Origin of the sequence: Rhodococcus sp. 1R11 (assembly GCF_004563845.1) — a bacterium.
Classification (GTDB): Bacteria; Actinomycetota; Actinomycetes; order Mycobacteriales; family Mycobacteriaceae; genus Rhodococcoides.
The window spans coordinates 285415-341943 of sequence record NZ_SPNG01000005.1 but is presented as its reverse complement, the minus strand read 5'-3'; the positions used below and the strand labels follow the sequence as shown (position 1 = coordinate 341943).

The following is a 56529-nucleotide window of genomic DNA, read 5'->3' as shown; positions in this document are numbered from 1 at the left end:
GGTGACCTGATGAATGCCGTTGGCGAGCAACGCAGACGCCAGCGTGTCACCGGGATGTCCCTGCAGAGCCGAGCCACCGAACGTGAAGTCGAAGGTGCTCGTGCGGTCGATGCGGCCGCCGGATGCGGTGCGGAATGCGGTCATGGGTTCACCGGCTTCGGGTCGTCGAGGCGATAGACACTGTGGATTCGGTAGGTGGCGGTGTCTCGTACGGCGTTGAACCAACGTCTGCACCCTGCGCTGTGGCTCCACCGTTCCGCGAACAGCCCCTTGGGGTTGTCACGGAAGAACACGAAATGCGCCCACTGTTCGTCGGTGAGGGCCGAGGGCTCTTCGGGGTAGGCGATGTGCGCCTGGCCGCCGTAGTGGAACTCGGTCTCTTCTCGACTCCCGCACCACGGGCATTCGATCAATTGCATTGCCACTCCATGATTTCTCGTTCGGGTGCTGCGTGTGTCGGGGCGGAGAGACTAGTGCGCCACGCCTGCGGCACCGTGTTCGTCCACCAGCGCGCCGGTGACGAATCGGTCCAGACTGAACGGCGCGATGTACTCGTGCACCTCGTCGTTGGCGATGGTGTCGGCCAGGCACCAGCCGGCACCGGGGGTGGCCTTGAACCCGCCTGTACCCCAGCCGCAATTGAGGAACACGTTGTCGAACGGCGTGCGTCCGACGATGGGGGAGGCATCGGGGCAGACGTCCACGATGCCGGCCCAGGTGCGCAATAGGTGCGCGCGAGCGAAGACGGGGAACAACTCCACCGCGGCTGCCATCTGCCGTTCGATGATGTGGAACGCCCCGCGCTGGCCGTAGCCGTTGTAGGAGTCGACGCCCGCACCCATCACCAGTTCGCCCTTGTGGGCCTGAGAGACGTACACGTGCACGGCATTCGACATGACGACCGTGGGATGCACGGGCTCGAGCAACTCCGAGACGAGCGCCTGCAGCGGATGGCTCTGCAGTGGAGTCTTGATGCCGAGCATGTCCGTCAGCGTCGAGGTGTGCCCGGCTGCGCACAGCGCCACCTGGCCGGTGGCGATGTCACCGCGCGTGGTCTTCACCCCGGTGACGCGGTTGCCGTCGGTGGTGAAGCCGGTGACCTCACAGTTCTGGATGATGTCGATGCCGGCCGCGTCGGCGCGTCGGGCAAATCCCCAGGCGACGTAGTCGTGCTTGGCGATGCCGGCGCGCGGCTGGTACGTCGCACCGAGCACCGGGTAGCGAATGTCGCTGGAGATATTGACGATTGGGCACAGCTTCTTGACCTCGTCGGGGTCGACCCACTGAGCGTCGATGCCGTTGAGTCGGTTGGCCTCGACGCGTCGCACGCTGTCGCGCACGTCCTGCAGGCTGTGCGCGAGGTTGAGGACGCCGCGCTGGCTGAACAGGATGGGGTAGTCGAGGTCGTCGGCCAGTCCCTCCCACAGCTTCAGGGAATGCTCGTAGATGCGGGCGCTCTCGTCCCACAGGTAGTTCGAGCGGATGAGGGTGGTGTTGCGCGCCATGTTTCCGCCGGCGAGCCACCCCTTCTCCAGCACAGCAACATTGGTGATGCCGTGGTTCTTGGCAAGGTAGTGCGCGGTGGCCAGGCCGTGTCCGCCGCCGCCGATGATCACGACGTCGTAGGACTTCTTCGGCTCGGGGTTGCGCCACAGGAAGTCCGGGTGGTCGGGCAGATGTGCGCCCGGTGGGGTTGCGGGGGCGGTCATCGGTAGCCTTCCGTCAGGTCGGAGTAGAGGGGGAACTGCGCGGCAACGGATTCGACCCGGGTGCGCAGCGCATCGAGGCCGCGGTCGTCGGTGTCGGGACGCAATGCGTGGGCGATGACGTCGGAGACCTCGGCGAACGCCGTGGCGTCCAGGCCGCGGGTCGCGAGGGCCGGGGTGCCGATACGGACTCCGGAACTCACCATGGGCGGCCGTGGATCGAACGGAACTGCGTTGCGGTTCACAGTGATTCCGACGTGGTGCAGTCTGTCTTCGGCCTGCTTGCCGTCCAGTTCGGACGTGCGCAGGTCCACGAGAACGAGATGGACGTCGGTGCCGCCCGAGACCACGTCGATGCCTGCGGCCGCTGCGTCGTCGGTCAGCAGTCGATCGGCAAGGATCTTCGCGCCTTCGAGGGTGCGCTGCTGACGTTCCCGAAAGTCCTCTTCGGCAGCAAGTTTGAAGGCCACTGCCTTCGCCGCGATGACGTGCTCCAGCGGGCCACCCTGCTGACCGGGAAAGACCGAGGAGTTGAACTTCTTCGCCAGCGCGGCGTCGTTGGTGATGATGACGCCGCCGCGCGGTCCGCCGAGCGTCTTGTGTGTGGTGGAGGTGACCACGTGTGCGTGCGGTACCGGTGACGGGTGCAGTCCGGCGGCGACCAGGCCGGCGAAGTGCGCCATGTCCACCATCAGGTAGGCACCGACTTCGTCTGCGATGCGGCGGAATTCGGCGAAGTCGAGGTGGCGAGGGTAGGCGGACCAACCGGCCATGATCAGCTTGGGACGGTGCTCGTGGGCGAGGCGCTCCACCTCTGCCATGTCGACGCGGTGGTCGTGCTCACCGACGTGGTAGGCCGAGACGTCGTAGAGCTTGCCGGAGAAGTTCAGCTTCATGCCGTGCGTGAGGTGTCCGCCGTGGGCGAGGGCGAGTCCGAGAATGGAATCGCCCGGCTGCAGCAGTGCCGCCATGGCAGCGGCATTGGCCTGCGCACCGGAGTGCGGCTGCACGTTGGCGAACGACGATCCGAACAAGGCGTTGAGTCGGTCGATCGCGAGTTGCTCGATGACGTCGACGTTGTCGCATCCGCCGTAGTAGCGCCGGCCTGGGTAACCCTCGGCGTACTTGTTCGTCAGTACCGAACCCTGCGCCTGCATCACGGCCAGCGGAGCGAAGTTCTCGCTCGCGATCATTTCCAGGGTGTTCTGCTGACGGCCGAGCTCGGCACTGATCGCGCGGTGCACCTCGGGGTCGAGGTCGGCGAGCACGCGGTTCGTCACGCCTCTTGGGTGCGGTGCCGTCGCCGTCGGTGCGAAGTCCTGCGTCAAGATGGCCACCCTCCTGGAAGATCAATGATCTGAAACTGATATATCAAGATGCCAATAGAGTAAGATCACAATGCAGAGCCGTCAAGGGCGGGGCATCGACCGGGAGTGAGCAGAGAAGATGACGATCGAAATTCAGCCGGTGATGGATGCAACGCAGTTTGTCGGTACCAACGCCGATCGAGCGTACGAAATAATGCGTGAGCAGCTGATCATGCTGGAAATTCGTCCTGGTGAACCGATCAACGACGACCGCCTGGCCGAGCAATTGGGGCTGGGGCGCACACCGATTCGCGAGGGTCTCAAACGGCTCGAACGTGAGCGTCTCGTCGTCGCGTATCCCCGACGCGGAACCTTCGCGACCGCCGTCGACATGACCGACCTGGCCAACATCTCGGAGATCCGCAAGCAGCTCGAGCCGGCGGCCTCGGCTCGTGCGGCGCGGACGGCGACACGGGCGGCCCGAGACCGGCTGGCCGAGGTCGCGGCCTCCATTGCGAGCATCGACGACACCGACGACTCACGCGAGGTGCTGCGCAAAGATGTTGCGGTGCACCGTGAGATCTATCGGGCGTCGGGCAATCCCCACCTCGAAGACATTCTGGTCAGCCTCGACGCGCACGCCACTCGCATCTGGTGCCTGTTTCTCGACCGACTGCCGAACGTCGCCGGCCATGTTCGTGAGCACGTCGTGTTGCTGCAGGCGATCATCGACGGCGACGCGGATACCGCGGCCGAGCTGACCCTCGAACACGTCACCGGCTTCGAGAACGCCATCAGGAAACTGTTGTAGTCGCAGCCGCGATGCGCTCGGCGGCACCGCGCAGCGCGGTCGAGATGGCATACATCGCCGGGGTGTACTGACGCCTGGCGAGTGACGCGATGTAGATGACGCGCGTCGGTACCCGGTCCGTTTCGGGGAAGTCGATGGTGGTGACGTCGGGTCGATGGTGAATCACCGACAACCCCGGCACCATCGCGATGCCGACACCGGCAGCCACCATGGCCTCGATCTCTTGATAGTCGTGTGCCTCGTAGACGACGTCGGGCTCGAATCCTGCTACGCGACAACTGCGATAGAGAACTTCGGCAGCCGGGTGGTCGTTGCTGCGGATGATCCATCGCGCGTCACGAAGGTCGTGCAGCGACACGTCGTGCTGGACCCGATCGTCGTCGATCGGCAGCAGCAGCACGGTCGGGTCTTCCATCAGCGGCTCGAGTGACAGTGATCGTTCTGCCTCCTCTGTCCAGGCGTAGCTCCACAGCAACGCCAGGTCGATTTCGCTCGAATGCAGCATGTCGAGCAACTGCGGGCGTACCGCCGATCGCACGCGAACGTCCACACCCGGCCATCGTGAGTGATAGTCCTTCAGCGCGTCGGAGAGCAGCGACGCACTGACCGTGGGAAAGGAGCCGAGCCGCACCGAACCGCGTTCGAGCCCTCGGATCGCTTCGAGGTCGCCGCTCGCGGCGCGCATCTCCCGTCGAAACAAGCGGGCGCGGCTGGTGAGTATTTCGCCGGCTTCGGTGAGTTGTACGCCGCGTGGCAGGCGGGTCAACACCGGTTGTTTGATGCCGTGTTCGAGTTTGCTGATGCGCTGCGACGCCGCGGAGGGGGTCATGTTCGCCCGCTCGGCACCGGCCGTCAGCGATCCGGCCTCGGCGATGTCGAGAAGAAGAAACAACGTCACGACGTCGAAGGTGTGGTTCATGCGTCTATCTTTCAGCTGAGCTAAACGGCTAGGTAGCAAAACGATATTGTCCTAAAAGGCGGACGTCAATAATGTGACTGGGACAACGTTCGAGTGCGGATGTAACCGAGCACCTACCAGCCACCTGAAAGACGCCCATGACCTCCATCGAGATCCTCCCGCTCATCGCATTGGTTGCGATGTTCGTGATCGCAACCTTCTTTCCGATCAACATCGGCATCCTCGGCTTCATCGGTGCCTTCGTGGTCGGATACTTCGCGCTGGGATTCGACGACAAGGAAATTCTGAACGAGTTCCCCAGCTCGATCGTGTTGACCATCGTCGGAGTCACCTACTTCTTCGGCATGGCCAAACGCAACGGCACCATCGATCTTCTGGTCAACAGCTGCATCCGAGCGGTGCACGGTCGAGTGACGGTGGTTCCGTGGGTGTTCTTCTTCGTCGCCTCGGTCTTGACGGCACTCGGTACCTTCAGCCCCGCCGCGGTGGCGCTGATCGTGCCTGCCGCAATGGCGTTCGCAGCTCGAACCGGCATGAGCCCGCTGGTCATGGGCATCATGGTCATCAACGGTGCCCATGCAGGCGCGTTCTCCCCGATCTCCGTCTCCGGTGTACTGGTTCGCGACATCGTCGAGAGCAACGGCCTCGCCCTGAACCCGTGGACGCTGTTCTTCGCCAGTTACGGCATCAACCTGCTGCTCTCGGTGCTGACGGTTGTCGGCTACGCAGGCCTGGCCCGCATGAAGGGCTTCGAGTACACCGCAACAGGGTCCACCGATCCGGCTCCCGGTAGTGGCCCGGTGGGCGGATCGCCGGTCAAGACGTCCGTCCCCACCGGCGGCGGCACCGGCGGCGGGAGCTCGGCAGGAGGCAGCACCCAGGTGCTGACTCGTCCGACCACAACCACCCTGGTCGACGCCCCGGCCCCGGTCGCGTTCGTCCAGAAGCTCACGCTTTTCCTCATCGGCGCACTCCTGGTACTCGTTCTCGTACTGCACCTGCCGATCAGCTTCATCGCCATCGGAGCCGGAGCGGTCCTGGCGTTCACGGATCTGAAGAAGCAGAACGAGGCCATCGCAGACATCAGTTGGTCGACGGTTCTGCTGGTCGCCGGCATGGTCACCTACATCTCGATCCTGCAAGAAGTGGGCACCATCGATCACCTGGCCGAAATGGCGATCACCATCGGCGCTCCGATCATCGTGGCCATCGTGCTCTGCTACGTCATCGGCATCACCTCGGCGTTCGCGTCCTCAACCGCCCTTCTGGCCGCCGTCATTCCGCTGGCCATGCCGCTGCTGGGAACCGGTGCACTGCCGGTCGTCGGAGTCGTCGCTGCTCTGGCCATCTCGGCCACCGTCGTCGACGTCTCGCCCTTCTCGACCAACGGTGCGCTCGTGCTGGCCAACGCTCAGAACATCGAGCGCCCGCGCTTCTACCGTCAGCTGCTGCTCAATGCAGGAATCGTCGTCGCCATCGCGCCGGCCCTGTGCTGGTTGATCCTGGTGGTCGTGCCCGAGCTGTTCTGACCGGGACGCGCGCGTTAAGCGCTCCTGCACGGCCTGAACATATTTCGTAATTGTGCTTGACCATCCTCTGTCGCAGGGTGGAAGCATCGGAACCTGACCGGAAGGCACACCAGATGTTCACTCTTCGTGGAACGTGGATGCGTGGAGGCACCAGCAAGTGCTGGCTGTTCAACGCGGTCGACATCGACCCGTACATCGCCGACGCCGGCGGTCTCGACAACATCCTGACCGCGGCCTTCGGATCGGGTGACCCGCGTCAGCTCGACGGAGTCGGGGGTGGCAGCTCCACCACCTCCAAGGCCGCTATCGTGCGACGCTCCAGCGCACCCGGTATCGATGTCGACTACCTGTTCGCCCAGGTCGCCATCGAGAACCGCACCGTGGAGTGGGGCAGCAACTGCGGAAACTGTGCGACGGCAATCGGCCTCTACGCCGTGCAGACCGGTCTCGTGGCCGTCGACGACCACGTCACCGTGGTCCGGATGCGCAACGAGAACACCGGCGCAATTCTGGCGGCGGAGATCGCGACCCCCGGCGGACGCATTCCTGCCGAGGGCGACGCGTCCGTCCCCGGCACCACGGCTCTCGGTGTCCCGGTGGGGTTGACCTTCACCGATCCGGCGTCGGACCGAGTGACGATGCTTCCCACCGGCGCCGAGGTCGATCGAGTCGCATTCGGCGGCAACGAGTTCCGCGGAACGTTCGTTCGAGCGGGCGCACCCGCCGCACTGTTCGACGCCGCCGATTTCGGACTGACCGGGTCGGAGTCCAACGACGTCGTCGCCGCTCACGTCCCCACTCTGATCGCGCTACGCCGACAGGCCGCTCTGCGGATGGGGCTGAGCAAGCCCGAAGAACCTGTCTCGCATGCCATTCCGAAGGTCGGCATCGTCGGGCCACCGCGGGAGTACGTGACCACCACGGGCGAGCACGTCGCTGCCGCCGACTACGACATCTCGGTGCGCATGCTGTCGATGATGGCCCCGCACCCGGCGATCGGACTGACCTCCGCGGTGGCCGTGGCCGCAGCGGCAACGGTCATCGGTGGGGTCGTCACTGCCAACGCAGGGTCCGGCCGTCCCGGGACCATTCGGATCGGCACCGCCGCGGGAGTGCTCGAGGTCGACTACACGGTGGACGCCAACGGGTTACTTCAATCGGTCACCCTGCGCCGCGCAGTTCGACGCATCGCCACCGCAGACCTCTTCGTGGTGCCGATGCCGGCTCTGGTCGGTGCTCACGCGTTCTGAGCAGCTTCCCTCGTGCGCGTTTTGCGTACCTGGAGGGGCGCAAAACGCGCACGACCGGAGCTACACGCCACCGAGGACCGCGTCGACCAGACTTTCTGCATAGACGCGGTCCTCGGTGTCACCTCGATCGGCACCGTCGATGCGGTGCGAGAAGATGACATGGCTGAGGACCGCCCCGGTCACCAGTTCGAGAATCCTCGTCGTGTCGGCCGACTCGGATAATTCGCCTCGTTTCTGGGCTCGGTGCACGATCAGCCGGGCAGCGACCAATCGGCTCTTGTTCAGTGTCTCCATCATTCGGCCGAGTAGATCGGGGTGCACCCGGGCATCGAGGGCGACGCGCAGGCTGACGAGACCGGCCGTTCCTCGATAGCCCTGCAGAAGCTGCACCGCCAATTCGACGAGATCCGCCCGCAGGTTGCCGAGGTCGATCGGCGTCGCGAGCGGACTTCGAGCTTCCAGCGCGTCGACGACCAAGGCCCCCTTCGACTCCCACCGTCGGTAGAGCGCCGCCCTGCCGACGGAGGCGCGGCGGGCAACGGCGTCGAGTGTGAAACCCGACCAGCCTTTCTCCCAGTAGACCTCGAGCACTGCGTCGTAGACGCGGTCCTCCAGATCAGGATCGCGCGGCCTGCCCCGTCGGCTCCTGGCTTCGTCGGTGGATTCGTCGGTCACCCACGGATTGTCGCATCTGCCCCGGCATTGCGGACAATCCTTGTCTGTAATAGGTTTCCGGTCATGAGTTCTGCACGCCATGAGGCGTCGACGGAAAACCCGGCTCGCATTCCGGTGATCGTGGGAATCGGCGAAACCAGTGGACGCGGCGAGCCCATGGGCGTCGAACCCATCGAATTGGTCACGCTCGCTGCGAGATCGGCGTTCTCGAGTCCCCACACGGCGGAGCAGTGGATTTCTCGCGCGGACAGCATCGCACTCTGTCATATCGCCAGCTGGGCCTACAGCAGTCCTGCGGCCGCCCTGGGACGCAAATTCGGAGCGACCCCCACAGATGTGTTCGACGCGCCGATAGGTGGCCAGTGGCCCGCGCGCCTTCTCGATCGCGCAGCCTCGCGCATTGCGTCCGGTGAGTCGACGGTAGCGGTGATCGCGGGCGGTGAAGCGCAGGCCTCGATGGGCGCCTTGGTCAAGGCCGGGCGAGAGCCCGTGCGGGATGGGGGATGGAGCGCGGACCCGGGAGGTCCGCCCACCTTCGACCTCGATCAACTCGGAAGTGCCGCAATGCAACAGGCTGGACTGATCACTCCGGTTCGGATCTATCCCTTGTTCGAGAGCCGCTTCAGATTCGAGGCGAGACTGGATCCGGAGTCTCGACTGGCGGAGTGCAGCGACCTGTATGCGGAGTTTTCTGTTGTCGCCGAGAAGAATCCGTACTCTTGGAACGGGCGAGTGCGAACGGCTGCCGACATCGGCACGCCGTCGCCGAAGAACCGCATCGTGTGCGAGCCGTATCCGTTGTCGATGAACGCCATGCCGTTCGTCGACCAGGCAGCGTGCATCGTGGTGACCAGCTTGGCCGAAGCTCGAGAACGCGGTGTCCCCGAGGGCGACATCGTGTTCGTCTGGGGTGGTGCGGGTGCCGAGGATTCGGTCGACATTCTCGACCGCAGCGATTTCGGCCGGTCTCCGGCGATGGAGGATGCGATGGACCGCGCCTTGCGCGCCGCGGAGATCGGAGTCGAACAACTCGACGTGGTCGACGTGTACAGCTGCTTCCCGATCGTGCCGACCCTCGCCACCCGTCATCTCGGAACGCCGAAATCATTGGTACCCAGTGTGACCGGTGGTCATTCGTCTTTCGGTGGTCCCCTCAGTAGCCATTCGCTGCATTCGATCACCGCATCCGTCCGCGAGATTCGCGGCGGCAAGAACTGCGCACTGGTGCACGCGAACGGTGGCTATATGACGTATCACCACTCGGTGCTGCTCGGTGGCGACCAGCACCCACAGGGCTACGTCGGAAATCCCGAACCCGCAGTGCTGACGCCGGATCCACCGCCTCGTGCACCTGTACAGGACGGGACTCTCGTGGTGGAGACAGTGTCCGTCGAGCATTCTCGGCAGCAGGAACCGAACCAGGCGTTCCTCGTCGCGAGAGACGAGCGCGGGCGACGCGTCGCCGCACAGACGGCTCCCGGGGACACGGCCAGCGCCTATGCGCTGTCCCTGTATCGAACAGACCCGGTACGCGAAATCATCGGGACCACAGTCACTGTCGACACCATCGAGGGGAACATCCGTGTCCGAAGCAGCTAGCACCGAACCTGTCGTCCTGACGAGACGGGATGATCACGTACTCGTCGTCACGATCAATCGGCCGAAGGCTGCCAACAGTATCGACGCCCGCGTGCACACGTTGCTCGGTGAGGCGTGGGAGTCCGCCGAGGCAGATCGAGACATCCGAGCCATCGTCCTGACCGGCGCGGGATCGGCGACTTTCTGCGGCGGTGCCGATCTCAAGGCCCTCGGCACCGGAGGGCCCGGCGCGGTGACCCCGTCCGAGACCGAACACTGGGGGTTCGCCGGCATTGTCCGACACCCGATCTCGGTTCCGGTCATCGCGGCCGTGAACGGATCGGCAATGGGCGGCGGAACCGAAATCGCCCTGGTCTCGGACATGGTCGTCGCGTCGGACACGGCCGTGTTCGGCCTGCCCGAGATCCGGCGTGGGCTCATCGCCGGTGCCGGTGGCGCTTTTCGGCTGATGTCCGCGGTGCCGGAACACATTGCCCTGGAAATGATCTTGACCGGACAGCCGATCTCCGCACAGGAGGCCGCACGATGGGGACTGGTCAACAGAGTTGTGGCCCCGACCGAGGTCCTCGACACCGCGCTCGAACTCGCTCGGCTCTGCGCGGAAGGCGCTCCGCTCGCGGTGCGCGCATCCAAGCGTCTGGCCCGACGCATCACCGACGGCACCATCGCGCACGAGAAAGATTCGTGGGCACAGAACCGTCGTGAATTGGATGGACTCAGCACCACGCAGGACGTCGTCGAAGGAATCACCGCATTCCTGCAGAAACGCGATCCGATGTGGACTGCACAATGAGTGCACGGCCGTGAGCGTGGGAAATCCAGGCTTTACTCAGGCGGTTGCAGTGCGGGAGGCACCGTCGCAAGTCGATTGATCCTCCCGCAGGGTTCCTCTATCGGGTAGTGACCTGCTCGTGCTCGTCGCTTGTGGGATCTTCGGTCCAGGGGTTGGATTCCCACGCGAAGTTCAGTCCGAAGACGACGCCCGCACCGACCAGAACCATCGATGCGGCTCGCCAGATCGGGATGTCGCCGCCAACACCCCAGATAATTGCGAGCGCGACGATGGCACCGACGACCGGGCTCAATAGCGCGCGTGTGGTGGCGTTCATGGAGTACCTCCTGATTGCTGTCGTCTGGGCGGATCGTTCGAGATCGTTTGATTCCCTCCGTTACGTACCAGAAGTAACGATAATGGAGCTGAAGGTTCCACGCACCCGCGTCGTCGGCTTCTGCAACCAGGCGCTCGAGTCCGCGAACAGCTGCTGGGCGAAAAGCGGAATGGAAGGCCGAGGGTCCGGTAGCTGCGTACCGACGGTTCTGTGATCGCATGACCCCATGCGTACCTCGACATCGACCCGATTGATCACCGTGATCGCTGCGGCAACGTTGACGGCAGGCGTCGCGTGCTCCTCGACGGCCACTACCGAACCACCGCAATCCGCAGCGAGTACATCTCGGACCACGACCGATCAGGCCATGGCCGAACAGCCATATTCTCAGCTCGAGGCGAGGGACACCGCTCGGCTCGGCGTCAGCGCGCTCGATCTCACGTCCGGTTCCATCCAGAGTTATCGCGGTGACGAACGTTTCGCGTTCTGCTCGACGTTCAAGGTGTATGCCGTCGGGGCCGTACTCGCTGCCGTCGACGCCGGCAGGCTGCAGCTCACCGACACCAGAACAATCGCCGCAGAGGACAAGGTGCCCGAGTCGGCCGTCGATTGGGCACCCGGCTCGGTCGTCACCATCGCAGATCTCGCCTCCGCTGCGTTGACGAAGAGCGACAACACATCCGGCAATCTGCTGATTCGTGAAGCAGGTGGCACCGCGGCGCTCACCGACTTCGCGCGATCGCTCGGAGACACCGAATTTCGCCTCGATCGCACCGAGCCGGAGTTGAACACTGCCATTCCCGACGACCCTCGCGACACCACGACGCCGAATTCGATGGCTGCCGGCTATCGGACCCTGCTCGACGGCGATGTGCTGACGCAGGCATCACGAGAGCAGTTGCTGGACTGGATGGCCGGGACCCAAACCTCCACGGCCCGCTTCCGCGCGGGCATTCCACCGCAGTGGACGTCGGCCGACAAGACCGGAACCGGTAGCTACGGTGTCTCCAACGACGCGGGCCTGGTGCTCGGACCCGAAGGTCAGAAGATCCTGCTCGTCGTGCTCAGTGCTACGACGTCGGGTGCGGAGGATTCGCCGGCCATGAACGCCCTTGTCGCCGATACGACTCGGACGGTCGTCGAACAGCTGGAGTGACGTCAGTTCTCGGAGCGGCGGACGGCGTCGACGAGGGGGACGAGGTCCTGTTCACGTGCTGCCTCGTCGAGGGCATCGCGCAGGGCCGCGTCGTTGGTCGGCCGCGCTGCCTCGAGCAGGGCCAAGCCCTGGTCGCTGACGTCGGTGTAGATGCCGCGGCGGTCGGTGGGACAGAGGTAACGGGTGAGTAGCCCGCGGTCCTCGAGGCGGGTGACCAGGCGGGTCGTCGCACTCTGGCTCAGGACGACGGCGTCGGCCACCTGCTTCATCTGCAGGTGTCCGCCCACCCCGTCGTGCTGACGTGCCAGGACGTCGAGCAGCCAATACTCGCGACCGCTGAGATTGTGGCCGGCCTGCAGGGCTTTCTCGATACGGCTCTCGATGCGACCGTGCAAGACCGACAACGCCAGCCAGTTCTGGGACAGCGCCGTCAGGGCGGGGTCCTTCGCCGTCATTGCTGTGCCTTCCGTGCCGATGCTCGTACAGCAACCGTACAGCGCCTGCAGTTAATCGGCGTCTGCAACTACATCGGTCGACGGGCGACGATGCGTCGAGCATGGGCCAGCACCGGTGCGTCCACCATCTGACCTCGGAAGGCGAACACCCCGCGATTGTGCTCGACGGCGTCGAGTACGGCTGTGGCCCAATCGATTTCCTCGACCGTGGGCGCGTAGGCCTCGCGAATGACGGGGATGTGGCTGGGGTGGATAGCCACTTTGCCGTCGAAGCCCACGGCCACGGCGTCGTCGGCCTCGGCACGTACCCCGTCGAGGTCGGGGATGTCGAGGTACACCGAATCGAGTGCGAACACCCCGCGTGCATTGGCGGCCAGCAAGGTCTGCGATCGAACATGCTGTGCGACATCGCGGTAGCGGCCGTCGCTCAGGCGACTCGAATTCCCGCCCATCGCAGCGACCAGATCCTCGGCACCCCACATGGCACCGATGGCATTGTCGGCCGCGAGTGCGTCGAAGACCGTCATCGCACCGAGTGGGGATTCGATCAGTGCGACGACATTCAGCAGATCCAGAGCCGCGATCTGCTCGGCCGATTCGCATTTGGGCAGCATGACGGTCGTGTACTCGGTCTGCTTCACGGCCTCCAGATCGGCGGCCTGGTCTTTGGTCCCGTGCGCATTGATCCGGACGATGGTGCGCGACGGGTCCAGCGGTGTCGACACCACGGACTCGCGAGCTCCGGCCTTGTCCGCGGCACCGACAGCATCTTCGAGGTCGAGGATGACGACATCGGCTCGGGCCGCTGCCTTCTCGTAGCGCTCGGGCCGATCAGCCGGGCAGAACAGCCACGCCGGCCCCGGCGGAACCCAGGTCACGACGCGTCGTCCTCGGGCCGCATCCGGACGAGAGTCTTGCGGACGGCGATCGCTACGACGTCACCGTGCTGATTTCGACCGGTGTGGGTGAACGTCACGATTCCCTCGCCGGGGCGGGACTTGGATTCGCGCTTGTCCGAGATCACCGTCTCCGCGTAGAGGGTGTCGCCGTGGAACAGCGGCTTGGGGAAGGACACCTCGGAGAAACCGAGATTGGCGACAATCGTGCCCTGGGTCAACTGCGTCACGGACAATCCGACGAGGGTGGACACGGTGAACATCGAATTCACCAGCCGTTGACCGAAAGATGTTGTCTCACTGTAGGCGGCGTCGAGATGGAGAGCCTGGGTGTTCATCGTCTGTGTGGTGAACAGTGTGTTGTCGGCCTCGGTGATGGTGCGGCCGGGGCGATGCTCGTAGACGGTGCCCAGCTGCATCTCCTCGAACCACAGGCCGCGTTGCCGAATGCGCTTGTCGCTCATAGCCCCAGGCTCCGCGCGATCAGCATCAGCTGAACCTCGGTGGTGCCTTCACCGATTTCGAGGATCTTGCTGTCGCGGTAGTGGCGGGCGACGACGTACTCGTTCATGAACCCGTAGCCGCCGTGAATCTGCGTCGCGTCGCGGGCGTTGTCCATCGCAGCCTCGGAGGCCACGAGCTTGGCGATGGACGCGGCCTTCTTGAACGGCTTGCCCGCCAACATCAGTGCTGCCGCGTCGTAGTACGCCGTCCGCGCGGTGTGTGCGCGTGCCTCCATGCGGGCGATCTTGAACGAGATCGCCTGATTGCGGGCAATCGGAGCACCGAATGCCTCGCGCTCCTTGGCGTACTTGACGCTCTCGTCGACACAACCCTGAGCCGCACCGACCGATACCGCGGCGATCGCGATCCGGCCCTCGTCGAGGATGTGCAGGAAGTTCGCGTAGCCGCGGCCTTCCTGGCCGAGCAGGTTCTCCTGCGGGACTCGTACATCGGTGAAGCTGAGCGGGTGTGTGTCCGAGGCATTCCAGCCGACCTTGTTGTACGCCGCTTCGGCCACGAACCCGGGAGTGTCGGTGGGCACCAGGATCGACGAGATCTGCTTGCGTCCCGTTGTCTCGTCGACGCCGGTCACAGCGGTGACAGTGACCAGTTCGGTGATGTCGGTTCCGGAGTTGGTGATGAACTGCTTGCTGCCGTTGATGATCCAGTCACCGCCATCGCGCTTGGCGGTGGTCTTGGTGCCGCCCGCGTCGCTACCGGCACCCGGCTCGGTCAACCCGAAGGCGGCGAGAGCTTTGCCCGCGGTGAGCTTGGGTAGCCACTGCTGCTTCTGCTCGTCATTGCCGAAACGGTAGACGGGCATGGCGCCGAGCGAGACGCCTGCCTCGAGTGTCATCGCGACGCTCTGATCGACCTTGCCGAGCTCTTCGAGTGCCAGGCACAGCGCGAAGTAGTCGCCGCCCATGCCGCCGTACTCCTCGGGGAAGGGCAGACCGAAGAGGCCCATCTCGGCCATCCCTGCGACGACCTCGTACGGAAAGGAGTGCTCGGCATCGTGTTTCGCCGAGACCGGCGCGACGACGGTGCGGGTGAAGTCCGCCACGGATTTGACCAGCTGCTGGTATTCGTCGGGCAGATTGGACGACGACAGATGTTCGGTCATGACTTGTCCTCTTCGGTGTCGGTGGGAACGATGCGGGCGAGGACCTGGTCGACGCGGACCTGATCTCCTACTGCGACTGTGAGTTCGACGGTGCCGTCGATGGGCGTGGTCAAGGTGTGTTCCATCTTCATCGCCTCGACGACGACGATGGCCGTGCCTGCGGTGACGGCGTTGCCGGAGCTCGTTCCGATCGCGATGATCGAACCCGGCATCGGCGAGAGGATCTCTGCGTCGCCGGACTGCGTGTCGTCCTCGCGCACATTGGGTTCGGCGATTCGATCGATTCGCCAGGTGCCGCGTGAGCTGGATACCCAGGTGGACGAGTCGTGTCGGGCTACGGTCATCGACTCGCGTCGATCGTCGAGAACGAGGTCGATGGAATCCTCGATAGCGGAGGCTCGCAGTCGGCGCGGTTCGTCGTCGTCGACGACGACCGTCGCCGCATCGAGGGTCCCGGTGATGGACACGTGCGCGGTTCGAGTGCCGGACGTCAGCCGGAGCTGGAACGGTGCGTGCGCTCCCACCCGCCACCCCGACGGCGTTGCCCAGATGTCCTGGCCCGCCTCCTGCCACGTGTCGAGCCATGCGACGGTGGCTGCGGCGATCATTGCCTCGTCGGGGGCGTCGGCGGCAACGAAATCTTCGACGCGGCGGTCCAGTAGGCCGGTGTCGAGATTGCCGGCACGGACCTCGTTGTCGGCGAGCAGAAATCGAGCGAACTCGATGTTGGTGACGACGCCGAGTACCGAGGTATCGGCCAGGGCACGATCCAGGCTGCGCAGCGCTGTGCTGCGATCGGGGCCGTGTGCGATGACCTTCGAGAGCATGGGGTCGTAGTTGCTGCCCACCTCGGTGCCGATGGCGAGACCGGAGTCGACGCGGATGCCCGTGCCGGTGGGCTCGCGTAACCCGACGACGGTGCCGCCGGTCGGGAGAAATCCGCGGCCAGGATCCTCGGCGTAGACGCGGGCCTCGATGGCGTGTCCGGTCAGTCGAATATCGCTCTGACTCAGCGTCAGTGACTCGCCTCCGGCGATCCTGACCTGCCACTCCACGAGGTCGATGCCAGTCACCATCTCGGTCACCGGGTGTTCCACCTGGAGTCGAGTGTTCATCTCCATGAAGAAGAAGTCGTCGGGATGATCGGCGGAGACGATGAACTCCACGGTGCCGGCACCGGAGTAGTCGACGCTGCGAGCGGTGTTGCAGGCAGCCTCACCGATACGCGCTCGGGTCTGCGCGTCGAGCAGTGGGGACGGCGCTTCTTCGATGACCTTCTGATGGCGTCGCTGCAGGCTGCATTCACGCTCACCGAGGTGAATGACGTTGCCGTGACCGTCGGCGAGGATCTGCACCTCGATGTGCCGGGGCCGCAACACGAATCGCTCGAGGAACAGCGTGTCGTCGCCGAACGAGGAGGCCGCCTCGCGGCGGGCACTGGCCAGCGCGGCAGGCAGATCCTCGGCGCGCTCGACCAGACGCATACCCTTGCCGCCGCCACCTGCGGACGGCTTGACCAGGACCGGGAATCCGACGTCGGGTGCACCGGCGACGAGGTCGTCGTCGGACAGTCCCGGTCGGGAAATGCCGGGTACGACGGGGACGCCGAAGGCGCTCACCGCTGCCTTGGCGGCGATCTTGTCGCCCATCACCTCGATGGCCTTCTCCGGCGGACCGAGGAATGCTATTCCGGCTTCGGCGCAGGCCGCAGCGAAGTGAGAGTTCTCCGACAGAAAGCCGTAGCCGGGGTGGATTCCCTGTGCGCCGGTGGCTTTCGCAGCCGCTATCACCTTGTCGATGTCGAGATAGCTCTCGCGTGCGCTGGCGGGGCCGAGTCGTACCGCGGTATCGGCTTCGCGGACGTGCCGGGCTTCGGCGTCCGCATCGCTGTAGACGGCGACGGTGCGAATTCCCATGCGACGCAGCGTGCGTGCCACTCGGACAGCGATCTCGCCGCGGTTGGCGATCAGAATGGTGTCCAACATCGTGGTCATCTCTCTCACATCCGGAAAACGCCGTAGGAGACCGGCTCGAGCGGCGCATTGGCGCACGCCGAGAGTGCCAGTCCGAGAACAGTTCTGGTGTCGGCGGGGTCGATGATACCGTCGTCCCAGAGCCGGGCCGTCGAGTAGTAGGGGTTGCCCTGACTCTCGTACTGGTCACGAATCGGCGCTTTGAACGTCTCCTGGTCTTGCTCCGACCACGGATTACCCGACGCATCCAGTTGGTCACCTCGGACGGTGGCAAGGACGGACGCCGCCTGTTCACCGCCCATCACCGAGATCCGCGCGTTCGGCCACATGAACAGGAAGCGCGGGGAATACGCTCTGCCGCACATGGAGTAGTTGCCTGCACCGTACGAGCCGCCGATGACGACGGTGATCTTCGGAACGCGAGCGCAGGCCACTGCGGTGACCATCTTCGCGCCGTGCTTGGCGATGCCGCCGGCTTCGTAGTCTCGGCCGACCATGAAGCCGGTGATGTTCTGCAAGAACACCAGTGGGATGCTGCGCTTGTCGCAGAGTTCGATGAAATGTGCGCCCTTCATCGCAGATTCGGCGAACAGCACACCGTTGTTGGCGATGATTCCGACGGGATGGCCGTGGAGGTGGGCGAATCCGGTGACGAGTGTCTTGCCGTATTCGGCCTTGAACTCGTCGAATTCGCCTGCGTCGACCACCCGGGTGATCACCTCTCGCACGTCGTACGGGGTGCGGGGATCGGTGGGAACGACGTCGTAGATTTCGCTCTGATCGGCGATGGGCGCACGGGTGGTGACGACGTCCCACGGCCGCGTGGTGCGGGGCCCGAGGGTGGAGACGATGCGGCGCACCCGTCGCAATGCGTCTCGATCGTCCTCTGCCAGATGGTCGGTGACTCCGGAGACCTTCGAGTGCAGATCTCCGCCACCGAGTTCTTCGGCCGTGACGACCTCGCCGGTCGCGGCCTTCACCAGGGGCGGGCCGCCGAGGAAAATCGTGCCCTGATTCTTGACGATGATGGCCTCGTCGCTCATCGCAGGTACGTAGGCACCGCCTGCGGTACAGGAGCCCATGACGGCGGCGATCTGCGCAATTCCTTTGGCGCTCATGGTCGCCTGGTTGAAGAAGATGCGCCCGAAATGGTCCCGGTCAGGAAATACCTCGTCCTGACGCGGGAGGAATGCGCCACCGGAGTCGACGAGGTAGATGCACGGCAGACCGTTCTGCAGGGCGATCTCCTGCGCGCGCAGGTGCTTCTTCACCGTCATCGGGTAATAGGTGCCGCCTTTGACGGTGGCGTCGTTGGCAATGATGATGCATTCGCGACCGGCCACGCGACCGATGCCGGCGATCACGCCGGCGCCGGGGCACTCGTCGTCGTACAGGCCGTTGGCTGCCAGCGGTGCGATCTCGAGGAACGGGCTTCCCGGATCCAACAGCTCGTCTACGCGGTCGCGGGGGAGCAGCTTGCCGCGGGCGATGTGCCGTTGCCGGGACTTCTCGCTACCGCCGAGTGCTGCCGCGGCGAGCTTCTGGGAGAGCTGCTGGGTCAGTAGCTGATGATCTGCGCGGTTGGCAGCGGTATCGATCGCCATGAGATGCACGCCTTCAGGGTTTGGACGTCGGTGTCACACAGGGTTCAGTTAATGGTTGATAACTGACATGATAGTAAACTACGATTAACCGAGAGTCCAGGTTCGAGGGGGTGGCAGTGCAGGAGATCGAGGTCAAGCCGGCCACGGTGCGTGAGCAACGAAAAGCCGAACGTCGGCAGCAACTGCTCGATGCCGCGGCCTCGCTGTTCGCCGAACGCGGGTTCACGTCGGTGCGGCTCGAGGATCTGGGTGCTGCCGTCGGCATCAGTGGACCGGCCGTCTATCGCCACTTCCCGAACAAGGAGGCGGTGCTCGTCGAACTGATGGTCGGAATCTCGGAGTATCTGCTCGACGGCGGTCGCGAGGTGATCGGCTCGCCGAAGGTCGATGAAGAGACGGTCTCGGCCCTGGTCGACTTCCACCTCGACTTCGCCTTCGAGACACCGGCATTCATTCGGATCCAGGATCGCGACCTGCAAAGTTTGCCCGAGGGGGCGCGACGCAAGGTGCGCCGCATGCAGCGCGAATACGTGGAGCTGTGGGTGTCGACCTTGTGTGCCGTCGACCCGGACTTGAACGAGGCCGATGCCCGAACGACAGCGCACGCGGTGTTCGGACTCATCAACTCCACGCCCTACAGCGCGGGCCGCACGCCGTCGCGCAGTGCTCGGCCGGTGTTGCGAACAATGGCACTGGCGGCGCTGGGCGTATCGCACTGAGCTGAGCGTCCACAATTCGCTGCACCGATCGCGATCCCGCCTGCAGACATGAATTGTGGACACTCAGCACACCTACTGTGCCGTCGCACAGGAAGAGCAAATCGGCGTCATCGGAGACAATGATCGACATGACGACCCAACTTTCGCCCGTCGAGATCGGCCGACGGCAGAGTCGATTCACTCGTGACGAGGTGCCGCGACTGCTGGCGATGGCCGGCTTCATCGCCGCTCTGCATGTGATCGGTTGGGGGCTGTTCACCCACTACGACTCGATTCCCAGCATCCACGGCCTCACCGGAGCCGACGGCACTCTCGTCTACGCCGGAGCCGGCGTGCTGGCGTACACCCTCGGGCTCAGGCACGCGTTCGACGCCGATCACATTGCCGCCATCGACGACACCACCCGCTTCCTGCTGCAGAAGGGTAAGCGGCCGTTGGCCGTCGGGCTGTTCTTCTCGCTCGGGCATTCGACGGTCGTGTTCGTCTTCGTCGCTGCGATTGCCTTCGTCGCGTCGCAGGCGACGGCGTTTCAGGACGCGTTCGCCGGGGTCGGCGGCATCATCGGCACGTTGGTGTCGGGAACGTTCCTGTACCTCATCGCTGCGCTGAACATCGCGGTCCTCGCCGGCATCGTCGGAGTCTGGCGACGCGCGAAACGCGGTGACGTCACCGAGGCCGGGCTCGACGAGCTGTTGGCCAAGCGCGGCTTGATGAATCGACTGTTCCGGGGCCGCTACGACAAGATGATCAACCATTCGTGGCAGATGTACCCGCTCGGCTTACTGTTCGGGCTCGGTTTCGACACCGCGACTCAGGTCGGTCTACTCGCGATCGCCGGCACCACCGCTATCGCCGGCGGGCTCCCGCCGATGGCCATCATCGCGCTTCCGGTCCTGTTCGCGGCGGGCATGACCACGATGGACACCATCGACGGCATATTCATGTCCAAGGCCTACGGCTGGGCGTTCGTGACGCCTGTCCGCAAGATCTACTACAACATGACGATGACGGGCCTGTCGGTCTTCGTTGCGTTGGTGATCGGGACGGTCCAGCTGCTGACGCTGCTCGCCGACCAGTTCGAGCTGACCGGCGGCTTGTGGGACGCGTTGGCCGTCATCGACCTGAACCTCGCCGGCCAACTCGTCGTCGGCACATTTTTCGTTGTCTGGATCGGCGCGGTGGTGTATTACAAGGTGGCGCGCATCGACGAACGCGGTGGCGCACACTCGAATGCAACGGAGACCCAGTGATCGCTCGTCGTCGGATCGGTGCCCTTGCAGTAGTTACGGCGCTGGCGTCGAGCATGGCTTCTGGCCTGCTGGCCGCCCCTGCCTCGGCTGCACCGACGTTCACGCAGAACATCGGCGACGTCGTCTCCAGTCGCGCTCTACCGCAGGAATTCTGGATTCCTGGCTCGTCGTCGGCCGAGGTGCTCACCTACGTCACCACCGACACGTTCGGCGAGAAGGCGCTCAGCACCGGCACCGTCTTCCTCCCGCAGGGCACTGCGCCCGAGGGCGGTTGGCCGGTGATCTCGTGGGCCCACGGCACCTCCGGGCTCGGTGACTCGTGCGCGCCCTCGGTTGCGGGACCGGCGCTGGCCGAACGAGATCTGCCGTACCTCGGCAACTGGCTCGCGCAGGGATACGCCATTGTGGCCAGTGACTACGCCGGCCTCGGCACTCCCGGATTGCAGGCATATCTGGATGGGCGGACCACGGCGCACAACGTGGTCGACATGGTGAAGGCAGGCCGCAACTACAGCGATCAACTTTCGCGGAAGTGGGTGACGGTCGGTCAGTCCCAGGGCGGCGGCGCAGCGATCTACACCGCGCGCTACGCAACCGAGTTCGGTGGACCGGATCTGGACTATCGCGGCGCAGTGGGCACCGGAACTCCCGCGTACATCGAGAAGCTCGTCTCGATCGGTGGACCGGGGATGCCGCCGGTGGCGCTCCCGGCCGGTCTGACTGCGTACGTCGCGTACATCGGTGCTGCTCTTCGCTATTCGCACCCCGAGCTGGGCCTGGACAATATCCTCACTCCCGTCGGAAAGAAGTACGCTGATCTGGCCGAGACGGCCTGTGTCGCGGACCTCGAGGAGCAGCTCGAGGGTGTGAAGGTCGGTGATTTCTTCACTGCGCCGCTGGCCAGCCTGCCGAATTTCACCGCAGTACTCGACGACTACATGGCCATGCCCGAGGCGGGCTTCGACAAGCCGTTCTTCATGGGCCACGGACTGCGGGACACCGACGTCCCGTTCCCGACGACCGCCGCATATGTCGCCAGGCTCACCGCCAACGGTCAGCCGGTGACCTTCCGACCCTACGACGCCGATCACAGCGGAGCGCTCGTGCAATCGCAGGCCGACACGATTCCGTTCGTCGCAGGGCTGTTCCGTTAGTTCACCGGTCGCTTGCTGGGCAGTCCGTATGCCCGAGCAGTGAACTTTTCGAGCACGGTGCGCGGCAGCAGTCGCTGCGCCAAGAACACTGCGGGAGCATTGCTGCCGACGGCGTAGAGGGGTCGAGTCTTTTTGTCCTCGACGGCTTTCAGGACCGTCTCGGCCACGGTGTCCGCGGAGATACCCTGTGCCTCTTTGGCGTCGAGGTGTGAGATCACCGTCGTGAAATCGCGGAGGTACGGCGAATGCGGTCCGCAGTACTTGGTGCGGCGGGCGGAGAGTCCGGTGGCGATGGAGCCGGGTTCGACGGTGGTGATGTCCACCCCGTAGGGCGCGAGCTCGAAGCGTGCCGCCGTCGAGAAGCCCTTGATCGCTGCCTTGGTCGCGGCGTACGACGAGCGATAGGCCAACGGGAAGCTGGCCAGCATCGAGCCGATGTTGACGACCTTGCCCCTACGACGTTCGCGCATCCCTGGCAGCACGGCCTGCATGAGCTCGATGGCACCGAACACGTTGAGCTGGAACAACCGGGTGACGGCACCTATCGGAAGTTCCTCGATGGGGCCGCACTGGCTTTCGCCCGCATTGTTGATCAGAACATCGATCTCGACGTCGGCAAGTCCGTCGACGAACGTCCGGATGGAGGCCGGGTCGGTCAGATCGAGATCTCGGTACTCGACCCCGGGGATGGGGTCGACCACGGTGGAACAACTGCGGCTCGTGCCGATGACCCGGTAGCCGCGCGCGAGCAGCAGTTCGGCGACGGCTTGGCCGATACCGGACGTGGCGCCGGTGACAAGTGCGGTGTTCATCTGTGCCTCTTCGTTGCGGTGTTTCTGCTTCTCGGGGTGGCTACTGTCGCCGTGGGAGTGGTGCGGTCGATTCTTCGCAACCTGGTGCTCGGCACTCGGGTGTGCAAGGCCGGCACCGACTTCCCCGCCGCCATGACGGTTCGGTCCGGTCGTACGACAGCCGCTACCGCGCGACCGCGCCGCAACCACAGTCCGAGCTCGGAGGAGGCCGCGACCTCGACGACGACGGCACCACGACGATCGACCTCGCGTCGCTGTTCGACGGTCAGCGGGGTGGTCGAGACGAACAGGAACTGTCCCGGCGCGACGTCGTCCAGTCGGGCACCGTTGTCCAGGGAGCTGTTGGGGCACAGCGCGCCGACCACCGAACGGATCGGCGCTGCTGGGCGCTGAACGAAATCGGAACGGGTGAGCGGAGGGGTGGCGCTGTCGGACACCTTCGTTCCGATGAGGGGCAGGTGGCCGAGGGCCGGTGCGAGCGTGGTACGAATGAGTCCGGTCAGTCGACTGCCGCCGGTCATTGCCCAGCCCAAGGCGACGGCCATCCGAATCATGGCTGTGGCGTGGGCTTTTCGCTCGATTTCGTAGCTGTCGAGCGAGGAATCGGAGACGTGCCCGCCCAGGGCTCCGACGATCTTCCAGACCAGGTTGCGCGCATCGCGCAGACCCGCGCCCATTCCCTGTCCGATGAACGGTGGGGTCAAGTGCGCCGCGTCGCCGAGGACGAACACGCGTCGATCCCGCCATCGGCCGGCGACCTGCGCCCGAAATGTGTACTCGGCGCAACGAATCAGCTCCATGTCGGGGTCGTCGACATGCCGCAGCCACGGCGCTATGAGCGGCCGGACGGCCGCGAGATCCTCGAACTCGTCGAGGGTTTCGCCGTCGAGCATCCGAAACTCCCAGCGGTAGCGGGTGGTGCCGATCCGCATGTACGTTGCGGATCGTTCGGAGTCGCACACCTGGTGAACGCCGGCCCACTGACCGAGTTCGGCATCGGTGGCGATATCGATGACCAACCACCGCTGCGCGAACCCGAGATCCTCCATCTTCGACCCGATGGACCGGCGCACGATGCTGTTGGCACCGTCGCACCCCAGCACGTAGTCCGCGGTCACCCAGTGTGGGGATCCGTCCTCGGTCGATGAGTACGACACTCGGACAGCAACTTCGAGATTCTGGACGTCGGTGATCTCGCAGCCGCCACGCATCTCGATCGTGTCGTATCGGGCCACGTGCGTACGCATGAGGCGCTCGAGGTCCGGTTGATCGAACATGTTCGCCTGGGGGTAGCCGTGCGGTCTGTCGTCGGGATCGCGTTCGAACTCGGCCAGTGTGCGCAGATCCTTGGTGCACAGCCGCAGTCCGCGGCCGGGACGTGAGATGCCGGCGAAATCGTCTGCGATACCGATGTCGTGCAGAATTCGGTACACCTCGTCGTCGAGATGTACTGCGCGCGGCTGCGGGTAGACGTCGGCCCAGCGATCGAGCACCAGGCAGGGGATGCCGTACTGCGCCAACAGTAGAGCGGCCGTCATGCCCGTCGGACCGGATCCGACGATGACCACCGGGTGGTGGGTGCCGTCGGATCCGCGTTCGGTCATCGGTACGAGACCCGGGTGCGCTGCACTCCCAGGTCGAGGGAACCGTCGGGGGTGGAGCACGTCAGTTCGAGAACGTCGCCGTCCTGCAGGAAGTCGGGATTTTTGGCCTGCTTCTTGAAGAACACCTTCCACTTGAGCGCCGGCGGGACAAGAGATCCGATCATCTCGATCGGCTTGGCCGGAGCCTTCAGCGCAGTACCACCGGGAGTGCCGGTGAGCAGCAGATCGCCTGCGTCGAGCCGTTGGAATGCGCTCAGGGCCTTCAGTGATTCGACCGGGCGGTAGATCATGTCTGCGACCGTACTGTCCTGTCGTACAGTCCCGTTGACGCGAAGCGTCAGAGTGAGCTCGTTGAACCGGTCGAATTCTCCGGCCTCGAGAAGGAGCAGTCGTGGGCCGACCGGCGTGAACGTGGGGTAAGACTTGCCCTCGTAGAACTGGGTTTTCGGTAATTGGACATCTCGCGCCGATACGTCGTTGGTGATGACGAGTCCGGCAACGTACTCGGCCACGTTGGTGGCGTCGATCTTGGTGCCGACGGTCAGCGTCTTACCGAATACCAGGCCGATCTCGATTTCGTAGTCGAGGAGTTTCACGTGCGTCGGCTTGACGATGTCGTCGGTGGGGCCGCTGATCGAGCCGGACGTCTTCCGGAAGAATGTCAGTGGCACCGTGTCGGGGTTCATGCCCGAGTCCTTGACGTGCGAGACGAAGTTGGTCATGTTCGCCACCACACGGCACGGTGCGGTGACGGGGGAGAGGAGCGAAAGGGTCTCCACAGCAACCACATCGGTTCCCATACGCGCTGCGTCCACAGCGGCGCGATCGGCGAGAAGCTCTGCGGTCGTGGTTGCCGACGTGTCGATGCGCGACGCCCCGGCAGGGGTCTCGACCCACCAGGCGTCGGCGGTGCGTAGTACAGCGATGCTCATGAGGAAGCCACTTTCATCAGGCCGCGAAGGCGTTCGGTGTCGAACTCGTTGTCGGTGCGTAGGGAGGACAGAATCGATTTGAGTTCGTGCAGAGAGGCTTTGCTCGGGGCGATACCGAGAAAGTCTTTCGATGCCGGTGGGCCCCACTGGGCGAGGCCGGATGCCGTCATCGGTGCCCAGCCGGGTTCGAGCGAGCTGTCGAACATGTCGCCGTCGCTGAAATGCTCCACCAGGAAACCGTCGGGATCACGCCAGTAGTCGAAGATCTGGCTGCCCTGGATGTGTCTGCCGATACCCCAGGAATGCTTGTACCCACGCTCGGTGAGGAATTCGCCACCGGCAGCGATGGCGTCGATGTCGGTCACCTGGTACGCCGAGTGCACGTACCGATTCGACGGGCCGAGAGTCATTGCGAGCGTGTGATGATCGGACGGGATGCTGCCCCGATCGCAGCGGATGAAGCTCATCACCGGTCCACGGTCGCGTTGGCCGTCGTAGTAGAGGAAATCGCTGACGATCAGACCCAGGTGGTGCAGGTACCAGTTCAGGTTCTCCAGGTAGTCCACTCGCTGCAGCACCACGTGCCCGAGCCGTTGGACGCGCGCCGGCTGACGCGGTGGTCGCTGGGTGGCGTTGATCCGGTTGCGTGGATCGCCGAAGTTGTAGGTGTGCGCGTCCTGGCCCGGCAGTTCGGGATGTTCGGTGTAGCCCGACACGATCTGCACAGGCTGTCCGCCCGGATCGGTCAGAGTGACGGCGATGCCGCCGAGTGTGTCGGGTAGCCGGTGCACCTTCTGCCCGGTGGCATCGGCGACGCGGACGACGTCGGAGTCTTCGGCGGCGGCAAACGCTGCGCCGACGAACCGCGTTCGCTTGCCACGTCGGATGATCACGCACGGCGACCCGACGTGCGTGCCGCGCAGGTGAATTACCTCGGACGTGCGCAGTGAGACGGTGAAACCGAACGCCACCGCGAATGCCTCGGCCTTGGCCAGGTCGGGTTTGCGGAACTCGAGCCACGCGATGTCGCGCACCTTGATGATCGGATCGGTGGCTTTCCCCGGGTGTTCGCCTGGAAGCGCGCCCTGATCCACATGCATGTTCTTGTGGCCGTCGACGTCGTGTCCCATCAGCCCTCCCTCGTTGGTGACACTATCGTCACCTATGACTATTCGGTCAGTCAAGGGTGTTGACAAATTCGTCAGCGGTGAGGAAGGGTCAAAGCGGCGACAAGTGCACCCAGGAGTAGGGACCATGACCGAAACCCCGAATCGCCTCGAGCGACGTAAAGCGCGCACGCGCGGTGCCCTGATTTCGGCCGCACAGAGCTTCATCGCCCGCGGCGAGTTGCACGTGCCGATTGCCGAGATCACTCAGGCCGCGGACGTCGGCATGGGGTCGTTCTACAACCACTTCGAGAGCCGAGAGCAGCTGTTCCAGGCCGCGGTCGACGGTGCCCTCGAGTTGTTGGGCATCTACCTGGACTCGTTGAGCGACCCCGAGGACGATCCCGCGGAAGCGTTCACCCGGTCGTTCCGGATCGCCGGCCGACTGTTCCGGCAACAACCGGATCTGAGCAGAGTGCTCATCCACTCCGGGCCGGAGTTGATCACCTCGAAGCACGGCCTCGGTCCGCGGGCCTCGCGCGACATCGAAGCAGGAGTGCTGAGCGGGCACTTCCGCGTACAGGACACCCAGCTGGCCTTGGCACTCGCAGCGGGGGCACTGCTGGGCATGGGGCAGATCTTGCTCGAACAGCCCGAACGCAGCGATGTCGACGCGGTCGACATCATGGCGCACAGTGTGCTGCTCGCCCTCGGGATGTCCGACGCGGTTGCGCGCGAGCTGTGTTCGCGAACCCTGCCTCCGCTGGACGCGGTTCCCAGCGTCGACGCGTAACGGGCCCGTTCGGGTGTCAGCGCGCCCGGCTGTGTTCGAGATCGCGAATGATATCGCCGACTGCGCTGTCACGCAGTAGCTTCCACTCCAGGATCGGGTTGAGGATCCCACGGAACCAGAAGTACGGTGCCCACACTGCGGGGGCGATCAGCCGTGCTCGACGCGTACGGACCGCGTCGACCAGTAGGTCCGCCGCCCGGGAAGGCGGGAGTCGACGACTCAACGGCCAGGGCAGAAATCCGCCGATCCGCTGACCCACCGGATCGTGGTCGAGGGTGTCGCGCGCCAGATCGGTGTCGACCACCCCGAAGTACGCCAGGCCTGCCGATGCGCCGACTGCTGCCAGTTCGATGCGCAGCGCGCGGCCCAGTTGTTCCACAGCGGCCTTGCTGACCATGTAGGCAGACCCACCCATGCCGGGAGTGAATGCAGCACAGGACGATACGAGCAATATGTGTCCACTACTAGCCACGATCTCGTCTGCCGCGGCGCGGACGATGTTGAGCACACCGCCGAAATTGACCGCCATGACGGAGTCGAACACCGCGCGGTCGACGGTCCTGATGGTGGCAGGCGGCGGTGTGATGCCGGCGTTGGCAATCACGATGTCGATCCCGCCGAAGGCGCGCACCGTCGCCTGCACGCACTCCGTCATCGCCTCCGGATCCGTGACGTCCCCGGTCAACAGCAACACCCGTGCAGCGCCAGCCGCGTCGGTCGGGAAGTGAAGATCCACCACTGCCACGGATGCACCGGCGGACACCAGTTTTGCTACGGTCGCGGCACCGATGCCGCGTGCACCGCCGGTCACCAGTGCGACCTTGCCGGTGAGGTCCATGTGGTTCTTCATGCGGACTCCTTGGTGACGGCGAGTGTGCCCGGCACATCGACAGTGGCACTGCGGCAGGAATAGTGGTCGAGTTCGATGGTCGACATACGACGGGTGAAGTTGCGTACCGAACCCGGCCAGTAGGTGACGTTGCGGCCCGATGGGCTCAGGTAGTAGCTGCTGCACCCACCCGAATTCCACACCGAACCGGCCAACCGTTCGTCCGTGTAGTCCGCGAATTCCGTCTGTGCAGTGCGGGTGACGTCGATTGCGGCCAAGCGCTTGTCGTCCATCGCCCGCAGCGCTGCGAGAACGTAGTTCACCTGTGCTTCGATGGTGACGACCTGCGAGGTGTACACCACCGAGTTGGGGCCGAGCACCATGAAGAAGTTCGGAAAGCCGTGCACCGTCGTCCCTCGATACGACGACATCTCTCCGTCGGGCCAGGTCTGCGCCAACGACCGTCCGCCTCGACCGACGATGCGCCGAAAGCCTGAATGCCCGGCGACGGTGAAACCTGTTCCGAGAACGATGGTGTCGACCTCGTGGATCGTTCCGTCGGTCGTGACGACGCCCTCGGGCACGACGCGGGAGATGGCGGTGGTCTCGACGGTGACGTTGTCGCGGCACAGGGCAGGGTAGAACTTGTTCGAGAACGTCGGCCGCTTGCAGCCGAATGTGTAGGTGGGAGTGAGCTTCTCGCGGAGTACGGGATCCTTCACCTGTCTGCGTAGGTGAGCCCGGCCCAGTGCGGTCAACGGCGTCAGCAGGGCGCGGTGCTGAATCAGGCCGGGCACCAGAGCTTCCTGGAACAGATCGAACGTACGACGCATGGCGCGCTGAGCCGCCGGAAACTTCCTGAGCGCGGATCTGCCGGACTCGGAGATGGGACGGTCCGGGTGGGGAAGGATCCACGTGGGCGTGCGTTGAAAAAGCGTCAGATGTGCGGCCGACGGAGCGAGTCGGGGTACGAACTGCACCGCCGATGCGCCGGTGCCGATGACGGCGAGACGCCTACCCTCGACCGAATGCTCGTGGTTCCACCGAGCCGAGTGAAAGATGCTGCCCGTGAACGAGTCCAGACCGTCGATACTGGGAGTGGCGGGTTCACTGAACGGGCCGAGGGCTCCGATCAGAATCCGAGAAGTCCATGTTCCGCCGCTCGTTCGCACGATCCAACGCGCCCTGGCGTCGTCCCACGTCGCGTCGAGCACCTCGTGTCCGAACCGGATTCGATCCCGGATACCGAACCGGTCGGTGCAGTCGTTGAGGTACTGCTCGATCTCTGGCTGCAGCGGATACAGGCGGGTCCAGTCCGGGTTGGGTGCGAACGAGAACGAATACAGCGCCGAGGGAATGTCGCACTGGGCACCGGGATAGGTGTTCACGTGCCACGTTCCGCCGACCGCGTTGTCACGCTCGAAGATCAAGAAGTCCCCGCGGCCTTCCTGTTCGAGCCTGATCGCAGCTCCGAGACCGCCGAAGCCGGCACCGATGATGGCGACGTCGATGTGCGGCACGGCAGGGTCTTTGTCGGTCATGATGTGTGGCTCCTTCTACAGATCGAGGACGAGAATTTCGCCCTCGACCGCGCCGCGTGAGACGCACAGGGTGAGTGAGTTCTCGCGTTCGGTGCTGCTCAGCACGCGATCGCGATGGTCGACGCGTCCGCCGGTGAGGCCGACGACGCAGGCACCGCAGAAACCCTGGCGGCACGAGAACGGCTGATCCGGTCGGACTCGTCGGAGGGCGTCGAGGGCGGTCTCCTGTGCGCCGACTTCGACGGTGTCGCCGGAACGTGCGAGCGTCAGCACGAATGGACGGCCGTCGACCACGGGGGCGGGTGCGAACAGCTCGGTGTGGAACTCTCGAACCGCTGTACTTCGGGCGGCCTCCTCGCGCAGCCGGCGCGAGAGTGCCGCGGGGCCGCAGACGTACAGGGCCGAGGATCCCGTCCCGAGATCGACAATGTGCGACGGAATCGGAAGTCCCTCTACGTCATCGGTTTTGACGATCACGTGACCGCGGGAGGTGAGAGCCAGCTCCTGTAGCTCGGTGACAAACGGCAGGCTCGCACGAGATCTGCCGTGGTAGTAGAGGGTCCACGGTGCGCCGTCGGCGACGGCCCGCTCGATCATGGGCCGAATGGGTGTGATGCCGATGCCGGCCGCGACGAACAAGTAGTGCTCGGCTGCGGCCATGGGAAATGCGTTGCGGGGTCCACGGACTCGGAGGGTGTCTCCTGGAACAAGACCGTGTATCTCGGTGGAGGCCGTGCCGCCGGGGATCCTGCGGACACCGATGCGATATCGATCTCCGCCTACCGGCCGACCTGTGAGCGAGTACTGCCGAACCGAGCCTGCCGGTGTGGTCACGTCGATGTGTGCACCGGGCAACCAGGTCGGCAATGCGCTTCCGTCGCTGCGACGCAGTAGAAGTGAGCGCACGTCCTCGGCCTCGTCGACGATCTCGTCGATGGTGGTCTCGAATTCGTAGCCGACGCATCGGCGCGGTCGCGCCGGGGAGAGGGCGGTCACGACGGACGAGTCGGTGACCAGTCTTGCGTACACCCGAGACGCCGCAGCGATGGCTCGGAGACCGCGGCCGGGGTCTGTCACCGTGATTTCGCCCAGGTGGCTGTGCCTCGAGGCTGTTTCGGTGGTCACTGCTGGGCCGCCAGTGCCGCAGGTGATGTCGCGAGATACCGCACGGCCTTGTCGATGTCGCCCATGTTCGACGGGTGGAAACCCGGTCGGATGTACAGGGCGAGTTGGACGAACAGGAACGACAGGCCCGGTATCAGGTGCTTGCGGGATGCTCGTGCGAAGGCGAGAGGCCAGGGGGTGCGAAACCGGCGTTTCCCGGTGCGCGGGGTGGCCACCGAGTTCTTGTACAGGTACGCGGCGGTACTGAACCACAGCACGGCCAAGCCCGCGCTGGCTATCACTGCGGTGCGGGCGCGGCGAAATGCACCCCCGTCGACGTACTGGAATGCGTCGAAGGCAACGTTGCGGTGTTCGAGTTCCTCGGCTCCGTGCCAGCGAAGCAGGTCCAGCATCGTCGGATCGACACCGAGGCGGTCGAATTCGGTGTTGTCCAAAAGCCATTCGCCCACTACTGCGGTGAAATGCTCGGCTGCGGCGTAGATCCCGAGGCGCTCGTCGAGCCAGGCCTTGCCCGCGCGCCCGGTGAGGCCGTGATCGCCGAACACCACGCCCACCGCGAATCGAATGCGCCGCAGGATGGGCTCGATGTCGACTCCGTGCGCGACGAGGTACGTACGAAAGCTCTCGTGCGAGGACGCGTGCGTGGCTTCTTGTCCGACGAAACCGACGACCTCCTCGTGCAGTCTGCGGTCGTCGATGTACGGAAGCGCGAGGGCGAACACGTCGGCCATCGCCCGTTCGCCCTCCGGCAGCACCAGGTGCATCACGTTCCAGAAGTGCGTGGCGTACCACTCGTGCGGAATGTATTGCAGCGGAACGCCGGTCCAGTCGAACGTCACTGCGCGGGCCACGATCGCGTAGGACTCGTCCAAGTGGCGCGCGTTCGGGTCGATCGCTCGGTCACGAGACATTCGAGCTCCATTCGTCGAAATGCTGATGAGCTGATGCTACATAGCAACAGAAAGTGTTGCAATGTTGCATTCAATCATCGAGGGTGCCGTTAAGATCGGACGATGCATCCAGACGGTGACGACGGGCCGATCCTCGATGCCGCATTGGAGTTGTTCGGCGAGGTCGGCATCCCCAGAACGACCATCGGAGACGTGGCCAAGCGCGCCAAGATCAACCGGGTGACGGTCTATCGCCGCATCGGATCCAAGGACGAGCTGGTGCGCGCGGTCATGGCACGTGAGTCGACGAGACTGTTCGTCGCGGTGGCGGCAGCGGCCGCCGAACAATCGTCACGGGCGGATCGTGCCGCGCACGGATTCGCGACGACGATCGAGTCGGTGCGAACCAACCCCGTCCTCCTCAAGATGTTCGACTCCGAGAGTGCGCTGGTACTGGAACAGTTGACGACCAATGCGTCGACCCTGCTCGCGTCCGCAATAGACGCTGCCGCCCAGATCGCCCGGGGAGGGCTGGACTCGGACAGTTTCGCAGTACCCGACGCCCCGGAAATCGTGGTCCGCGTCGTGCATTCGATTCTGCTGACCCCGGCAGCGGGCGCTGCACTCGAGACGTACGACGATCTGCTGGCCTTCGCGCACCGCAGCATCGTGCCGTTGCTCGTCGGCGACGACCACCGGCGCAAGTAGTTAGGCTAGGCTGCCCAGTCATGCCTCGATTCTTCGTGTTCCACGGCCGCGCAACCGCGCCGCTGAGACGTTCCGCCTCTGCCGGGTTGTACACGCTCGTCGGGGCACTCGCCCTAGCTCTGGTCGGATGCTCGAGTGCCACGTCTGAACCGTCGAGTCCAGCTGAGGTCGCCGGCGCCAGAACGGTGCAGGACTACTTCGGCCCGGTCGAGGTTCCCGAGCGGCCCGCCCGGGTTGTCGCCGCCGACCCCATCTCGCTGGCACTGATGCTGTCGCTCGATGTGAATCCTGTGGCCGCGTCCTTCAACCCGCTGGCACTACCTGCGCACGTCGACGAGCGCATCGGCGACATCGCGAACATTGCGGGCGAGGGTGGCGGCTTCGATCCCAACGTCGAAGGAATTCTCGCCCAGGACCCCGATCTGATCGTCGTGGTCGCCGGGTACGACGGCGAAGGTGAGAAGGCGTGGAACAAGGAGATCTACGACAAGCTCACGGCCAGCGGAGTTCCGACCTACGGCTTTGCGTACAACGACGGGGTCTCGCTCGAGGATGTCTCCCATGGGGTTGAGGCCGTGGGGGATGCGCTCGGAAAGCAGAGTGAGGCAACAGGCCTCATACAGGGTCTGAGCGAACGCATGGCCGCGCTGAAGCAGCGAGTTGCCGACGCGGGCCTGGCAGGCAAGCCGGTCTCCGCTGTTCGATTGAGCGAGCGCGGCGAGTACTCGATTCGTGTCGGGACCGGCGAGAGCATTGCCTTCCGTGGTCTGGGCATGGCGCAGCCGGAGGGTCAGCAGGATCCGAGCCTGTTTCGTATCGACATCACCGACGAGACGTTGAACACGCTGAACTCTGCCGACACCCTGTTCGTGTACACCGACCAGGGTGCCGACAGTGAACGGGATGCGATCATCGCGGCACCGCTGTGGGCCACACTGCCTGCGGTGCAGCAGAATCGGGTGCACTGGGTCTCGGCGAGCGTGTGGAATTCGTCGGACCCGATCGGCCTGAACAAGATCATGGACGACATCGAATCGATGTTCGTCGAGCCGGCAGAGCAGGGCTGAAGGCCTCGCATGGCCGGCCGACGTGACGAGGGTGGATACCTCACCGCGCGGGTAGTCGAATCGAATCGATTGTCGCCGTCACTGATTCGCGTCGTGTTCGATGCGTCCGATGCGCGCGGGTTCGAGTCGAGCGGAGTGCCCGACGAAATCGTGCACCTGTACTTTCCGGCCGACGAAGAGGACGTACCGCCCGAGATGATCCGACGCGACGGCGTTCTCGCGCATCACGACGACGTGGTTCGTGAATGCCGCAATTACACCGTCCGGCGCTGGGACGAGAACCGGATCACGATCGACTTCGTGGACCACGTCGGCGGCGTGGCCGCAGACTGGGCCCGCTCGGCCGAGCCGGGTACGGCGCTGGGGATGTGGGGAACTCGGTCGTGGTACGAGCCGCCTGCCGACACGGAGTGGATGTTGTTCGTGGCCGATCTACCGGGGCTACCCGCGCTGTGCCGTGCACTCGAGCAGTTGCCCGCCGGCCTGCGTGCGCATGCGATCGTCGAGGTGGCGCACGACGGCGACGTACTGGACGTTCGATCGGCGGCCTCGGTCACCATGGACTGGCGGGTGGCCGGAAATGGTCGCGCACCATCGCAACTCGTCGATGCTGTGCGCACGTTTCGAGTTCCGACGGGCAACGGGTACGTCTGGTTCGGCGGCGAGGCGTCGGCTGGTAGAGGCGTACGTAAGTACTTCCGCAGTGAGATCGGGTTCCCTGCCCACCGCATGGCCGTCGTCGGATACTGGCGCGACGACAAGGAAGAATGGCTCGAACGCTATGAGCGGGTAGCTGACTCATTGATCGGCGACTACGAGCGCATCGCCGAAACCGGCATGGGTGAGGCGGAGGCAGAAATCCACTGGGACGAGATCCTCGAGCGCGCTGGTTTGTAGCAACGCGGGCTGTGGTCAGGGTGCCCGATCGTACGAATCCAGAACCCGAAACAGGGCGTCTCGCAACGCAGTTCGGTTGCCACCCGGTGTCGGCCTTGCGATCTCGTGCAGGGTGTAGCCGTCGATCAAAGCCAGGAAATGCCGAGCCGGTAGATGTGGTTCCGGGATGCCGAATGCCCCGAGCGCCGCCTCGGCCGCCTCCTCGATCATCCGCATGATTCGGTGCACCGAATCCGCGAGCTCGGGCCGTCTGCGCACGGCGAGATACGCCTCGAACTGCACCAGGGAGTCGTCGTCTTCGGGAGAGGACAGTAGCGAGACGAGGTCCATGATCGCGTCGGCGAGATCGTCTCGGGTGAGCCCGCCGGTCTGCGCGACGTCGAGGAGAGCGGTGACCTTCGCCGTCACGTTCTCGGCGATGCGGGTGATCGCCGCGTCGATGAGTTCACCGACCGAGCCGAAGAAATAGCTGGTGGTCGACGGCGGAAAGCCGGCGGCCTCGGCCACGGACCGAAACGAGACGCGTTCGAGGCCGCGAGTGCCGATAACACCGATCGCGGCCTCCACCAGGGCGTCGCGTCGCTCCTGGCCGCGTGCGTAGCGCGTCGTCCTGCGGTCTTCGGGCATCACTACAACGTAGTCGGGGTGCCGGCGACAATTCATCGCGGTGCTGGTCGACGAGCAATGACCGCCAATCCTGGCCATGTGGCCAAGATTGAGATACTGTCGCCGATACCCGCATCGCAGACCCCGAAAGGAACACCATGAGCGAAAGTTCGGTACCCCATCGGGTGGACGTAGTAGTCGTCGGAGCAGGGCTGGCGGGTCTGACCGCAGCCAGGGAGCTGACAGCGGTGGGCCTGACCGTCCAGGTTCTGGAAGCCCGAGATCGGGTCGGCGGGAGGACGGTCAACCATACGATCGGCGAAGACGCTGTGGTGGAGACCGGCGGGCAGTTCGTCGGTCCGACGCAGGACCACATCCTTCGCCTGGCCGCCTCGGTCGGGGTCGCCACGTTCCCAGCCCATGACATCGGATCGAGTATCTACGTCAAGAACGGACGTGCCCGACGCTTCGCCGGTGGTGTCCCACCCGACCCCACTTCGCTACCCGACGTCGGAATGCTGGTTGCACGAATCGATCGAGCCGCCAAACAGATTCCCGTGGACAGGCCGTGGGATGCGCCCCGTGCGCACGAGTGGGACACCCAAACTCTGGCCACCTGGGCTCGTCGCCACGCGGCCACCGACGGTGGGGTGGAGCTACTCGACATCCTGCTCGGCTCGGTGTTCGGCGGCACGGCCGCCGACGTATCCGCGCTCTTCGGCTTGGCGTACGTGGCCGGGGCGGGTAACGAGTACACCCCCGGCACGGTGGACCGACTGATGAGTGTGGCTGGGGGAGCGCAACAGTGGAGATTTCACGGTGGCTCCCAGGCGATCTCGATCGTGTTGGCCGAACAGCTGGGGGATGCCGTCCGACTCGACACTCCCGTGCGGCGGGTGGAGCAGTATCCGGACCGGGTGGTGGTGCACAGTGATACCGAATCGTGGGTAGCTCGTTCGGCCATCGTCGCGATTCCGCCAGTGCTGGCCTCTCGAATCGACTGGAGCCCAGCTCTGCCCGCGCCCCAGGAAGCGCTGTTCCAGCGAATGAACTTCGGCGGATTGGCCAAGTGTGAGGCCGTGTATCCCGAGCCGTTCTGGCGCACCAGCGGGCTCTCCGGCCAGGCACTCTTTCGCGACAGCGACGTACCGGTGTCCTCGATGTTCGACAACTCACCTCCCGACGGAAGCCACGGAGTGCTGATGGGCTTCGTCGGTACCTGGGGCGCACGCCATCGAGGAGGTCGGAATTGGTCCGACGGCAACGAATTCGAGCGACGCGGCGAGGTTCTTCGCGCCTTCGCCTCCGCGGTGGGTCCCCGCGCGCTGGAACCGACCGAATGGATCGAGCTGGATTGGACCCGCGAGCAATGGACACGCGGCGGTCCGACCGCGGTGCTGCCTCCCGGTGTGTTGACCGGGCTGGGCCGGTGGCGCGACACCGCGTTCGGGCGCGTGCACTGGGCAGGTGCCGAACACTCCGACTACTGGAACGGATACATGGACGGTGCCGTGCGATCGGGTCAAATCGCAGCAGCAGAACTACTTTCGACCGAAGGAGAACACTCGTGGAACAACGCTTCGTAGTCTCGGCCCATCGCACGCTCTCAGCGAGCCCGGAGGAGGTCTGGGCACTGACCAGTGACACCAGTCGCTACGCGGAGTGGGTCACCGACGTTCGGGCCGTCACCACGCATCACGGCACCGCGCGCACCGGCGGTGTCTACACCGAGGAGGTGGCGACGCTCGGTCGCTTCACCAGTCACGCCACCTGGACGGTTCGGCACCTGGAACCGAACCGACTGCGGATCGATTCGGGAGAAGGATTCGCGCCGCTGACCAACGTGGCCAACGTATTTCGCTTCGCACCGCTCAGCGGCGCAACCTCCACTGCGATGACCTTCGAGTTCTGGTTCGATGTGGCTCCGAGCTGGCTGGGACGTATTGTGCGGCCGATCGCGACCGCCGGGATGTCCGCACGATTCGACGTCTCGATGTGCAACCTCGAGACGCTGATCCTCTCCGAGCGAACCGCGTCGATCCGATGAGAGAACCGGCGGAAGTCCTCACTCTAGGGGTGCACGTACTCGACACTCTGGTTCGTCCGGTGACCGAGATACCAGACGGTCAGCAGGCCGTACTGGCGGAGCAGATCGCGACGTCGGCCGCGGGCACCGCCGCGGGAACGGCGCTGGTGCTGTCCCGACTGGGTGCCGCGGTACACACCGCAGGAGTCGTCGGTAATGATTCGGCAGGCGCGTTTCTCCTGCAGCTTCTCGCCGACGACGGAGTGGACGTCTCCCTGGTGCATCGTATGGACGGGGTGCAGACGTCGGCGTCGGTGTTGCCGATTCGACCGGACGGATCCCGGCCGGCTCTGCATGTGATCGGTGCCAATGGCTATCTGTCTCAGCATGTTCCGTGGAACATGTTTCACAACGTCGATTTCGTGCATCTCGGCGGACCGGAGTTCTTCGGACCGGACACCGCACGCGACATCGCGCGCCGCGCCCACGAGGACGGCGTCGTCGTCACCGTCGACAGCCTGGCACCGTCCGTTCCGGAAGGACTCGGTGCTTTCGCACCCGCACTGCCGTACGTCGACTACCTGCTGCCGAACGACGAGCAGGTCCTCGGCTGGACCGGCTGCGCCACTGTCGAGGAGGGGTGCCGCCGGCTGCTCGAACTCGGTGCGTCCTGCGTCGTCGCCACTGCCGGGGCGTCGCCCACGCTCATCGTGACGGCGGAGGAGACCGTCGAAGTGCCCGCGTTCGCTGTGGACGTGGTGGATACCAGTGGATGCGGAGATGCGTTCTCGGCCGGCTTCGTTCGCGGCCTGTCCCTGAACTCGAATCTCGTCGAGTCGGCCGAACTGGGCAACGCGACCGCGGCGCAGGTGGCGCAGGGTCTCGGTACCGACTTCGGGACCTACGACCTCGAGTTCGTTCGGAAATTTGCCCGCACCTGCAGGACCATCTGATGCCGGCCGACGTCGACGAACTCCGAGAGTCCGTCGCCGAGACCGCCCGGCAACTGGGCCGACGGGGCCTGGTTCTCGGTACCGCAGGCAATGTGAGCGCACGCTCGGGCACGGTGGTGGCGGTGACGGCGACCGGCCTGGTGCTGGCCGACGCCACGATCGAGGACGTCACGCTCGTCGGGATGGATGGTGTCGTACGTGCGGGTGCATACAAGCCGACATCGGAACTCGGCTTGCACCTGGGCATCTACGAGGAGAGCGACGCGCGCGCGGTGGTGCATGCGCATTCGTCGGCCGCTGTTGCTCTTTCGCTCGTCGCGGATGAATTGCCACCCGTGCACTACGCGCAGCTGGCACTCGGCGGCACGGTCCCGGTGGTGCCGTTCGCGCCGTTCGGTACCGCCGAGCTCGCGGACGCGGTGGTGGCGGCGATGGACTCCAAGTCGGCGGTCATCATGGCCCACCACGGGTCGGTGGCCACCGGTCACGATCTCGGGGCCGCGCTGTCGAACATCGAACTGCTCGAATGGCTCTGCGGGGTCTACCTTTCCGCCGCGTCGGTGTCGAACCCGCGCACCCTCGACGACGCGCAGCTGGCGGCGACCCTCGACGAGGTGGTGCGCCGTGCATACGGAACAGCCGCACCCGTACGAAGAGACTGATCGATGACCGCCCGGGTGCGCCCGCTCTGGATTGCCGTGTTCTCCATGGCGTGGCTGGGCTATTGGATGGCCGATCTGGTTCCGCTGCAGCTGCTTCTACCCGAGCGGTTGCAGGAGATCGATCCGCAATCGAAGGTGTTCGACTTCGCCGTGATCAACGCGGTCTCTGCCGTGGTGCTTCTGATCGGTCTGCCTGTGTGCGGGTCGCTGTGCGATCGCACTCGCAGCAGGTTGGGGCGACGGCGCGTCTGGTTCGGCGGCGGTGTCCTGTTCTTCGCCGGTGCGTTGGTGGTCACCGGGCTGCAGAACACCGTCTTCGGAATCGGGGCGGCGTGGTCGGTAGCGATGCTCGGATTGAGTGCTGCAACAGCAGGGTTGACAGCCGTGGTGGCCGACCGTGTGGCGGACGAGCAGCGTGGAACGGTGTCGAGTGCGATCTATGCGCCACAGGCACTGGGCGTGGTGGCGGGCCTGGCCCTGGTGTCCACGCTCGCCCTGTCGGTACTGGGCGGGTACTTCTGCGTGGCGATCGCCCTGGTGATCTGCGCGGTGCCGTTTCTGCTGTCGTATCGCGAAACTGACTCAGCGACAGCGCTGTTGAGCCTACACAGCATCGTGGCCTCGCTGCTCGTTTCTTTGCGTCACCGCGACTTCGCGTGGGTCTTCGGGGGTCGAATCCTGGTCAACGTGGCGAACTCGCTCGGCACCTGCTACTTGCTGTTCTTCCTCACCGACGGCCTTCGAGTCGCCGATCCGACGGCAGCGCTGCTCGAGGTCACCGTCGTCTATCTGTTCGCCTGTGTGCTGTGCACGTTCACCTTCGGTCCGTTGTCGGACAGGATGCGTCGCCGAAAGATCTTCGTGGCGGTTGCGGCATCGATGCAGGCCGTTGCCGGCTTCGTCCTGGCGGTACATCCCACGATGGAGGCGACGTTCGTCTCGGCTGCGTTGCTGGGCGGCGGATTCGGCGCGTACATGGCCGTCGATCAGGCACTGGTGACCGGGGTCCTTCCGTCCGCCGACAGTCGGGCGACCGATCTCGGCGTGATGAACATCGGGGCGATCGTTCCACCTGCCATTGCTCCGCTGATCGCGAGCGTGTTCCTCTCCGCCGTCGGTGGGTACCCGGCTCTGTTCGCGGCAGTGGGGGTACTGGCCGCACTCGGGGCAGCCGTGACATGGCAGGTGAAATCGGTTCGGTGATCACAGAGTTCGTGTCGTGCCCGGGCGCGAATCCGTCGCGGTTCCGAGCGCTTCCTTCGCGACGTAGGCGTCACGCAGGTCGCGCTTGAGGATTTTGCCTGCCCCGCTCATGGGAAGAGCCGTGACGAACTCGATGGTGCGCGGAGTTTTGTATCCGGCAACGTAGGTGCGAGTGTGCTCGCGTAACTCGGCTGTCGTGGGTGAGAGTCCCTCGGCCAGAACGACACACGCATGAACTCGTTCACCCCACTCCTCGTCCGGAACGCCGATCACGGCGCAGGCCAGAACGGCGGGATGACGACTGAGCGCACTCTCCACCTCGGCGCTGTAGACGTTCTCGCCGCCGGTGATGATCATGTCCTTCAAGCGGTCGACGACGAACAGGAATCCGTCGGAGTCGAGGTAACCCACGTCGCCGGTGTGCATCCAGCCGTCTCGAACGGCGGCCGCGGTCTCCTCCGACTTGTTCCAGTAGCCCAGCATCACATGACCGCCGCGGACGCAGATTTCTCCGACGTCACCGGTGGCGAGCTCCTCGTCGTCCGGGCCGAGGATGCAGATCTCCGAGTGTGGGGCTGCGCGTCCCGCCGACCCGATACGTTGTCCAACATGATGTTCCGGCCACAGCAGAGATGCGACCGGCGCGAGTTCTGTCATGCCGTAGGCCTGAGTGAGGCGGGCCTGCGGTAGCCGGGCGAGGGTCCGTTCGAGGACCCCGGCGGAGATGGGGGATCCTCCGTACAGCACGCGGCTGAGTGACGAGGTGTCGAACTCGCTCAACGTGGGGTGGTCGACCAGAAGCTGAATCATCGTCGGTACCAGCAGAACATCGGTGATCGAATGCTTCGCGATCGCGCCGAGGACGGCGGTCGGCTCGAAGAACGGAACCATGACATGGGTGCCACCGAGCATGACCTGCCCTACCCATGCAGCCAGATCGGCGAGGTGGAACATCGGTGCGGCGTGGAGCAGTACCGACGCGTCGTCGAGCAGCTGTCCGGTGGCCACCGTCCCCAGGCCGGACGTCACCAGATTCGCGTGGGAGAGCATGACGCCCTTGGGGAATCCGGTGGTGCCGCCGGTGTAGAAGAGGCCGGCCAGGGCGTCGCCGCTGCGTCGTACATCGGGAACGGGACCGTGGGATGCCACCAGATCCTCGTACGACACCATGCCGTCAGGGGTGGAACCGTCCCCGCAGTAGACGACGGTGGCCAGGTCGGGGCACGACGCGCGTAGAGCCGGAACCATCGCCCCGAAGGTGTCGTCGACGATGAGTACCTTGGTCCCGGAGTCGTTGAGTGCATACGCAACTTCGACGGGTGACCACCGAATGTTGACGGGATTGAGCACGGCATCGGCCCACGGGACCGCAAGCAGGTACTCGGAGTAGCGGTCACTGTTGAACGCCAGCATTGCCACTCGATCGCCGCTCTCGACTCCGACGGAATGCAGACCGGCCGCCAACCTCGCCACACGATCGATCTGTTCCGAGAAGGTGCGCACGCGATCGCCGAACACCGTTGCAGCGCGATCAGGTGTGGTGGCTGCGGAGCGATGGAGGCCTTGAGTGAGATACATGGCGAGGTCCCTTGTGCGAGAGGGGGCGCGGTACGCCCGAGAGAATACGGTCACAGTTCCACCTTGTTGGCGTGGTGTCAATAGCGAAGCCGTGAGTGATCGACGGGATGTGAACCGTGAAAAGGATTGCCCAGCTACCGTTCTGGGGCGTTGTCGAGAGAGCGTGCGGTGGAGAGAACGGTGACGAGCACGTCTGTCAGAAGTGTTTCCACCTGGTCCCGGGTCAGCGTGCCGCGCACCAGCCACTCGCGACCTGCCGCCTTCACCATGCCGCCGAACGCCCGCACTGCCGACGTTGCGATGCGTCTGTCGCCGCGGTGTGTCTCGAAAGCCGTTGCGTCCAAGACGCGCTCGGCGGCAAGGTCGTCCGCCTCGTCCAGAATCTGCGCCACCTGCTGGTCCACGCCCGAGCCGCTCGCCACCGACACCCACGCCGTTCCGTGTGCCTCGATGACGCCGACCAGCCAGTGCACACTCCCGCGAGCCCTCTCCTCGACCGAGCCCGTGGGCAAGTGCACGTCCTCGATCGGCGGCACGGTGACCAGGAAACGAACACACTCGAGGTACAGATCGCGTTTGCTGCCGATGTAGTGATGAATGAGCCCGCGTGCAACACCCGCAGCCGCAGCCACGTCGGCCATGGAGACCTCGGCGTACGGCTTGTCGCCGAACAAGCGAACGGCGGCGGCCAAGATCTGGGTCCGTCGCTCGTCCGGTTCCAGTCGGTTCCACTTGGGTGTACTTGCAGCCGGCATGGTTGTCATGATCGCACCGAACCGAGCGAGCGCGATCTCAGAGGTACCGCTCGGTGCGCGCTCGCAGCGACGCGGGTACGACGAACCGATCGCCGTATCGCGCCCGCAACTCGTCGGCTCGGTGCACGAATCCCGGGAGACCGCCGTCGAACTGATTGACGAACTGCAGCACACCGCCGGTCCAGGCAGGGAAGCCGATACCCAGAATGGAACCGATATTGGCGTCGGCGACGGTTCGGAGAACGCCCTCGTCGAGGCACGCGACCGAATCAAGCGATTGGGCGACGAGCATGCGATCCATCATGTCCTCGAACGGAATTCCGTGTTCGGGGTCATGGTAGTGCTCCACCAGGCCCGGCCAGAGCCGGACCTTGCTGCCGTCCTCGGCGTACTCGTAGAACCCGCGCCCCGCCTTGCGGCCCGGACGGTCGAACTCGTCGACGAGGCGATCGACCAGGGCGTACGAATTCGAGACGATCCAGGGGCGACCGTCCGCTCGAGCGGCCTCGGCCATGCCCTCGCGGATGTGCCGCGACAGGGTCAACGAAATCTCGTCCATCAGAGCCAGTGCGCCGGACGGGTAGCCGGCCTGGAGTGCGGCCTGCTCGACGGTGGCCGGATGCACGCCCTCCGCGACCAGCGAGATCGCCTCGTCCATGAATCGGCCGATGACGCGGGTGGTGAAGAAGCCGTGACTGTCGCCGACGACGATGGGTGTCTTGCCGATCAGGCGGACGAAGTCGAATGCGCGGGCAAGAGTGGAGTCGCTGGTGTGTTCTCCCACCACTATCTCCACCAACGGCATCTTGTCGACGGGGGAGAAGAAGTGCGTGCCGATGAAGTCGCCGGTTCGCGAAACAGATTGCGAGAGTGCGGTGATGGGGAGGGTGGAGGTATTCGAGCACAGCAGCGCGTCGGCAGTCAAGTACTTGTCGACGTCCTCGAAGGCACCCTGCTTGACGGCGGGATCCTCGAACACTGCCTCGACAACCAGGTCGCACCCCTCGGCGTCCGCCGCGTCGGAGCTGGGGGTGATGAGCGCGAGCACCGCATCGGCATCGGCCTGGCTTGCGCGGCCTTTCGCGACGGCTTTACCGAGAACCGAACGTGCATAACTTTTCCCGCGCTCGGCGGATTCCATCGAGACATCACGGAGGATCACCGGAACCCCGGCCGAGGCGACGACGTAGGCAATGGCGGCACCCATCATTCCGGCCCCGATCACCAGCACTTTCTCCGGAACTCGATGTGGTTCGGCCGGAGGGCGGGAAGCGCCTTTGGTGATGGTGCCGAGATCGAAGAACATCGACTGGATCAGGTTGCCCGAGATCGGCCCGCAGGCGAGCGACGTGCAGTAGCGGGTTTCGACGAGCGAGGCGGCCTCGAAGTCGAGTACCGATCCTTCCACTGCCGCGGCAACGACTGCGATGGGGGCCGGCATCGGTGCGCCCTTGACCTGTTTACGCACTGTTGCCGTGAGTGCCGGCAGCTGCGCGGCCACAGCCGGTGCTGACGCCGTACCGCCGGGGATCGTGAATCCCGCCCTGTCCCAGGGCTGGAGGGCCCCGAGATTGGCGGTGATCCATGAACGTGCCTGCGCCATCATCTGCTCGTGGGTGTCGACGACCTCGTCGATGAGTCCGAGTTCGAGGGCCTGCGCCGGCCGATACTGCTGGCCCTGGCCCACCACCTGTGTCAGAGCCTTGACGATGCCGAACATCCGAACCGTTCGGGTGACGCCACCGGCCCCGGGCAGCAGCCCGAGGGTCACCTCGGGCAGCCCGAATCGAGCCCTGCTGTTGTTCAGGGCAATTCGATGATGGCAGGCCAGGGCGATCTCGAAACCACCGCCGAGCGCGGTGCCTCCCAGCGCGGCCACGACCGGCTTGCCGAGCGTCTCGAGCCGCCGAAACTTGTCCTTCGTGAAATCGAGTGCGTCGGCGATCGCTGCATGGTCGGACGGACCGGCGTCGCGCAGCAATTCGAGGTCCCCACCGGAGAAGAACGAATCTTTGCCCGACGTGACGATGACGCCCTCGTAGGCAGCGAAATTGGTCTCGAGCCAGTCGACGGTCTGCTCGAGCGATTCACCGAATGCCGCGTTCATGGTGTTCGTGGAATGCGCAGGATCGTCGATCGTCAGAACGAGGATGCGGTCGGTACCGATCTCGCCGGTGATGGTGGGAGTGTGCAGTGCAGCTGGACTGTTCATCGAATCCTCGGGTGGGTGCGAGTTCTACAGAGAGCGAGAGATGAGGTCTTTCATGACTTCGTTGGCACCGGCGTAGATACGGGCGATGCGACCGTCGACGAACATGCGGGCGATGGGGTATTCCTCCATGTAGCCGTAGCCGCCGAAGAGTTGCAGGCAGCGGTCGACCACCTCGAATTGTCGATCGGTGGTCCAGTACTTGACCATCGCGGCGGTCGTCACGTCGAGTGATCCCGAAATATGTTGGGCCACTGCGTCGTCGACGAAGGTGCGGACGACGCGTCCGATGGTGGCGCATTCGGCGAGCTCGAATTTGGTGTTCTGTAGGTCGAACAGTGTCTTACCGAATGCGTTTCGTGTCTTGGTGTAGTCGACGGTCTGCTGGACGGCGGCCTCGATCATCGCGGCGGCGGCGATACCGCAGATCAGCCGTTCCTGAGGAAGCTGCTGCATCAACTGCGCGAAACCGCGACCTTCTTCACCCAGCAGGTTGGCAGCCGGAACACGGAGACCGTCGAAGCTGAGTTCTGCTGTGTCCTGGCCTTTCTGACCGATCTTGTGCAGTACCCGTCCGCGGTGGAAGCCTTCGGTGTCGTCGGAGACCTCGGCGACGAGCAGCGACAGCCCACGGGCTCCGGCGGCCGGATCGGTCTTGGCTGCGATGATGATCAGATTGCAGTGAGCCCCGTTGGAAATGAACGTCTTTCCGCCTGTCACCACGTACTCGTCGCCGTCGCGCACCGCGCGGGTGGTGATGCCCTGAAGGTCCGAGCCGGTTCCCGGTTCGGTCATCGCGATCGCGCCGATCCACTCGCCGGAGCACAGCTTCGGCAGCCACTGCTGCTTCTTGTCTTCGGAGGCGTAGGCCAGGATGTAGTGCGGAACGATGCCGCTGTGCACACCCAACTGCATGGCCGAGTCGCCGGAGCGGACTTGTTCCTCGAACAGCACCGCCTCGTGGCGGAAGTCGCCGCCGCCTCCGCCGTACTGCTGGGGTATCGACATTCCCAGGAGTCCATGGTTGCCCGCACTCCGGTAGACCTCGCGGCTGGGGCGTCCGGCCGTCGCGAATTCCTCGCGGTGCGGCGCGACCTCCTTCTCGAAGAAACTACGGGCGAGCTGGCGGACGTCGGCGAGCTCGGTGGTGAGGTCGTCGGTGCGGTCTGCGAGTGCAGTCATGGAGGGTCCTCGAGTCGGAGCGTACGACGCGTTGTTGGCGCTGTGCCAATAACGATGCACCGACGTGGCCACGGATGTCAACCATGTGCTGCGACGGGTGAGTTCTCTAGCTGTCCGCGGAGCGGAGCAGTGCAACGTCCGAGACGAGGCGGATGTGCTCGGCCATCGCGCGTCCGGCCTCGGCCGAATTTTGTTGTCGCACAGCGTCGGCGATGCGGCGGTGGTGTTCCAATGAAGTCTGCGGACGGTTCGACTGCGACAATGATTCGATTCGAGTTTCGCGAATCAGGCCGGCGATTTCACCCATGAGGCGGGCGAGTAGCGGCGAGTGCGCGGCCTCGGTGATGGCGTGATGGAACAGCTCGTCGCCGGAGTCGCCGCGATTTCCGTCGGTGATCTCCGACGCCATCACCGACAGGGCGTGGTCGATCGCAGCCATTTCGGCGTCGCTGCGGCGGGTTGCGGCGAGCTCGGCGAGCTTGACCTCGAGTGCCTCGCGGGCTTCGATCACCTCGGGCAGTCGATCGGCGTGCTCGCGCAGGGCGCGAATGGCCATGTCTCCCACGGGCCGTCGCACCAGTACCGCTCCGTCGCCGTGGCGGACGGCCAGTATGCCCTGTACCTCGAGTGCAACGAGGGCCTGGCTCAGCGAGGCCCTACTGACGCCGAGGTGACCCGCCAGTTCACGCTCGGGCGGGAGGCGATCGCCGGGCTTCATGTCGCGATCGGCGATGTGTTTGCACAGCTGCTCCACGATGACCTCGTACAGCCGTGGTCGGGTCACCGGGCGAATTTGCTCAGCCACTGTGTCACTCGCTCTCTGCTCCTCTGGACCCCCACCTTAACCGTCGGGTAGGCAGTGGCCCGGGTCATAGCAACTGTTGACAAGTGATCCACTTCACTGGTTCAGTCTGTAAAGACTCAGTGGCTAGTCCAATTGGCCACGGAACCCGAGCGCCCGCTCGGGGGACAACCTCTGACGAACCGGAGACCTTCGATGTCGACCGAGTTGATACCCATCATTGCGCTCGTCGTCATGTTCCTCGCTGCGACCGTGTTCCCGGTGAACATGGGCGCGCTGGGGTTCGTGGCGGCGTTCTTCGTCGGAACCATTGCCGTGGGCATGGGCACCGACGACATCATCGCCGGCTTCCCGAGCAGCTTGTTCCTGACGCTGGTCGGTATCACCTATCTCTTCGCGATCGCCCAGAACAACGGCACGGTCGACCTCCTGGTCCGCGGTGCGGTGCGGCTGGTCGGTGGCCGGGTCGCCCTGATTCCGTGGGTCATGTTCGGTATCACCGGCGTGCTGACCTCCATCGGAGCGCTGGGACCGGCAGCCGTGGCCATCGTCGCACCGATCGCACTCGGCTTCGCGGCGCGGTACAAGATCAATGCCCTGCTCATGGGCATGATGGTCATTCACGGCGCACAGGCGGGCGGGTTCTCGCCGATCAGCATCTACGGCGTCACGGTCAACAACATCGCTCAGAAGGCGGGTCTGGTCAACAGCCCACTCACCTTGTTCCTGGGCAGCATGCTGTTCAACGCCGCAATCGGTGCGTTGCTGTTCATGTTCCTGGGCGGACGTGCACTTCTCGGTCGTAGCGTGCACGACGAGGACGGCACTCGCCCCGAGGGAGATTCGGGCGGAGTAGGCGGGGGCGGCTCGAGAACTGTGATGCGCGGCTTCGGATCGTCGACGCCCAAGCCGTCCGGTCAGACGGTCACGGTCGAGAACGCGCCACCCCTGGCCACCGCCGTCAAGGCCATCACGTTCGATCAGATCCTCACGCTCGTGGGGCTGGCCTCGCTGGCGCTGTTCTCACTCGTCCTCGATCTCGATGTCGGCTTCGTGTCCATGACGGTCGCCGTGGTCCTCGCCCTGGCGTCGCCCAAGGCGCAGAAGGGTGCGATCAACCAGATCAGCTGGTCGACGGTATTGCTCATCGGTGGCGTGCTGACGTTCGTCGGCGTGCTGCAGGAAGCCGGCACGGTCGAGTACGTCGGTGATGCGGTTGCCGGCATCGGCATTCCGCTGCTCGTGGCTCTGTTGCTGTGCTACATCGGTGCCATCGTCTCGGCGTTCGCGTCGTCGACCGCCATCCTCGGCGTCACCATCCCATTGGCCGTCCCGTTCCTGCTCGCCGGCGAGGTCGGTGCCATCGGCGTCATCGTGGCCCTGTCCATCGCCTCGACGATCGTCGACGTCAGTCCCTTCTCCACCAACGGCGCCCTGGTTCTTGCCAACGCCCAGGACATCGACCGGGACGTCTTCTACAAGCAGATCCTGAAATACAGCGCGTTGGTCGTCGTCGTCGGTCCGTTGATCGCCTGGGCGGTACTGGTCGTGCCCGGCTGGCTCTAGCTCTCGAGCTGCGCGGACGTCCGAGAACTCGATCTTGACTTCCCCTCGGATCGCTGGTCCAATGAAATTGGCTAGTCCACTGACCCAATGGGCCACACTGGCGATCCACCCCCCTCATCGCTTTCGACGTAAGGATCAATTCGATGCCCCTCAACACGACAGGCAGAACCGGACCGCTCGACGGCACCGTGGTGGTGGATCTGACGCGCGCCCTGGCCGGCCCGCACGCGGCGATGATGCTCGGAGATCTCGGTGCGGACATCATCAAGGTCGAGACCCCCAAGGGCGGCGACGACACCCGGGTGTGGGGGCCGCCGTTCGTCACCCCGCGTGACGCGGAGCGCGAATCGACGTACTTCCTCTCGGCCAACCGCAACAAGCGGTCGATCGCGCTGGACCTCAAAACCGACGATGGCCGAGAAGCGTTGGAGCGCATGATCGAACGCGCGGATGTTCTGCTCGAGAACTTCCGCACGGGAGTGCTCGATCGGCTCGGCTTCTCGCCCGAGCGCATCGCCGAGATCAACCCGCGCACGGTTGTGCTGTCGATCAGTGGCTTCGGACACGACGGCCCCGAGGGTGGCCGGTCCGGCTACGACCAGATCGCTCAGGGCGAGGCCGGATTGATGTCGTTCACCGGCTCCGGCCCCGACGATGTTCAGCGCGTAGGGGTGCCGATCGCGGACCTGCTGGCCGGAATGTACGGAGCCTTCGGCGTTCTCGCTGCGCTGCGCGAACGAGACCGCACCGGCCGCGGGAAGGTGGTTCGAACGTCGTTGCTGGCCAGCGTCGTCGGAGTGCATGCATTTCAGGGCACCAAATGGACCGTGGCAGGCGAGATCGGTGAGGCGCAGGGCAACCATCACCCGTCGATCTGTCCGTACGGCCTCTTTCCCACTTCCGATGGAGCCGTGCAGATCTCGGTGGGCAGTGAAGGACTGTGGCACCGCTTCTGTGAAGGCTTCGGTATCGATCCCGACCTCGAGGGCATGGCGACGAACCCGCAACGCGTCGACAGTCGCGACGACGTCGTCGAGCTCGTGTCCAAGATCTTCCGCACCTACGAGACCGAGCCGTTGTTGGCGCTTCTCGACGAAATAGGCGTTCCTGCAGGCAAAGTGCGCAACGTGCAAGAAGTGTACGAGTGGGAGCAGACCAAGTCTCAGGGCCTGCTCATCGACGTCGAGCACGAGACTCTCGGCACGGTGACCCTGCCCGGGCCGCCGCTGCGATTCTTCGAATCCGACGGCACGGAGGTCACCGAGAACCGACATCTGGCGCCGCCGGTCCTGGGAGCCGACGACGAACTCGTCCGCGACTGGTTGAAAGAAGCGATCCGATGACGAGGATGACCGCGCTCGAACTCCTGGATCTGGTGATCGATCCCGGAAGTTTCGAGTCGTGGGACAGCCCGGCTGCCGACTACGTCATCGACGACGAGTACGCGAACGAACTGGCTGCGGCGCGTGAGAAGACCGGACTCGACGAGTCCGTTCTCACCGGATCGGCCACCATCCGCGGCCGCAAGGTGGCAATCCTGCTGGGCGAGTTCGCCTTTCTGGCCGGTTCCATCGGGGTGGCCGCGGGTGAACGCTTGGTCAGCGCGGTGCACCGATCCACCGCCGAGGCAATGCCGCTGCTCGCGTTGCCCACCTCGGGTGGAACGCGCATGCAGGAGGGCACCGTCGCGTTTCTGCAGATGGTCAAGATCACCGCGGCGATCACCGCGCACAAGGCGGCGAATCTGCCGTACATCGTCTATCTGCGGCACCCCACCACCGGCGGCGTCTTCGCATCCTGGGGATCGCTCGGTCACGTCACCGTTGCCGAGCCCGGTGCGCTCGTCGGATTCCTCGGGCCCCGCGTGTACGAGGCTCTGTACGACGCGAAGTTCCCCGCCGGTGTGCAGACCTCGGAAAATCTGCAAGCGCACGGTCTCATCGACGCCATCCGTCCGCCCGAGCAACTCGGTGAGATCGTCGACCGTGCACTACGCATCATGACCGATGTGCCGTCGTGTCGCGTCCGGCATTCCGGTGCTCTCGAGTGGGAGATCGAGGACGTGCCGGCATGGACCTCCATTCTGGCCTCGCGTAGGAACGATCGGCCGGGGGTGCGCGAGTTGCTGTTCAATACAGCTGCAGACGTGTTGCCGCTCAACGGGACCGGCCAGGGCGAGTCCGACCCGGGGTTGATTCTGGCGCTCGTACGGTTCGGCGATATGCCGTGCGTTCTGCTCGGCCAGGACCGCAGGAGTCAGACGACGAAGACGCCACTCGGCCCCGCGGCTCTGCGGGAGGCTCGACGCGGCATGCGGCTGGCGCAGGATTTGAAGCTTCCCCTCGTCACCGTCATCGATACTGCAGGCGCAGCGCTGTCGAAGGAGGCGGAGGAAGGCGGCCTGGCCGGCGAGATAGCACGGTGCATCGCAGACATGGTCGACCTCGAAACCCCTACGCTCTCTTTGCTGTTGGGTCAGGGAACCGGCGGCGGTGCGCTGGCGCTGGTACCTGCGGATCGAGTGCTCGCCGCTCAGCATGCCTGGCTCTCGCCGTTGCCGCCCGAGGGTGCCTCGGCCATCGTGTACCGAGACACCACTCACGCCGCCGAGATGGCGACCAAGCAGGGAGTGCGCTCGCTCGATCTCTTCCGGGCCGGTGTAGTCGACATCATCGTTCCCGAGTTGCCCGACGCCGCAGACGAATCACAGCAATTCTGTGATCGAGTGGGCGCAGTACTGCACCGAGAACTTGCCGAGCTGATCGCCCAGGACCCCTCGATGCGCATGATCGCCCGCGACAAGCGTTTCAATCGAATCGGCTTTGCGGCTGCCGCTGTGTGATTCCCGACGAACTCGACGTTATGGACGGATTCGAGGCCGTTTTCATCCATAACTTCGAGTTCGGCGGCGAGTGGGGGCGGCTATCGTCCTTGGGGTGGCTGGCAATGCTCGAGACCCCGGAGTCTCGGTGGCTGCGCGCCTGCTGGCCCTACTCGGTGTGTTCGACGAGAAGGCGCCGTCGCTGACCTTGACCGACTTGGCCGCCGGTGCCGACCTACCCATCGCCACTGCGCATCGGCTGGTGCGGGAACTGGTGGAGTGGGGCGCATTGGTCCGGGGCGACGACGGGCGCTACGTCGTCGGCAGGCGGTTGTGGAAACTGGGCTTGCTCGCACCCGATCAGTCCGATCTTCGCGACATCGCATCACCGTTTCTGCACGACATCTACGGAGCGACACTCGCGACGGTGCACCTGGCCATCCGCGACGGGGGCGAAGTGCTCTATCTCGACCGGTTGGCCGGCCACGCATCGGTTCCCGCGGTCAGTCGCGTCGGCGCTCGGCTGCCGCTGCACGCCACCGGCGTCGGCAAGGTGCTGTTGGCGTATGCGCCGCGGGAGGTGCAGCAGCAGGTGCTGTGCTCTCTGGACCGCATCACCCCGTACACGGTGACGCATCCCGGGCAGCTGGAGAACGAGCTGCGCCGAGTGCGTCGCGAGGGCTTCGCGCAGACGGTCGAGGAGATGACACTCGGTGCGTGTTCGGTGGCTGTGCCGGTGCGTGCCGGCGACAGTGTGGTCGCCGCATTGGGAATCGTGGTTCCCAAGCTGGGCCGCGATCGAGTGAGACTGGTTGCCGCGCTTCAGGTTGCGGCTCAGGGGATCGGACGAAGTCTCGGCGGGTAGTCGGCCGTTTTCACTCAGTGGAAGCACGGTCTTGTTCGGGTCGAGATCCCGGGGTCTACTGCATGCATGCGTACACAGGTTGCCATCATCGGTGCAGGGCCCGCGGGTCTGCTGCTGTCCCACCTGCTCGACGAGCAGGGGATCGACTCCATTCTGATCGAGTCACGTACTCAGGAATACGTGCTCTCGCGAATCCGGGCCGGAGTCCTCGAACACTCCACGGTCCAGTTGCTCGACGAACACGGACTCGGTGAGCGCCTGCACCGCGAGGGCGACGAGCACCGCGGTGTGTACCTGCAGTGGCCGGAAGAGCGGCACCACATCGACTTTCGTGATCTGGTCGACCGGAGTGTCTGGGTGTACGGACAAACGGAGGTCACCAAGGACCTCGTGGTGGCACGCGAGAAGGCCGGCCAACAGATCTACTACGACGTCTCGGATACGGCATTGCACGACGTCGAATCCGACGCCCCCTACGTCACCTTCACCGACGCGTCGGGCAACGCGGTGCGAATCGACGCGACAGTCGTTGCGGGCTGCGACGGTTCCTTCGGGCCGAGCCGGGCGGCCATGCCCGATTCGGTGCGCAACACCTGGGAAAGGGTTTACCCCTACTCCTGGCTCGGTGTGCTCGCCGATGTCGCCCCCTCGACCGACGAACTGATCTACGCCTGGCACCAGGACGGCTTCGCGATGCACTCCATGCGCTCGTCGACGGTCAGCCGGCTGTATCTGCAGGTGCCGAACGGAACCGATATCGACACGTGGTCCGACGACCGCATCTGGGATGCGTTGGCGACCAGGCTCGGTCACGGTCAGGACGGGTGGACACTGAATCCCGGTCCCATCACCGAGAAGAGTGTGCTACCGATGCGCAGCTACGTGCAGACACCGATGCGACACGGCAACCTGTTCCTGGCCGGCGACGCCGCACACATCGTGCCGCCCACCGGGGCGAAGGGTCTCAATCTCGCGGTAGCCGACGTGGCTCTGCTCGCGCCTGCCTTGGCGCAGAAGCTGAAGGGGAACGATTCGCGCGCCGCCGACAGCTACAGCGACGACGCACTTCGACGCGTCTGGCGCTGCACCCACTTCTCGTGGTGGATGACGACGATGCTGCATACCGGCGACGACCCCTTCGATGCGCAATTGCAACTCTCGCAACTGAAATGGGTGGCGTCCAGTGAGGCGGGTGCCATGGGACTGGCGGAGAACTACGCCGGATTGCCGATCGGTTTCTGACGGTTCGCGTCGAGTTCGCAGTTATGTGGCTGTTTCGGCCCCGAATGCCTGCACAACTGCGATCTCGTCGAGTTCGTGCCTCCGGCGGCAACTGACATCTACAGTGACTTCATGCGCATCGACGAGTATCGGACGTACGACGGCCTCGGGCTGGCCGAGTTGGTCTCCACAGGTGATGTCACTCCGCGTGAACTTCTCGATTGCGCACTGGAGCAGGCGAAGTCGGTGAACCCGGGGCTCAACGCAATCGTGCGCCCGATGCGCGAGGAGGCCGAGCAGCGGCTGGCCGGAACGCTGGAGGGCCCGTTCGCCGGGGTGCCGTTTCTGATCAAGGACTTGTCCCAGGACTACGCGGGGCTGCCCACGTCCAGTGGTTCACGTGCACTCACCGAGCTGCCGATGCCCGAACACGCCACGGTGGTGCAGCGCTGGCTCGACGCAGGCCTGGTCATCTTCGGTAAGACGAACACCCCGGAGTTCGGCGCCAAGGGAATCACCGAGCCGACAGTGTTCGGACCGGCTCGAAACCCGTGGGACCGCAGCAGAACTCCCGGTGGCTCGTCCGGTGGCTCTGCTGCGGCGGTCGCGGCCGGAATCGCGCCGGTGGCGGGAGCGAACGACGGCGGCGGCTCGATTCGCATTCCGGCGGCGTGCTGTGGATTGGTCGGGCTCAAGCCCGGCCGTGGACTGGTGCCGTCGGGACCGACTTTCGGCGAGCCGATGCACGGGGCCGCAGTGCAGGGCGTGGTGTCGCGGTCGGTCCGCGACACCGCCGCGATGCTCGATATCCTCGCCGGTGGTGAGCCGACGTCGGGATACTCGTCCACACCGCCGCCCGACGGCTTCCTGTCCCGGATGGACACCGACCCGCGGCCGTTACGGATCGGCATGTACGCCGCGACCTCGGTGAATCCGTCGCCGGCCCCGGAGGCGATCGCTGCGATGGAATCGGCGGCGACAACGCTCGGCGAACTGGGCCATACCGTCGAACTGCTCGAGGCCCCGCCGTTCGACGACGCAGCGCTCAATCGCGAATTCCTGCTCGCCTGGTTCACGTACCTCGCGTGGGAAATGGAAGAAGTCAAGCGCAGAACCGGCTGCGGTGACGACGCATTCGAGCGAGACACTCGAATCATGGCCGCTCTCGGCCGATCCGCGAGCGGAATCGATTACCTCGACGCGGTGGAAGGCCGTCACCTGCACGTCCGGGCCCTGGCCACCTACTTCGAGACGTACGACTTGTTGCTGACGCCGACTCTGGCCGAGCTGCCGCCCAAGATCGGGGCGTTCGAACTCGCGAAGCCGTTGCAGCTGGCATCGGACTTGTTGCTGCGCAGCCGAACTGCGGGAATGCTCAAGTACACCGGCATCGTCGATCAGATGATCGACGAGAACATCTCGTGGATTCCGTACACCCAGACCGCCAATGTCACCGGGCGTCCGGCCCTGTCGGTTCCGCTGCACTGGACGGGCACCGGTCTGCCCATGGGCGCACACTTTCTCGCGCCGCTGGGCGGGGAGGGGCTGCTCGTCCAACTCGCGGCGCAGTTGGAACGAGCAGTGCCCTGGGCCCATCGCTACAGCGACATCGGCTGACAGCTACAGCGACATCGGCTATCGGGTCGCGCCGAGCTGGACCTTGCCGGCGATGCCGGACGGACGCTGTCGCACGGTGCCGTCGACGATGTCGACGACTCCGCCTGCCCAGTCGGGATCGGTGTCGGCTGCGGCCTGAGGATCGGCGTGTGCGTCCGTACCTTCCCCGGCTGCCACGGTGATGGAGCGTTCCAAGGCCTCCCGAACGCTGAGCAACGTCGTATCCGGTTCTGCGAACACTTCCGTCGCGGCATTACCGCGTCGCACGACCATGTCGTGGGTGAGGCTCTCCACCAACGAGATCACGGTGCCGGGCGGCATCGCGGTGATGACTGCGACCGCGCGGCCCACCAACCCCGTCGGCAGCAGTGGCACCGGAATTTGTGCCCGACGCAGACCGGCGACGCTGCCGTACGCCTGCAGCAGTTCCGGGTAGCTCATCGTCTCGGTGCCCCCGATGTCGAACGATCCGGGGCGGGATGTCTCGCCGAGGGCGCGGGCGATGATGGCAACGACGTCCACGACGGCGATCGGCTGCACCTGCCTCCGCATCCACGTCGGGATCGGCGTCACCGGCAGTCGCTCGGTCATGCGTCGCACCAACTCGAAGGACGTCGATCCGGAGCCGAGGATGATGGCCGCCCGTAGGACGGTGGCATCGACAGAACTGTCGAGGAACGCTTCCTCGACCTGCAGCCGGGAGCGCAGGTGGTCCGACAGCGGAGTGCCGTCGTCGGGAATCAGTCCGGACAGGTAGACGATTCGCTGCAGACCGTTGCGTTCCGCAGCGGCGGCCATGGACTGCGCGGCATGGCGATCCTTCTCGACGAAATCGCCCTCGTCCATCGAATGCACCAGGTAGACGACCGCGTCGACGTTCTCGGTGGCAGAGTCGAAGCTGTCGTGGTCGTCGAGGTCGAAGTGGACTGCCGTCACATGCGCACCCCAGGCGAAACGCGACTTCTTCTTCGGATCACGCATCGCGGCGTGCACCTCGTGGCCCTGTTCGAGAAGCACGGGGATCAGCCGAGATCCGATGTATCCGGTTGCGCCGGTGACCAGCACTCGCATGAGATTCTCGTTTCTGTAGACAGGGGTCATACCCCGTCCAGGCGGTCTCACTCCCCGCTGCCGGTGCCGGATGACACACTGTGCGGGTGAGTGCACGTATCAGGAACAACGTGAAAGTCGTCGGAGCTGCCGACGGCCCGGTCGTGATGCTGGCGCACGGCTTCGGCTGCGACCAGACGCTGTGGCGTGGCGTCACCGAAATCCTGGCTTCGCGGTTCCGGATCGTCCTGTTCGACCATGTGGGGGCCGGGGCATCGGACCCGGCGGCCTGGGACGCCGAGCGATACGCCCACATGAGCACGTACGCCGCCGACATCGTCGATATAGCGCAGGAACTCGACCTGACCGACGTGACGTTGGTCGGTCACTCGGTGGCGTCGATGATGGGGGTGCTGGCTGCCACCGCTGCGCCCGATCGATTCACCAAGTTGATTCTGCTGACTCCGTCTCCCCGGTACATCGACGACGGCGACTATCGCGGCGGGTTCAGTTCCGAGGACATCGACGAGCTGCTCGAATCGCTGGACAGCAACTACCTCGGTTGGTCTGCATCGATGGCATCGGTGGTCGTGAACGCACCCGATCGACCGGAACTCGAGAGCATGTGGACCGCGAGCGTGTGCCGAACCGATCCGGCGTGCGCACGGGTGTTCGCCCGCACCACCTTTCTGTCCGACAATCGGGCGGATCTGCCTGGAGTACCGGTGCCGACGTTGATCATCGACAGTGCGCGCGACTCGCTCGCACCGCCTCAGGTCGGCCGGTTCGTGCACGAACAGATCCCGGGGAGCGTCCGCATCACGCTCGACGTCAGTGGCCATTGCCCGCAGATCACCGCACCCGAACTGACGGCCGAGACCATCGCGGACTTCGTGAGACCGTCGTGATCGATGACCTCGACGTCGAGGACCTGTACGAGAATGCGCCATGCGGGTACCTGTCCGTGCGCCCCGACATGCGTATCGCGCGACTGAACTCGACGCTGGCAACCTGGCTGGGCTTCGAGGTCGACGCGCTGGTCGACACCGACTTCGGGGAGCTGCTCACCGTCGGTGGACGCATTCACTACGAGACCCACTTCGGGCCGATGCTGTTGATGAACGGCAAGCTCGACGGCATCGCACTGGACCTGGTGACGGCAGATCGTCGACGGTTGCCGGTGTTCATCACGGCGAACGTGAAGATCGACGCAGCGGGCCGGCCGGTACTGATCCGCATCACCGCGCTCGACGCTCGCGATCGCCGCACCTACGAGCGTGAACTGGTCCAATCACGCACGCGAGCAGAATTGTTGGCCAAGACGTTGCAGCGGTCGCTGTTGCCGCCTGCACTGCTACCGCCGTCGGGGA

The 56529-nt window shown here is 64.9% G+C and carries 54 protein-coding genes (2 of these 54 cut by a window edge); 26 read left to right on the top strand and 28 right to left on the bottom strand.

What is annotated here, in order from left to right:
• The 4 genes in view from E4P29_RS11650 to glyA are tightly spaced (at most 51 nt apart) and all read right to left on the bottom strand, a layout consistent with a single transcriptional unit that may run on beyond the window.
• Positions 1-144, bottom strand: the 5' portion of a protein-coding gene (locus E4P29_RS11650) for a 2Fe-2S iron-sulfur cluster-binding protein (protein ID WP_135044759.1). It extends 2700 nt beyond the left edge of the window; the window shows 144 of its 2844 coding nt (coding positions 1-144); its start codon is at positions 142-144; the stop codon falls past the left edge of the window.
• A complete protein-coding gene (locus tag E4P29_RS11645) occupies positions 141-419 on the bottom strand; it encodes a sarcosine oxidase subunit delta (RefSeq protein WP_032377699.1) in 279 nt (92 codons plus the stop codon). The genes E4P29_RS11650 and E4P29_RS11645 overlap by 4 nt, the downstream gene beginning before the upstream one ends.
• 51 nt (positions 420-470) lie before the next feature.
• On the bottom strand, positions 471-1709 hold the full coding sequence (locus tag E4P29_RS11640) for a sarcosine oxidase subunit beta family protein (RefSeq protein ID WP_032367894.1): 1239 nt from the start codon (positions 1707-1709) through the stop codon (positions 471-473).
• Entirely contained in the window at positions 1706-2986 is a 1281-nt protein-coding gene (gene glyA / locus E4P29_RS11635) for a serine hydroxymethyltransferase (protein ID WP_135044961.1), read from the bottom strand. The genes E4P29_RS11640 and glyA overlap by 4 nt, the downstream gene beginning before the upstream one ends.
• A 166-nt stretch (positions 2987-3152) precedes the next feature.
• Here glyA and E4P29_RS11630 point away from each other — a divergent pair, with 166 nt between their 5' ends.
• On the top strand, positions 3153-3824 hold the full coding sequence (locus E4P29_RS11630; protein WP_135044757.1) for a GntR family transcriptional regulator: 672 nt from the start codon (positions 3153-3155) through the stop codon (positions 3822-3824).
• Here E4P29_RS11630 and E4P29_RS11625 read toward each other — a convergent pair.
• The gene (locus E4P29_RS11625) at positions 3808-4743 is read right to left on the bottom strand and encodes a LysR family transcriptional regulator (RefSeq protein WP_135044755.1); all 936 of its coding nucleotides are present in this window, start codon (positions 4741-4743) and stop codon (positions 3808-3810) included. The two genes, E4P29_RS11630 and E4P29_RS11625, sit on opposite strands and share 17 nt — an antisense overlap.
• Positions 4744-4880: 137 nt before the next feature.
• On the opposite strand from E4P29_RS11625, the gene E4P29_RS11620 reads away from it, so the two are divergent.
• Both E4P29_RS11620 and E4P29_RS11615 read left to right on the top strand, forming a co-directional pair.
• Positions 4881-6272: an SLC13 family permease gene (locus tag E4P29_RS11620; RefSeq protein ID WP_135044753.1), complete on the top strand. Its 1392-nt coding sequence runs from the start codon at positions 4881-4883 to the stop codon at positions 6270-6272.
• A 113-nt stretch (positions 6273-6385) separates the two neighbouring features.
• The gene (locus E4P29_RS11615) at positions 6386-7522 is read left to right on the top strand and encodes a PrpF domain-containing protein (RefSeq protein ID WP_135044751.1); all 1137 of its coding nucleotides are present in this window, start codon (positions 6386-6388) and stop codon (positions 7520-7522) included.
• Between the two features lie 60 nt (positions 7523-7582).
• On the opposite strand, the gene E4P29_RS11610 is transcribed toward E4P29_RS11615, so the two are convergent.
• Entirely contained in the window at positions 7583-8197 is a 615-nt protein-coding gene (locus E4P29_RS11610) for a TetR/AcrR family transcriptional regulator (protein WP_245154271.1), read from the bottom strand.
• A 63-nt stretch (positions 8198-8260) separates the two neighbouring features.
• On the opposite strand from E4P29_RS11610, the gene E4P29_RS11605 reads away from it, so the two are divergent.
• Both E4P29_RS11605 and E4P29_RS11600 read left to right on the top strand, forming a co-directional pair.
• Positions 8261-9796 (top strand): acetyl-CoA acetyltransferase, encoded by a 1536-nt coding sequence (locus E4P29_RS11605; RefSeq protein WP_135044747.1) that lies wholly within the window; start codon positions 8261-8263, stop codon positions 9794-9796.
• Positions 9780-10589 (top strand): enoyl-CoA hydratase-related protein, encoded by an 810-nt coding sequence (locus E4P29_RS11600; RefSeq protein WP_245154270.1) that lies wholly within the window; start codon positions 9780-9782, stop codon positions 10587-10589. The genes E4P29_RS11605 and E4P29_RS11600 overlap by 17 nt, the downstream gene beginning before the upstream one ends.
• A 97-nt stretch (positions 10590-10686) precedes the next feature.
• On the opposite strand, the gene E4P29_RS11595 is transcribed toward E4P29_RS11600, so the two are convergent.
• Positions 10687-10905 carry a hypothetical protein gene (locus E4P29_RS11595; RefSeq protein ID WP_135044742.1) on the bottom strand — a complete coding sequence of 73 codons (219 nt, stop codon included), beginning with the start codon at positions 10903-10905 and terminating at the stop codon, positions 10687-10689.
• Positions 10906-11131: 226 nt separating this feature from the next.
• On the opposite strand from E4P29_RS11595, the gene bla reads away from it, so the two are divergent.
• Complete coding sequence (gene bla / locus E4P29_RS11590; RefSeq protein WP_135044740.1) at positions 11132-12061, top strand: class A beta-lactamase; 930 nt, start codon at positions 11132-11134, stop codon at positions 12059-12061.
• A gap of 2 nt (positions 12062-12063) precedes the next feature.
• Here the strand turns inward: bla and E4P29_RS11585 are convergent, their stop codons facing one another.
• The 6 genes from E4P29_RS11585 to E4P29_RS11560 all read right to left on the bottom strand — a co-directional run bounded on the left by E4P29_RS11585 (position 12064) and on the right by E4P29_RS11560 (position 18616).
• Positions 12064-12516 (bottom strand): MarR family transcriptional regulator, encoded by a 453-nt coding sequence (locus E4P29_RS11585; protein ID WP_135044738.1) that lies wholly within the window; start codon positions 12514-12516, stop codon positions 12064-12066.
• 68 nt (positions 12517-12584) lie between these two features.
• A complete protein-coding gene (locus E4P29_RS11580; protein WP_135044736.1) occupies positions 12585-13394 on the bottom strand; it encodes a CoA ester lyase in 810 nt (269 codons plus the stop codon).
• Positions 13391-13876 (bottom strand): MaoC family dehydratase, encoded by a 486-nt coding sequence (locus E4P29_RS11575; RefSeq protein WP_032373549.1) that lies wholly within the window; start codon positions 13874-13876, stop codon positions 13391-13393. The genes E4P29_RS11580 and E4P29_RS11575 overlap by 4 nt, the downstream gene beginning before the upstream one ends.
• Positions 13873-15039: an acyl-CoA dehydrogenase family protein gene (locus E4P29_RS11570; RefSeq protein WP_027494717.1), complete on the bottom strand. Its 1167-nt coding sequence runs from the start codon at positions 15037-15039 to the stop codon at positions 13873-13875. The genes E4P29_RS11575 and E4P29_RS11570 overlap by 4 nt, the downstream gene beginning before the upstream one ends.
• Positions 15036-17033: an acetyl/propionyl/methylcrotonyl-CoA carboxylase subunit alpha gene (locus E4P29_RS11565; protein WP_135044734.1), complete on the bottom strand. Its 1998-nt coding sequence runs from the start codon at positions 17031-17033 to the stop codon at positions 15036-15038. The genes E4P29_RS11570 and E4P29_RS11565 overlap by 4 nt, the downstream gene beginning before the upstream one ends.
• A 5-nt stretch (positions 17034-17038) precedes the next feature.
• Positions 17039-18616 carry a carboxyl transferase domain-containing protein gene (locus E4P29_RS11560; protein WP_135044732.1) on the bottom strand — a complete coding sequence of 526 codons (1578 nt, stop codon included), beginning with the start codon at positions 18614-18616 and terminating at the stop codon, positions 17039-17041.
• A 110-nt stretch (positions 18617-18726) separates the two neighbouring features.
• On the opposite strand from E4P29_RS11560, the gene E4P29_RS11555 reads away from it, so the two are divergent.
• The 3 genes from E4P29_RS11555 to E4P29_RS11545 all read left to right on the top strand — a co-directional run bounded on the left by E4P29_RS11555 (position 18727) and on the right by E4P29_RS11545 (position 21739).
• A complete protein-coding gene (locus E4P29_RS11555) occupies positions 18727-19335 on the top strand; it encodes a TetR/AcrR family transcriptional regulator (protein WP_135044730.1) in 609 nt (202 codons plus the stop codon).
• Between the two features lie 128 nt (positions 19336-19463).
• Positions 19464-20585 (top strand): HoxN/HupN/NixA family nickel/cobalt transporter, encoded by a 1122-nt coding sequence (locus E4P29_RS11550; RefSeq protein ID WP_135044728.1) that lies wholly within the window; start codon positions 19464-19466, stop codon positions 20583-20585.
• Positions 20586-20638: 53 nt separating this feature from the next.
• A complete protein-coding gene (locus tag E4P29_RS11545) occupies positions 20639-21739 on the top strand; it encodes a lipase family protein (protein WP_135044959.1) in 1101 nt (366 codons plus the stop codon).
• On the opposite strand, the gene E4P29_RS11540 is transcribed toward E4P29_RS11545, so the two are convergent.
• From E4P29_RS11540 to E4P29_RS11525, 4 genes are read right to left on the bottom strand one after another with little or no spacing between them, the layout of a single operon-like run.
• Positions 21736-22551, bottom strand: coding sequence for an SDR family oxidoreductase (locus E4P29_RS11540; RefSeq protein WP_135044726.1), 816 nt, complete (start codon positions 22549-22551; stop codon positions 21736-21738). The genes E4P29_RS11545 and E4P29_RS11540 overlap by 4 nt on opposite strands.
• On the bottom strand, positions 22548-24155 hold the full coding sequence (locus E4P29_RS11535) for a bifunctional 3-(3-hydroxy-phenyl)propionate/3-hydroxycinnamic acid hydroxylase (protein WP_135044724.1): 1608 nt from the start codon (positions 24153-24155) through the stop codon (positions 22548-22550). Before E4P29_RS11535 ends, E4P29_RS11540 begins: the two co-directional genes overlap by 4 nt.
• On the bottom strand, positions 24152-25087 hold the full coding sequence (locus tag E4P29_RS11530; RefSeq protein ID WP_135044722.1) for a fumarylacetoacetate hydrolase family protein: 936 nt from the start codon (positions 25085-25087) through the stop codon (positions 24152-24154). The genes E4P29_RS11535 and E4P29_RS11530 overlap by 4 nt, the downstream gene beginning before the upstream one ends.
• The gene (locus E4P29_RS11525) at positions 25084-26217 is read right to left on the bottom strand and encodes a VOC family protein (RefSeq protein WP_135044720.1); all 1134 of its coding nucleotides are present in this window, start codon (positions 26215-26217) and stop codon (positions 25084-25086) included. Before E4P29_RS11525 ends, E4P29_RS11530 begins: the two co-directional genes overlap by 4 nt.
• Before the next feature lie 124 nt (positions 26218-26341).
• Here E4P29_RS11525 and E4P29_RS11520 point away from each other — a divergent pair, with 124 nt between their 5' ends.
• On the top strand, positions 26342-26986 hold the full coding sequence (locus tag E4P29_RS11520) for a TetR family transcriptional regulator (protein ID WP_135044718.1): 645 nt from the start codon (positions 26342-26344) through the stop codon (positions 26984-26986).
• A gap of 16 nt (positions 26987-27002) precedes the next feature.
• Here E4P29_RS11520 and E4P29_RS11515 read toward each other — a convergent pair whose 3' ends face one another.
• The 4 genes from E4P29_RS11515 to E4P29_RS11500 are packed head-to-tail and all read right to left on the bottom strand — an operon-like array spanning position 27003 to position 31392.
• Entirely contained in the window at positions 27003-27836 is an 834-nt protein-coding gene (locus E4P29_RS11515; RefSeq protein WP_135044716.1) for an SDR family NAD(P)-dependent oxidoreductase, read from the bottom strand.
• Complete coding sequence (locus E4P29_RS11510) at positions 27833-29356, bottom strand: NAD(P)/FAD-dependent oxidoreductase (RefSeq protein WP_135044715.1); 1524 nt, start codon at positions 29354-29356, stop codon at positions 27833-27835. The genes E4P29_RS11515 and E4P29_RS11510 overlap by 4 nt, the downstream gene beginning before the upstream one ends.
• Positions 29357-29371: 15 nt before the next feature.
• Positions 29372-30481 carry a PDR/VanB family oxidoreductase gene (locus E4P29_RS11505; protein ID WP_245154269.1) on the bottom strand — a complete coding sequence of 370 codons (1110 nt, stop codon included), beginning with the start codon at positions 30479-30481 and terminating at the stop codon, positions 29372-29374.
• Positions 30478-31392 (bottom strand): metal-dependent hydrolase, encoded by a 915-nt coding sequence (locus tag E4P29_RS11500; RefSeq protein WP_135044714.1) that lies wholly within the window; start codon positions 31390-31392, stop codon positions 30478-30480. The genes E4P29_RS11505 and E4P29_RS11500 overlap by 4 nt, the downstream gene beginning before the upstream one ends.
• A 102-nt stretch (positions 31393-31494) precedes the next feature.
• Between E4P29_RS11500 and E4P29_RS11495 the strand changes: the two genes are divergently transcribed.
• The 3 genes from E4P29_RS11495 to E4P29_RS11485 are packed head-to-tail and all read left to right on the top strand — an operon-like array spanning position 31495 to position 34043.
• A complete protein-coding gene (locus tag E4P29_RS11495; protein WP_135044713.1) occupies positions 31495-32079 on the top strand; it encodes a TetR/AcrR family transcriptional regulator in 585 nt (194 codons plus the stop codon).
• Between the two features lie 20 nt (positions 32080-32099).
• Complete coding sequence (locus E4P29_RS11490) at positions 32100-33146, top strand: ABC transporter substrate-binding protein (RefSeq protein WP_135044711.1); 1047 nt, start codon at positions 32100-32102, stop codon at positions 33144-33146.
• 9 nt (positions 33147-33155) lie between these two features.
• Positions 33156-34043 (top strand): siderophore-interacting protein, encoded by an 888-nt coding sequence (locus E4P29_RS11485; protein WP_135044709.1) that lies wholly within the window; start codon positions 33156-33158, stop codon positions 34041-34043.
• Positions 34044-34058: 15 nt separating this feature from the next.
• On the opposite strand, the gene E4P29_RS11480 is transcribed toward E4P29_RS11485, so the two are convergent.
• Positions 34059-34670 carry a TetR family transcriptional regulator gene (locus tag E4P29_RS11480; protein ID WP_135044707.1) on the bottom strand — a complete coding sequence of 204 codons (612 nt, stop codon included), beginning with the start codon at positions 34668-34670 and terminating at the stop codon, positions 34059-34061.
• 137 nt (positions 34671-34807) lie between these two features.
• On the opposite strand from E4P29_RS11480, the gene E4P29_RS11475 reads away from it, so the two are divergent.
• The 5 genes from E4P29_RS11475 to E4P29_RS11455 are packed head-to-tail and all read left to right on the top strand — an operon-like array spanning position 34808 to position 39493.
• On the top strand, positions 34808-36235 hold the full coding sequence (locus E4P29_RS11475) for an FAD-dependent oxidoreductase (protein WP_135044705.1): 1428 nt from the start codon (positions 34808-34810) through the stop codon (positions 36233-36235).
• Entirely contained in the window at positions 36217-36696 is a 480-nt protein-coding gene (locus tag E4P29_RS11470) for an SRPBCC family protein (protein ID WP_094716099.1), read from the top strand. The genes E4P29_RS11475 and E4P29_RS11470 overlap by 19 nt, the downstream gene beginning before the upstream one ends.
• On the top strand, positions 36693-37628 hold the full coding sequence (locus tag E4P29_RS11465; RefSeq protein WP_094716100.1) for a PfkB family carbohydrate kinase: 936 nt from the start codon (positions 36693-36695) through the stop codon (positions 37626-37628). The genes E4P29_RS11470 and E4P29_RS11465 overlap by 4 nt, the downstream gene beginning before the upstream one ends.
• The gene (locus E4P29_RS11460; protein WP_094716101.1) at positions 37628-38290 is read left to right on the top strand and encodes a class II aldolase/adducin family protein; all 663 of its coding nucleotides are present in this window, start codon (positions 37628-37630) and stop codon (positions 38288-38290) included. The genes E4P29_RS11465 and E4P29_RS11460 overlap by 1 nt, the downstream gene beginning before the upstream one ends.
• A 3-nt stretch (positions 38291-38293) precedes the next feature.
• The gene (locus E4P29_RS11455) at positions 38294-39493 is read left to right on the top strand and encodes an MFS transporter (RefSeq protein ID WP_135044703.1); all 1200 of its coding nucleotides are present in this window, start codon (positions 38294-38296) and stop codon (positions 39491-39493) included.
• Here E4P29_RS11455 and E4P29_RS11450 read toward each other — a convergent pair whose 3' ends face one another.
• From E4P29_RS11450 to E4P29_RS11430, 5 genes are all read right to left on the bottom strand, one after another.
• A complete protein-coding gene (locus tag E4P29_RS11450; RefSeq protein ID WP_135044955.1) occupies positions 39494-41071 on the bottom strand; it encodes a long-chain fatty acid--CoA ligase in 1578 nt (525 codons plus the stop codon).
• A gap of 134 nt (positions 41072-41205) precedes the next feature.
• Positions 41206-41835, bottom strand: coding sequence for a TetR/AcrR family transcriptional regulator (locus E4P29_RS11445; protein WP_306427547.1), 630 nt, complete (start codon positions 41833-41835; stop codon positions 41206-41208).
• Positions 41836-41863: 28 nt separating this feature from the next.
• Positions 41864-44038 carry a 3-hydroxyacyl-CoA dehydrogenase NAD-binding domain-containing protein gene (locus E4P29_RS11440; protein ID WP_135044701.1) on the bottom strand — a complete coding sequence of 725 codons (2175 nt, stop codon included), beginning with the start codon at positions 44036-44038 and terminating at the stop codon, positions 41864-41866.
• Positions 44039-44062: 24 nt separating this feature from the next.
• Positions 44063-45217, bottom strand: coding sequence for an acyl-CoA dehydrogenase family protein (locus E4P29_RS11435; RefSeq protein WP_135044699.1), 1155 nt, complete (start codon positions 45215-45217; stop codon positions 44063-44065).
• A gap of 106 nt (positions 45218-45323) precedes the next feature.
• Positions 45324-46022, bottom strand: coding sequence for a FadR/GntR family transcriptional regulator (locus E4P29_RS11430; protein ID WP_135044697.1), 699 nt, complete (start codon positions 46020-46022; stop codon positions 45324-45326).
• Between the two features lie 192 nt (positions 46023-46214).
• Between E4P29_RS11430 and E4P29_RS11425 the strand changes: the two genes are divergently transcribed.
• The 6 genes from E4P29_RS11425 (at position 46215) to E4P29_RS11400 (ending at position 54109) form a co-directional block, all read left to right on the top strand.
• Positions 46215-47585 carry an SLC13 family permease gene (locus tag E4P29_RS11425; RefSeq protein WP_027494694.1) on the top strand — a complete coding sequence of 457 codons (1371 nt, stop codon included), beginning with the start codon at positions 46215-46217 and terminating at the stop codon, positions 47583-47585.
• 143 nt (positions 47586-47728) lie between these two features.
• Positions 47729-48928 carry a CoA transferase gene (locus E4P29_RS11420; RefSeq protein ID WP_032373533.1) on the top strand — a complete coding sequence of 400 codons (1200 nt, stop codon included), beginning with the start codon at positions 47729-47731 and terminating at the stop codon, positions 48926-48928.
• Positions 48925-50427: a carboxyl transferase domain-containing protein gene (locus E4P29_RS11415; RefSeq protein WP_135044694.1), complete on the top strand. Its 1503-nt coding sequence runs from the start codon at positions 48925-48927 to the stop codon at positions 50425-50427. The genes E4P29_RS11420 and E4P29_RS11415 overlap by 4 nt, the downstream gene beginning before the upstream one ends.
• 94 nt (positions 50428-50521) lie before the next feature.
• Positions 50522-51271, top strand: coding sequence for an IclR family transcriptional regulator (locus E4P29_RS11410; protein ID WP_135044691.1), 750 nt, complete (start codon positions 50522-50524; stop codon positions 51269-51271).
• Positions 51272-51337: 66 nt separating this feature from the next.
• Positions 51338-52513, top strand: a complete 1176-nt coding sequence (locus tag E4P29_RS11405) for a 4-hydroxybenzoate 3-monooxygenase (protein ID WP_135044689.1) — start codon at positions 51338-51340, stop codon at positions 52511-52513.
• A gap of 111 nt (positions 52514-52624) precedes the next feature.
• Positions 52625-54109 (top strand): amidase, encoded by a 1485-nt coding sequence (locus E4P29_RS11400; protein ID WP_135044687.1) that lies wholly within the window; start codon positions 52625-52627, stop codon positions 54107-54109.
• Between the two features lie 18 nt (positions 54110-54127).
• Here the strand turns inward: E4P29_RS11400 and E4P29_RS11395 are convergent, their stop codons facing one another.
• Positions 54128-55210 carry an NAD(P)H-binding protein gene (locus tag E4P29_RS11395; protein ID WP_135044685.1) on the bottom strand — a complete coding sequence of 361 codons (1083 nt, stop codon included), beginning with the start codon at positions 55208-55210 and terminating at the stop codon, positions 54128-54130.
• A gap of 56 nt (positions 55211-55266) precedes the next feature.
• Between E4P29_RS11395 and E4P29_RS11390 the strand changes: the two genes are divergently transcribed.
• Together E4P29_RS11390 and E4P29_RS11385 are read left to right on the top strand one after the other, a co-directional pair.
• Complete coding sequence (locus E4P29_RS11390) at positions 55267-56067, top strand: alpha/beta hydrolase (protein WP_167735447.1); 801 nt, start codon at positions 55267-55269, stop codon at positions 56065-56067.
• Positions 56064-56529, top strand: partial view of a SpoIIE family protein phosphatase gene (locus E4P29_RS11385; RefSeq protein ID WP_245154268.1) — the 5' portion only. It continues 695 nt past the right edge of the window; 466 of the gene's 1161 nt are visible here — the first part of the coding sequence; it begins with the start codon at positions 56064-56066; the stop codon falls past the right edge of the window. The genes E4P29_RS11390 and E4P29_RS11385 overlap by 4 nt, the downstream gene beginning before the upstream one ends.

What these genes read in the sequence shown, in the direction of transcription:
- E4P29_RS11535 (WP_135044724.1), bottom strand. Translation starts at nt 24,155, where the DNA reads ATGACCGAACGCGGATCCGACGGCACCCACCACCCGGTGGTCATCGTC.
- E4P29_RS11460 (WP_094716101.1), top strand. Translation starts at nt 37,628, where the DNA reads ATGCCGGCCGACGTCGACGAACTCCGAGAGTCCGTCGCCGAGACCGCC.
- E4P29_RS11475 (WP_135044705.1), top strand. Translation starts at nt 34,808, where the DNA reads ATGAGCGAAAGTTCGGTACCCCATCGGGTGGACGTAGTAGTCGTCGGA.
- E4P29_RS11490 (WP_135044711.1), top strand. Translation starts at nt 32,100, where the DNA reads ATGCCTCGATTCTTCGTGTTCCACGGCCGCGCAACCGCGCCGCTGAGA.
- E4P29_RS11440 (WP_135044701.1), bottom strand. Translation starts at nt 44,038, where the DNA reads ATGAACAGTCCAGCTGCACTGCACACTCCCACCATCACCGGCGAGATC.
- E4P29_RS11615 (WP_135044751.1), top strand. Translation starts at nt 6,386, where the DNA reads ATGTTCACTCTTCGTGGAACGTGGATGCGTGGAGGCACCAGCAAGTGC.
- E4P29_RS11520 (WP_135044718.1), top strand. Translation starts at nt 26,342, where the DNA reads ATGACCGAAACCCCGAATCGCCTCGAGCGACGTAAAGCGCGCACGCGC.
- E4P29_RS11510 (WP_135044715.1), bottom strand. Translation starts at nt 29,356, where the DNA reads ATGACCGACAAAGACCCTGCCGTGCCGCACATCGACGTCGCCATCATC.
- E4P29_RS11540 (WP_135044726.1), bottom strand. Translation starts at nt 22,551, where the DNA reads ATGAACACCGCACTTGTCACCGGCGCCACGTCCGGTATCGGCCAAGCC.
- E4P29_RS11630 (WP_135044757.1), top strand. Translation starts at nt 3,153, where the DNA reads ATGACGATCGAAATTCAGCCGGTGATGGATGCAACGCAGTTTGTCGGT.
- E4P29_RS11435 (WP_135044699.1), bottom strand. Translation starts at nt 45,217, where the DNA reads ATGACTGCACTCGCAGACCGCACCGACGACCTCACCACCGAGCTCGCC.
- E4P29_RS11585 (WP_135044738.1), bottom strand. Translation starts at nt 12,516, where the DNA reads ATGACGGCGAAGGACCCCGCCCTGACGGCGCTGTCCCAGAACTGGCTG.
- E4P29_RS11480 (WP_135044707.1), bottom strand. Translation starts at nt 34,670, where the DNA reads ATGCCCGAAGACCGCAGGACGACGCGCTACGCACGCGGCCAGGAGCGA.
- E4P29_RS11625 (WP_135044755.1), bottom strand. Translation starts at nt 4,743, where the DNA reads ATGAACCACACCTTCGACGTCGTGACGTTGTTTCTTCTTCTCGACATC.
- E4P29_RS11550 (WP_135044728.1), top strand. Translation starts at nt 19,464, where the DNA reads ATGACGACCCAACTTTCGCCCGTCGAGATCGGCCGACGGCAGAGTCGA.
- E4P29_RS11545 (WP_135044959.1), top strand. Translation starts at nt 20,639, where the DNA reads ATGGCTTCTGGCCTGCTGGCCGCCCCTGCCTCGGCTGCACCGACGTTC.
- E4P29_RS11560 (WP_135044732.1), bottom strand. Translation starts at nt 18,616, where the DNA reads ATGGCGATCGATACCGCTGCCAACCGCGCAGATCATCAGCTACTGACC.
- E4P29_RS11595 (WP_135044742.1), bottom strand. Translation starts at nt 10,905, where the DNA reads ATGAACGCCACCACACGCGCGCTATTGAGCCCGGTCGTCGGTGCCATC.
- E4P29_RS11445 (WP_306427547.1), bottom strand. Translation starts at nt 41,835, where the DNA reads ATGACAACCATGCCGGCTGCAAGTACACCCAAGTGGAACCGACTGGAA.
- E4P29_RS11400 (WP_135044687.1), top strand. Translation starts at nt 52,625, where the DNA reads ATGCGCATCGACGAGTATCGGACGTACGACGGCCTCGGGCTGGCCGAG.
- E4P29_RS11640 (WP_032367894.1), bottom strand. Translation starts at nt 1,709, where the DNA reads ATGACCGCCCCCGCAACCCCACCGGGCGCACATCTGCCCGACCACCCG.
- bla (WP_135044740.1), top strand. Translation starts at nt 11,132, where the DNA reads ATGCGTACCTCGACATCGACCCGATTGATCACCGTGATCGCTGCGGCA.
- E4P29_RS11605 (WP_135044747.1), top strand. Translation starts at nt 8,261, where the DNA reads ATGAGTTCTGCACGCCATGAGGCGTCGACGGAAAACCCGGCTCGCATT.
- E4P29_RS11500 (WP_135044714.1), bottom strand. Translation starts at nt 31,392, where the DNA reads ATGTCTCGTGACCGAGCGATCGACCCGAACGCGCGCCACTTGGACGAG.
- E4P29_RS11645 (WP_032377699.1), bottom strand. Translation starts at nt 419, where the DNA reads ATGCAATTGATCGAATGCCCGTGGTGCGGGAGTCGAGAAGAGACCGAG.
- E4P29_RS11450 (WP_135044955.1), bottom strand. Translation starts at nt 41,071, where the DNA reads ATGTATCTCACTCAAGGCCTCCATCGCTCCGCAGCCACCACACCTGAT.
- E4P29_RS11415 (WP_135044694.1), top strand. Translation starts at nt 48,925, where the DNA reads ATGACGAGGATGACCGCGCTCGAACTCCTGGATCTGGTGATCGATCCC.
- E4P29_RS11395 (WP_135044685.1), bottom strand. Translation starts at nt 55,210, where the DNA reads ATGACCCCTGTCTACAGAAACGAGAATCTCATGCGAGTGCTGGTCACC.
- E4P29_RS11425 (WP_027494694.1), top strand. Translation starts at nt 46,215, where the DNA reads ATGTCGACCGAGTTGATACCCATCATTGCGCTCGTCGTCATGTTCCTC.
- E4P29_RS11575 (WP_032373549.1), bottom strand. Translation starts at nt 13,876, where the DNA reads ATGAGCGACAAGCGCATTCGGCAACGCGGCCTGTGGTTCGAGGAGATG.
- E4P29_RS11620 (WP_135044753.1), top strand. Translation starts at nt 4,881, where the DNA reads ATGACCTCCATCGAGATCCTCCCGCTCATCGCATTGGTTGCGATGTTC.
- E4P29_RS11455 (WP_135044703.1), top strand. Translation starts at nt 38,294, where the DNA reads ATGACCGCCCGGGTGCGCCCGCTCTGGATTGCCGTGTTCTCCATGGCG.
- E4P29_RS11495 (WP_135044713.1), top strand. Translation starts at nt 31,495, where the DNA reads ATGCATCCAGACGGTGACGACGGGCCGATCCTCGATGCCGCATTGGAG.
- E4P29_RS11565 (WP_135044734.1), bottom strand. Translation starts at nt 17,033, where the DNA reads ATGACCACGATGTTGGACACCATTCTGATCGCCAACCGCGGCGAGATC.
- E4P29_RS11530 (WP_135044722.1), bottom strand. Translation starts at nt 25,087, where the DNA reads ATGAGCATCGCTGTACTACGCACCGCCGACGCCTGGTGGGTCGAGACC.
- E4P29_RS11515 (WP_135044716.1), bottom strand. Translation starts at nt 27,836, where the DNA reads ATGAAGAACCACATGGACCTCACCGGCAAGGTCGCACTGGTGACCGGC.
- E4P29_RS11420 (WP_032373533.1), top strand. Translation starts at nt 47,729, where the DNA reads ATGCCCCTCAACACGACAGGCAGAACCGGACCGCTCGACGGCACCGTG.
- E4P29_RS11485 (WP_135044709.1), top strand. Translation starts at nt 33,156, where the DNA reads ATGGCCGGCCGACGTGACGAGGGTGGATACCTCACCGCGCGGGTAGTC.
- E4P29_RS11465 (WP_094716100.1), top strand. Translation starts at nt 36,693, where the DNA reads ATGAGAGAACCGGCGGAAGTCCTCACTCTAGGGGTGCACGTACTCGAC.
- E4P29_RS11570 (WP_027494717.1), bottom strand. Translation starts at nt 15,039, where the DNA reads ATGACCGAACATCTGTCGTCGTCCAATCTGCCCGACGAATACCAGCAG.
- E4P29_RS11525 (WP_135044720.1), bottom strand. Translation starts at nt 26,217, where the DNA reads ATGGGACACGACGTCGACGGCCACAAGAACATGCATGTGGATCAGGGC.
- E4P29_RS11405 (WP_135044689.1), top strand. Translation starts at nt 51,338, where the DNA reads ATGCGTACACAGGTTGCCATCATCGGTGCAGGGCCCGCGGGTCTGCTG.